This window comes from Neogemmobacter tilapiae (genome assembly GCF_014652215.1).
GTDB classification, from domain to species: Bacteria; Pseudomonadota; Alphaproteobacteria; order Rhodobacterales; family Rhodobacteraceae; genus Neogemmobacter; species Neogemmobacter tilapiae.
Map to the genome: position 1 here is coordinate 276,588 of NZ_BMYJ01000001.1, position 57,671 is coordinate 334,258.

General features: G+C 60.8%; 46 protein-coding genes and 1 riboswitch (2 of these 47 cut by a window edge). Of the genes, 23 read left to right on the top strand and 23 right to left on the bottom strand.

Annotated features, from left to right (window positions below; all coding sequences use genetic code 11):
- Nucleotides 1-898, bottom strand: partial view of an O-succinylhomoserine sulfhydrylase gene (metZ, locus tag IE095_RS01460; protein WP_189409699.1) — the 5' portion only. Its footprint begins 284 nt before the window's first position; the window shows 898 of its 1,182 coding nt (coding positions 1-898); the start codon lies at nt 896-898; its stop codon lies beyond the left edge, outside the window.
- 40 nt (nt 899-938) lie between these two features.
- A riboswitch (SAM riboswitch) is annotated at nt 939-1,016 on the bottom strand.
- A 40-nt stretch (nt 1,017-1,056) separates the two neighbouring features.
- Here metZ and IE095_RS01465 point away from each other — a divergent pair.
- Nucleotides 1,057-1,746 carry a glutathione S-transferase N-terminal domain-containing protein gene (locus tag IE095_RS01465; protein WP_189409700.1) on the top strand — a complete coding sequence of 230 codons (690 nt, stop codon included), beginning with the start codon at nt 1,057-1,059 and terminating at the stop codon, nt 1,744-1,746.
- A 122-nt stretch (nt 1,747-1,868) separates the two neighbouring features.
- On the opposite strand, the gene IE095_RS01470 is transcribed toward IE095_RS01465, so the two are convergent.
- From IE095_RS01470 to ftsY, 5 genes are all read right to left on the bottom strand, one after another.
- Nucleotides 1,869-3,485 carry a flotillin domain-containing protein gene (locus IE095_RS01470; RefSeq protein WP_189409701.1) on the bottom strand — a complete coding sequence of 539 codons (1,617 nt, stop codon included), beginning with the start codon at nt 3,483-3,485 and terminating at the stop codon, nt 1,869-1,871.
- A gap of 62 nt (nt 3,486-3,547) precedes the next feature.
- A complete protein-coding gene (locus IE095_RS01475) occupies nt 3,548-4,270 on the bottom strand; it encodes an OB-fold-containig protein (protein ID WP_189409702.1) in 723 nt (240 codons plus the stop codon).
- A 102-nt stretch (nt 4,271-4,372) separates the two neighbouring features.
- Nucleotides 4,373-4,981 (bottom strand): inner membrane-spanning protein YciB, encoded by a 609-nt coding sequence (locus IE095_RS01480; protein ID WP_189409703.1) that lies wholly within the window; start codon nt 4,979-4,981, stop codon nt 4,373-4,375.
- Nucleotides 4,974-5,900 carry a hypothetical protein gene (locus tag IE095_RS01485; protein WP_189409704.1) on the bottom strand — a complete coding sequence of 309 codons (927 nt, stop codon included), beginning with the start codon at nt 5,898-5,900 and terminating at the stop codon, nt 4,974-4,976. Before IE095_RS01485 ends, IE095_RS01480 begins: the two co-directional genes overlap by 8 nt.
- Nucleotides 5,897-6,865 carry a signal recognition particle-docking protein FtsY gene (gene ftsY, locus IE095_RS01490; RefSeq protein WP_189409705.1) on the bottom strand — a complete coding sequence of 323 codons (969 nt, stop codon included), beginning with the start codon at nt 6,863-6,865 and terminating at the stop codon, nt 5,897-5,899. The genes IE095_RS01485 and ftsY overlap by 4 nt, the downstream gene beginning before the upstream one ends.
- Before the next feature lie 102 nt (nt 6,866-6,967).
- On the opposite strand from ftsY, the gene IE095_RS01495 reads away from it, so the two are divergent.
- Genes IE095_RS01495 through IE095_RS01505 form a run of 3 tightly spaced genes read left to right on the top strand, consistent with a single transcriptional unit; the run spans nt 6,968 to nt 8,864 of the window.
- Nucleotides 6,968-8,011 (top strand): alkane 1-monooxygenase, encoded by a 1,044-nt coding sequence (locus tag IE095_RS01495; RefSeq protein ID WP_189409706.1) that lies wholly within the window; start codon nt 6,968-6,970, stop codon nt 8,009-8,011.
- Between the two features lie 54 nt (nt 8,012-8,065).
- Nucleotides 8,066-8,467: a hypothetical protein gene (locus IE095_RS01500; RefSeq protein WP_189409707.1), complete on the top strand. Its 402-nt coding sequence runs from the start codon at nt 8,066-8,068 to the stop codon at nt 8,465-8,467.
- Nucleotides 8,460-8,864 carry a hypothetical protein gene (locus IE095_RS01505; protein ID WP_189409709.1) on the top strand — a complete coding sequence of 135 codons (405 nt, stop codon included), beginning with the start codon at nt 8,460-8,462 and terminating at the stop codon, nt 8,862-8,864. The genes IE095_RS01500 and IE095_RS01505 overlap by 8 nt, the downstream gene beginning before the upstream one ends.
- Before the next feature lies 1 nt (nt 8,865).
- On the opposite strand, the gene xseA is transcribed toward IE095_RS01505, so the two are convergent.
- Complete coding sequence (gene xseA, locus IE095_RS01510; RefSeq protein WP_189409710.1) at nt 8,866-10,422, bottom strand: exodeoxyribonuclease VII large subunit; 1,557 nt, start codon at nt 10,420-10,422, stop codon at nt 8,866-8,868.
- Between the two features lie 211 nt (nt 10,423-10,633).
- On the opposite strand from xseA, the gene purD reads away from it, so the two are divergent.
- The 11 genes from purD to ptsP all read left to right on the top strand — a co-directional run bounded on the left by purD (nt 10,634) and on the right by ptsP (nt 30,882).
- Nucleotides 10,634-11,911 carry a phosphoribosylamine--glycine ligase gene (purD, locus tag IE095_RS01515; RefSeq protein WP_189409711.1) on the top strand — a complete coding sequence of 426 codons (1,278 nt, stop codon included), beginning with the start codon at nt 10,634-10,636 and terminating at the stop codon, nt 11,909-11,911.
- Between the two features lie 151 nt (nt 11,912-12,062).
- Entirely contained in the window at nt 12,063-13,706 is a 1,644-nt protein-coding gene (locus IE095_RS01520; protein ID WP_189409712.1) for a calcium-binding protein, read from the top strand.
- Between the two features lie 102 nt (nt 13,707-13,808).
- Nucleotides 13,809-15,056 carry a calcium-binding protein gene (locus tag IE095_RS01525; protein ID WP_189409713.1) on the top strand — a complete coding sequence of 416 codons (1,248 nt, stop codon included), beginning with the start codon at nt 13,809-13,811 and terminating at the stop codon, nt 15,054-15,056.
- A gap of 128 nt (nt 15,057-15,184) precedes the next feature.
- Nucleotides 15,185-16,843: a calcium-binding protein gene (locus tag IE095_RS01530; RefSeq protein WP_189409714.1), complete on the top strand. Its 1,659-nt coding sequence runs from the start codon at nt 15,185-15,187 to the stop codon at nt 16,841-16,843.
- A 147-nt stretch (nt 16,844-16,990) separates the two neighbouring features.
- Entirely contained in the window at nt 16,991-18,103 is a 1,113-nt protein-coding gene (locus tag IE095_RS01535; RefSeq protein ID WP_189409715.1) for a calcium-binding protein, read from the top strand.
- Nucleotides 18,104-18,443: 340 nt separating this feature from the next.
- On the top strand, nt 18,444-20,669 hold the full coding sequence (locus IE095_RS18530) for a calcium-binding protein (RefSeq protein WP_189409716.1): 2,226 nt from the start codon (nt 18,444-18,446) through the stop codon (nt 20,667-20,669).
- A gap of 403 nt (nt 20,670-21,072) precedes the next feature.
- Nucleotides 21,073-22,857: a calcium-binding protein gene (locus IE095_RS01545; RefSeq protein ID WP_189409718.1), complete on the top strand. Its 1,785-nt coding sequence runs from the start codon at nt 21,073-21,075 to the stop codon at nt 22,855-22,857.
- Between the two features lie 102 nt (nt 22,858-22,959).
- Nucleotides 22,960-24,357, top strand: coding sequence for a calcium-binding protein (locus tag IE095_RS01550; RefSeq protein ID WP_189409720.1), 1,398 nt, complete (start codon nt 22,960-22,962; stop codon nt 24,355-24,357).
- Between the two features lie 70 nt (nt 24,358-24,427).
- Nucleotides 24,428-25,678, top strand: a complete 1,251-nt coding sequence (locus IE095_RS01555) for an aspartate kinase (protein WP_189409722.1) — start codon at nt 24,428-24,430, stop codon at nt 25,676-25,678.
- 166 nt (nt 25,679-25,844) lie between these two features.
- Nucleotides 25,845-28,562, top strand: coding sequence for a calcium-binding protein (locus IE095_RS01560; protein WP_189409724.1), 2,718 nt, complete (start codon nt 25,845-25,847; stop codon nt 28,560-28,562).
- A 76-nt stretch (nt 28,563-28,638) separates the two neighbouring features.
- On the top strand, nt 28,639-30,882 hold the full coding sequence (ptsP, locus tag IE095_RS01565; protein ID WP_189409726.1) for a phosphoenolpyruvate--protein phosphotransferase: 2,244 nt from the start codon (nt 28,639-28,641) through the stop codon (nt 30,880-30,882).
- Here the strand turns inward: ptsP and IE095_RS01570 are convergent.
- Both IE095_RS01570 and IE095_RS01575 read right to left on the bottom strand, forming a co-directional pair.
- Nucleotides 30,879-31,646, bottom strand: a complete 768-nt coding sequence (locus IE095_RS01570; RefSeq protein ID WP_189409728.1) for an EcsC family protein — start codon at nt 31,644-31,646, stop codon at nt 30,879-30,881. The two genes, ptsP and IE095_RS01570, sit on opposite strands and share 4 nt — an antisense overlap.
- A gap of 56 nt (nt 31,647-31,702) precedes the next feature.
- Complete coding sequence (locus tag IE095_RS01575; RefSeq protein WP_189409729.1) at nt 31,703-32,191, bottom strand: GNAT family N-acetyltransferase; 489 nt, start codon at nt 32,189-32,191, stop codon at nt 31,703-31,705.
- 75 nt (nt 32,192-32,266) lie between these two features.
- On the opposite strand from IE095_RS01575, the gene IE095_RS01580 reads away from it, so the two are divergent.
- Nucleotides 32,267-32,851 (top strand): flavin reductase family protein, encoded by a 585-nt coding sequence (locus IE095_RS01580; protein WP_189409731.1) that lies wholly within the window; start codon nt 32,267-32,269, stop codon nt 32,849-32,851.
- Between the two features lie 96 nt (nt 32,852-32,947).
- Complete coding sequence (locus IE095_RS18535) at nt 32,948-33,733, top strand: calcium-binding protein (RefSeq protein ID WP_189409733.1); 786 nt, start codon at nt 32,948-32,950, stop codon at nt 33,731-33,733.
- A 26-nt stretch (nt 33,734-33,759) separates the two neighbouring features.
- On the opposite strand, the gene IE095_RS01590 is transcribed toward IE095_RS18535, so the two are convergent.
- The 5 genes from IE095_RS01590 to recA form a co-directional block, all read right to left on the bottom strand.
- Nucleotides 33,760-34,554: a class II glutamine amidotransferase gene (locus IE095_RS01590; protein WP_189409735.1), complete on the bottom strand. Its 795-nt coding sequence runs from the start codon at nt 34,552-34,554 to the stop codon at nt 33,760-33,762.
- An 86-nt stretch (nt 34,555-34,640) separates the two neighbouring features.
- On the bottom strand, nt 34,641-34,931 hold the full coding sequence (locus IE095_RS01595; protein WP_189409737.1) for a DUF1330 domain-containing protein: 291 nt from the start codon (nt 34,929-34,931) through the stop codon (nt 34,641-34,643).
- Complete coding sequence (gene alaS / locus IE095_RS01600) at nt 34,931-37,588, bottom strand: alanine--tRNA ligase (protein WP_189409739.1); 2,658 nt, start codon at nt 37,586-37,588, stop codon at nt 34,931-34,933. The genes IE095_RS01595 and alaS overlap by 1 nt, the downstream gene beginning before the upstream one ends.
- Nucleotides 37,589-37,685: 97 nt before the next feature.
- Nucleotides 37,686-38,195: an MOSC domain-containing protein gene (locus tag IE095_RS01605; protein ID WP_229804442.1), complete on the bottom strand. Its 510-nt coding sequence runs from the start codon at nt 38,193-38,195 to the stop codon at nt 37,686-37,688.
- Between the two features lie 41 nt (nt 38,196-38,236).
- Complete coding sequence (gene recA, locus IE095_RS01610; RefSeq protein ID WP_189409743.1) at nt 38,237-39,307, bottom strand: recombinase RecA; 1,071 nt, start codon at nt 39,305-39,307, stop codon at nt 38,237-38,239.
- A gap of 190 nt (nt 39,308-39,497) precedes the next feature.
- Here recA and IE095_RS01615 point away from each other — a divergent pair, with 190 nt between their 5' ends.
- Entirely contained in the window at nt 39,498-40,109 is a 612-nt protein-coding gene (locus IE095_RS01615) for a hypothetical protein (protein WP_189409745.1), read from the top strand.
- Here the strand turns inward: IE095_RS01615 and IE095_RS01620 are convergent.
- The 3 genes from IE095_RS01620 to guaB form a co-directional block, all read right to left on the bottom strand.
- On the bottom strand, nt 40,106-42,412 hold the full coding sequence (locus IE095_RS01620; protein ID WP_189409747.1) for a hybrid sensor histidine kinase/response regulator: 2,307 nt from the start codon (nt 42,410-42,412) through the stop codon (nt 40,106-40,108). The genes IE095_RS01615 and IE095_RS01620 overlap by 4 nt on opposite strands.
- Nucleotides 42,413-42,499: 87 nt before the next feature.
- Nucleotides 42,500-43,651 (bottom strand): RsmB/NOP family class I SAM-dependent RNA methyltransferase, encoded by a 1,152-nt coding sequence (locus IE095_RS01625; protein ID WP_189409749.1) that lies wholly within the window; start codon nt 43,649-43,651, stop codon nt 42,500-42,502.
- A 3-nt stretch (nt 43,652-43,654) separates the two neighbouring features.
- Nucleotides 43,655-45,103, bottom strand: a complete 1,449-nt coding sequence (guaB, locus tag IE095_RS01630; RefSeq protein WP_189410124.1) for an IMP dehydrogenase — start codon at nt 45,101-45,103, stop codon at nt 43,655-43,657.
- A gap of 121 nt (nt 45,104-45,224) precedes the next feature.
- On the opposite strand from guaB, the gene IE095_RS01635 reads away from it, so the two are divergent.
- Nucleotides 45,225-45,920 (top strand): type 1 glutamine amidotransferase, encoded by a 696-nt coding sequence (locus IE095_RS01635; RefSeq protein ID WP_189409751.1) that lies wholly within the window; start codon nt 45,225-45,227, stop codon nt 45,918-45,920.
- Nucleotides 45,921-45,949: 29 nt separating this feature from the next.
- On the opposite strand, the gene IE095_RS01640 is transcribed toward IE095_RS01635, so the two are convergent.
- The 6 genes from IE095_RS01640 to IE095_RS01665 form a co-directional block, all read right to left on the bottom strand.
- Complete coding sequence (locus tag IE095_RS01640; protein WP_189409753.1) at nt 45,950-46,777, bottom strand: GNAT family N-acetyltransferase; 828 nt, start codon at nt 46,775-46,777, stop codon at nt 45,950-45,952.
- Between the two features lie 142 nt (nt 46,778-46,919).
- A complete protein-coding gene (locus IE095_RS01645; protein ID WP_189409755.1) occupies nt 46,920-48,005 on the bottom strand; it encodes an ABC transporter ATP-binding protein in 1,086 nt (361 codons plus the stop codon).
- 13 nt (nt 48,006-48,018) lie between these two features.
- On the bottom strand, nt 48,019-49,644 hold the full coding sequence (locus tag IE095_RS01650; protein ID WP_189409756.1) for an alpha-amylase family glycosyl hydrolase: 1,626 nt from the start codon (nt 49,642-49,644) through the stop codon (nt 48,019-48,021).
- A gap of 12 nt (nt 49,645-49,656) precedes the next feature.
- Complete coding sequence (locus IE095_RS01655) at nt 49,657-50,796, bottom strand: carbohydrate ABC transporter permease (RefSeq protein WP_189409758.1); 1,140 nt, start codon at nt 50,794-50,796, stop codon at nt 49,657-49,659.
- 9 nt (nt 50,797-50,805) lie between these two features.
- Entirely contained in the window at nt 50,806-51,912 is a 1,107-nt protein-coding gene (locus IE095_RS01660) for a carbohydrate ABC transporter permease (RefSeq protein ID WP_229804444.1), read from the bottom strand.
- 484 nt (nt 51,913-52,396) lie between these two features.
- Nucleotides 52,397-53,743: an ABC transporter substrate-binding protein gene (locus tag IE095_RS01665; RefSeq protein ID WP_189409759.1), complete on the bottom strand. Its 1,347-nt coding sequence runs from the start codon at nt 53,741-53,743 to the stop codon at nt 52,397-52,399.
- A gap of 252 nt (nt 53,744-53,995) precedes the next feature.
- Between IE095_RS01665 and IE095_RS01670 the strand changes: the two genes are divergently transcribed.
- The 4 genes from IE095_RS01670 to IE095_RS01685 form a co-directional block, all read left to right on the top strand.
- Nucleotides 53,996-55,027: a substrate-binding domain-containing protein gene (locus tag IE095_RS01670; protein WP_189410126.1), complete on the top strand. Its 1,032-nt coding sequence runs from the start codon at nt 53,996-53,998 to the stop codon at nt 55,025-55,027.
- A gap of 1 nt (nt 55,028) precedes the next feature.
- Nucleotides 55,029-56,357 carry a GH1 family beta-glucosidase gene (locus tag IE095_RS01675; RefSeq protein WP_189409761.1) on the top strand — a complete coding sequence of 443 codons (1,329 nt, stop codon included), beginning with the start codon at nt 55,029-55,031 and terminating at the stop codon, nt 56,355-56,357.
- Between the two features lie 12 nt (nt 56,358-56,369).
- Nucleotides 56,370-57,332: a glucokinase gene (locus IE095_RS01680; RefSeq protein ID WP_189409763.1), complete on the top strand. Its 963-nt coding sequence runs from the start codon at nt 56,370-56,372 to the stop codon at nt 57,330-57,332.
- Between the two features lie 108 nt (nt 57,333-57,440).
- Nucleotides 57,441-57,671, top strand: partial view of a GcvT family protein gene (locus tag IE095_RS01685; RefSeq protein ID WP_189409765.1) — the start only. The gene runs 2,193 nt beyond the window's last position; 231 of the gene's 2,424 nt are visible here — the first part of the coding sequence; the start codon lies at nt 57,441-57,443; its stop codon lies beyond the right edge, outside the window.

Below are 57,671 nucleotides of genomic sequence, written 5' to 3' on the forward strand. Positions count from 1 at the left end.
TCGCGAGCTGATGCTGCGGGTGGCTGGCAAGGCCGGGATAGATGACCTTTGTGATCTGCGGATGGCCTTCCAGCGCCTGCGCGACCTTGAGCGCGCTGTCGGCCATGGCGCGGCAGCGCAGGTCAAGGGTGGCCATGCCGTTCAGCATGATCCAACTGGTGAAAGGCGACATGCTGCCGCCGGTGTGTTTCATATAGGGTTCAAGGGTCTTGCGGATATAGTCGGTGGTGCCGCAGACAACGCCACCCAAGGCGCGACCCTGACCGTCGATGTGTTTGGTGGTGGAATAGACGATGACATCGGCGCCTTGCGCCACGGCATCGGAAAAGATCGGCGTGGCAAAGACGTTGTCGCAGATGACGAGGGCCCCCGCGGCATGAGCGATTTCGGAAACCGCTTTGATGTCAATCAGTTCCAGGGTGGGGTTCGACATCGACTCGAAGAACACCGCCTTGGTGCCGGGGGCGCAGGCGGCCCGCCATTGCGCCAGATCGGTGCCATCGACAAAGGTGACCTTAACGCCGTAACGCTGCATCACCTCTTCGAGGATGTAGAGGCACGAGCCGAACAGGGCGCGGCTGGCGACAACATGATCGCCCGCGCGACAAAGCGACATCAGGGCCCCCGACACGGCGGCCATGCCGCTGGCGGTGGCGAAGGCGTCTTCGGTGCCTTCCAGCCCCGCAATGCGCTCTTCGAACATGCGGGTCGTGGGGTTGCCATAGCGGGCATAGATGAATTCGTCGTCGCCGGTTTTCACAAACCGCGCCTCGGCGCTTTCGGCGGTGGGATAGACAAAACCCTGCGTCAGAAAGATCGCCTCGGCCATCTCGCCATATTGGCTGCGACGGCTGCCTTCGTGGACCAGTCTTGTGCGGGTTTTCCAGTCTTTCGTCATTGTCGTTCCCCATGCTTTCCGATGACCAGAGAGCCGGGGCGCGAAACGCCCTTTCCCCTCTTTAGCGGCTTGTTTAACGTGGCCCGCAATCCGGATACAAATCGCCACGGACCTAGGCATAGAAGTTTTGCTAGGCCGGGTCAACCAAGGGAAAGATCATGATCGACCTGCATTTCTGGCCCACACCGAACGGCCACAAGATCACCATTGCTTTGGAGGAGATGGGGCTGGCTTATCGGCTGCATTATGTGAACATCGGTGCGGGGGACCAGTTCAAGCCGGAGTTTCTGGCGATTGCGCCGAACAACCGGATGCCGGCGATTGTGGATGATGAGGGGCCGGATGGGCAGCCCGTGTCGATCTTTGAAAGCGGGGCGATCCTGCAATATCTGGCGCGGAAAACGGGGCAGTTTTACGGATCGACCGAGCGGGAACGGATTTCGGTGGAGCAATGGTTGATGTGGCAGATGGGTGGGGTCGGGCCGATGGCGGGTCAGGCGCATCACTTCCTGCATTATGCGCCGACGATGGACCCGCCGCATGACCTGCCCTATCCGAAAGACCGCTATCGGCGGGAGGTGGGGCGTTTGTATGGGGTTCTGGATCGTCAGTTGGCGAAGAACCGCTATGCGGCGGGGGATTTTCTGTCGATTGCCGATATGGCGATCTGGCCTTGGGCGATGGGTTGGGAACGGCAGGAACAGACGCTGGAGGACAAGCCGCATTTCAAGCGCTGGCTGGAGGAACTGGCGGCGCGCCCGGCTTTCGTGAAGGGCAAGGCGGTGGGGGCGGAACGGCCCAATGCCTCGACCGATCGCAAGGCGCAGGAGATTTTGTTCAAGCGGTAGGGTAAGCCCCCCCTCCCCATCCCTCCCCCGCAGGGGGGGGGGCGCGTCGAACAAGTGCCCCGCTTCGGGATAAAGCGCGTTCCCCTCCCCCTTGTGGGGAGGGGTTAGGGGTGGGGGTGACGTCAGGCCTTGGGTGCCGGTTCGCTTAGCACGCCCGACAGACCCTCATCAAAGTTCATGCCCAGTTCCTCGCCCAGTTTCTTCATCGCGGGCAGTTGCAGGGCGGCCCCCAGCATGGCGTCGAAGGCTTGGTTGACCGGGGCCTTGCCCTGGCCCTCGCCCCCGGCAGAACCGCCCTGCCCCAGACCGCTGATCTGGTTGATGCGGATCGAGTCGATCTTTTCGGCGGGTTTCACCATTTCCTGCACGATGCGCGGCATCGCCTCGAGTTTGGCCAGTTGCACGCGCATGGCGATGATTTCGCTGGACAGGGTGTTTTCGGAATTCGCCAGCGCCTGACGCCCCTCGGCCTCGGCCAACAGGTCTTTCTTTTTCGCATCGGCCCGGATCGACAGGGCGTCGGCCTCGGCCTGCGCCTCTTCGCGCAGCGCTTCGGCACGGTCCACCGCCGCGGCGCGTTCTGCTTGGGCTGTCAGCCGCAGCTTCGTTGCCTCACGCTCTGCTTCGCGTGTCGCCTCGATCACCGCGATGTCCTTTTCGCGCTGCGCCTGCGCCACAGCCCGCGCGGTTTCGATGGCCTCAGACGCCTTGATCGCCTCGGCCCGCGCGGCATCGGCAGACGCCCGCGCCCGGCTTTCAGCCTCGGACTTTTCGTTGATCTCGATCTGGCGGTTCTGGTTCGCGACCTCGATTTCTCGTTCCTTGGTGATCTGGGCCTCTTCAATCGCCCGTTCCCGGGCGATTTCGGCGGCGCGGATTTCCTGTTCCCGCTTGATCCGGGCACGCTCTTTCTCGGATTCCGCCGCTTCACGGGCGCGGGCAACCTCAGAATCCTGTGCGGCCTTGAGGGTTTCGATTTCCTGCGACCGGGCGATGCGCGACTCTTCCTCATCCCGCGCGATCTGCATCTTTTGCTTTTGCGCCTCCATCGCGGAGCGGGCGACGGAAACCTCAGCCTCGGCGTCGATTTCGGCGCGTTCCTTTTTCGAAGTCGCAATCACCTCGGCCAGTTTGCGCATACCGACGGCGTTGAACGCGTTGTTTTCGTCCAGCGCGTCAAAGGGCGTCTGGTCCAGCGCGGTCAGCGAGACGCTTTCCAGTTCCAGCCCGTTTTTCAGCAGATCGTTCGACACGGCATTCTGCACCTCTTGCACGAAAGAGGTGCGGTTTTCGTGCAGTTCATCCATCGTCATACGGGCGGCCACGGCGCGCAGGCCGTCGATCAGCTTGCCCTCGATCATTTCGCGCAACTGGTTCACGTCAAAGGTCCGGTCGCCTAGGGTTTGCGCGGCGCGGGAAATGCCGTCTTCGGTCGCCTGGACCGAGACGTAGAATTCGACGCCGACATCCACCCGCATGCGGTCTTTGGTGATCAAGGCCCCCTCACCCGCGCGCTTGACCTCAAGCCGCAGGGTTTTCATGTTCACGGGGGACACTTCGTGCAGCAGCGGGATGATGATCGCGCCGCCATCCATGATGACCTTCTTTCCACCCGCCCCGGTTTTCACCAGACTGATTTCGCGGGTGGCGCGACGGTAAAGCCGCCCCAGCACAAGACCGACGATCAGCAGAAATGCGACGATTGTGCCGATGATGACGGCAAAGGACATAGGTTCCATCGAAGACAGACCTTTCTGTTGAGTTGTTGCAAATTGTGCCCAAGTCGGTTGGGCGGGGCCGCTTATTCCAGCGGCAGGATACGCAGACCCCAGCCGCCTTTGGCAAGACGTTCGCGCAGGGTCAGAACCTCGGTGCCTTCCGGGATGACATCGCTGTCGCGGAAGGGTTCGCAGCGCAGGTAATGGGTGTTGCCGTGGCGGTCGCGCAGGCGGACCTCGGCCGGTTGGCCGTTGCGAGCGGTGCCTTGGGTGACGATGCCGCGCAAACCACCCATGAACTGGGCGCTGGTGGCGGTGGTTTCGATCTGGGGCAGAAGGTTGCCGAAGAACCGCGCGAAGGTGCGGGCAAAGCCCAGGCCGATTGCGGCAGCAATGATGACGGCGAGCGTGGTGCCCAAGGGTGCGCCAAGGATGTTTTGCACGACCGATTGCAGGATCAGGCCAGAGAGACCAAAGCCCATGAGCAAAGCCGCCAGCCAGATCATAAAGGGGGTATGGCCCAGCCCAATCAGCCCCGCCCAACCGACGCTGCCGTCGGGCAGATCCTGATCGGGGGCTTCCATTGCGACGCTCGCCTCAAGCAAGGCACCGACATCGGGTTCGGCGTCGGGAGAGAGGTCAAACTGGGCCTGAAACCCGGCCATGTCAGGGGCGTCAGCCTCGGCGCTGCCCAGAAGCGAGCCGCCCAGAACCAAGGCAATCAGTTCCAGCCCGAGCAGCGCCAAAAGCAGGCCGAGGGCCAGCGCAAAGGGGACATAGGGCGTTGAAAGCAAAGCCTGAAACATGGGTATAACCTTTCCGTTACCGATCACATGGCCCCGGCCGACCCCCCATTCAAGACTTTGGACAGAAGCCCTGTCCAATATTTTCCCCGCATGGTTGCGGGGTCACTTTTCCGGGGTTTCGGATTTGTCAGCGTAGGTTTCAAACAGTTTGAAATTCGACATGATGAAGAGGAACAACAGGATCGGCAGGCCGGGAAATTTGAACCAGACCCAGGTGTCGGTGCTGAAAAAGCGCCAGACGATTTCATTGGCGATGGCGAGCGCCAGAAAGAACAGGGCAAAGCGCTTGGTCAGGATCATCCAGCCTTCTTGGGTCAGGGGCAAGGCCGCCTCCATCGCCAAGCGCAGATAGGATTGGCCGCGCCAGAGGCCAAAGCCCAGAAGCACCGCGAAGAAGAGGTAGATGATGGTGGGTTTGGATTTGAGGAAACGTTCGTCGTTCAGCCAGATGGTCAGGCTGCCCATGACCAGAACCAGTGCGAGCGTGACGATCTGCATGACGGAAAGCTTGCCGGTGATCTTCCACAGGATGGCGGTGGACAGGATCGTCAACGGCACGAAAACTGCGGTCATGGCGACAAAGCCGGAATATTCGGTGCCGCCGACGGTGAAGCTGTGATCCTTGAGCAGGAAGTAACCCAGCAGAAAGGCCACCAGCGGGCCGTATTCAAGGGCGGCCTTCAGCTTGGCATGGTTGGGTTGGTCAGTCATCATCCGCCTCTTGTTCACTGGGCGAAAAGGTCGCCGTCACATTCATGCCGTTGAACAACGGCGCAAGGTCCTGAACGCTGCGGGGGACGCCCGTCAGGATAAAGGGAAGGGTCTGGGCCGGGCCGATGCCTTTGTCAGAGGTCATGGTCAGGTTCAGGGTGCCCGAGGGGTTGGGCAATTGGTCGATCATTGCGGTCAGCGAGGCCTTGGTTTCAGTGGGAAAGCTGGTGTCGGGCAAAGCGGCGATGCCGCTGTTGATCTGGGTTTTGAGCGCGGCCATCTGGGTTTCGGGTGGCTGTTCGGTGCTGAGGAGCGTGCTGAACAGGGGGAACAGCAAATAGGTTTCAAACAGCCCGTTGGTTTCAAGGCCGAGTTGCAGCCGGTTCAGGGCAAAGCTGGTGGCCGAGCCCATGATGGCGCTGCGGCCCGAGAGATCAACGCCGGTGAGGGTGGCTTGAAGGGCGATTTCATTGTCGCCGGGAAAGCCGAGTTCCAGCGTGTTGATTTCCAAGGTTTTCTGGCTGGGGTTCCAGTCGGCATCGAATTCCAGATCGATCGCGCCGCGCACCGATTGGGCGCGCATGAGATAGGTCATGACGGGATCGGGGGTTTTGGTGAGGATGCGGAAATCGTCGAGGTCGATTTCAAGATGTTCGGGCTGGGCGTCAAAGGCGTAAAGGCCGGAAAGGCCCTTGCCGCGCCATTTCAGGGATTTGGCGGAATAGTCGGGGATAAAGTCACCGGGGGCCAGAACGTCGAGAGCAGTGATTGAACACCAGCCGCCCCATTCCGCCGCCGGGGCCGCGACATTCACGGTCAGGCCAGCCTTTTCCAATGCGCCCGACAGGGCCGCCCAATCGCCCGCGCAATCAGCTTGGGCAGGGCTGGCGAGCAGGGTAAGGAATGCCAATTTTTTCATGCCTGCACCCCCACCAGCGCCTTGGCGAAATCGTCAGGGTCAAAGGGGGCGAGGTCGTCAATCTGTTCGCCCACACCAATGGCATGGATCGGCAGGCCGAATTTGTCGGCGAGGGCAACCAGAACGCCCCCCTTGGCGGTGCCGTCGAGTTTGGTCATGACAAGGCCCGAGACATCGGCAATCTTGCGGAAGATTTCGACCTGGGTCACGGCGTTCTGGCCCGTGGTGGCATCCAGCACCAGAAGGGTGTTATGCGGCGCATCGGGGTCTTTCTTGCGGATGACCCGGACGATTTTTGCCAGTTCTTCCATCAGATCGGCGCGGTTCTGCAAGCGGCCTGCGGTGTCGATCAGCAGAAGGTCAGCCCCTTCGTTCTGGGCTTTGGTGATTGCCTCAAACGCAAGGCTGGCGGGATCGCTGCCTTCGGGGGCGGTGAGGACCGGCACACCGGCACGCTGGCCCCAGACCTGCAATTGTTCGACGGCCGCCGCGCGAAAAGTGTCGCCTGCGGCAATGACCACCGATTTTCCCGCCGCCTTGAACTGGCTGGCGAGTTTGCCGATGGTCGTGGTTTTGCCCGAGCCGTTGACGCCCACGACCAGCACCACCTGCGGGCGTTTGGGATAGATTGGCAGGGGGCGGGCGACGGGGGTCATGATCCGGGCGATTTCTTCCGCGAGTGCGGCCTTGATTTCAGCGGTTGAAACCCGCTTGCCGAAACGCCCTTCGGCGATGTTCGCCGTGACGCGCATGGCGGTGTCAACGCCCATGTCGGAGGTGATCAGCAGATCCTCTAGCCCCTGCAATAGGGCGTCATCGACCAGACGGCGGGGTTCATCGCCCCCCAGCAGGCGACCGACAAGGCCGGGGGCCGGGGCCTCGGCGGCGACGAGTTCATCCAGCCCCTCGCCGATCTTGTCCGAGGAGCGGAACATCCGGTCGCGCAGCTTTTTCAGAAAGGACATCGGCGGGCTTTCGTCAGGGGTTTGCCTTCAAGTAGTCAATTTACCGCCCCGCGAAAACCCCTTGGGGGTTTTTCATCGCCCGTTCCATGCTATTCCTGTGCCATGTCGCGCCCTTTGCCCGTTCTGGCCTTTGCCTTGGCCGCCCTTTTGCCTGCTGGGCTGATCCTTTGGGGATCGCTGTCGGGGGGCTGGGTGGCGGTTTTGGCTTTGATTTATATGACGGGCTTTGCGCTTTTGTTGGACCAGATGGTGCCTTTTGTGGCCGAGAACGCGCCCGAAGGTTCGGAGTTTCCGGCGGCGAATGGTTTGCTGGTGGCTTTGGGTCTGGCGCATCTGGTTTGTGTGCCGTTGTCCGTCTGGGCGATTGCGGGGGAAAGCGGGCTTTCGACGGGGGCGAAGGTCGCGCTGTTCTTTGGGTGCAGCCTGTGGATGGGGCAGGTTTCCAATGCGGTGGGGCATGAGCTGATCCACCGGGGGAATCGCTGGCTGTTCCGGCTGGGGGCGCTGATCTTTGCAACACATCTGTTCGGGCATCATGCGAGCGCGCATCGGCTGGTGCATCACATTCATGCCGCCAGTGCGGCAGACCCCAATTCGGCGCGGCGGGGGGAAGGGTTTTATCGGTTCTATCTGCGGGCTTGGCACGGTTCCTTTGTGCAGGGTTTTCAGGCTGAGGCGGCACGGGGGCGGGCGGTGCATCCCTATGTTTGGTATGGGTTAGCCTCGGCCCTTTCGCTGATGGCGGGATATGTCTTGGCGGGTTGGGCGGGGGTGCTGGTCTGGAGCGGTCTGGCGCTGCATGCGCAGGCGCAGTTGTTGCTGTCGGATTATGTGCAGCACTATGGTTTGCAACGTCGGATGCGGGCCGATGGGCGGCTGGAGCCGGTGGGGGTTGCGCATAGCTGGAACGCGCCGCATTGGTTTTCGGGGGCTTTCATGCTGAACGCGCCAAGGCATTCCGACCACCATGCCCATCCGTCACGACCCTACCCGGCCCTGCGCCTGCCCGCTGGGGACGAGGCCCCGATGCTGCCGCTGCCCCTGCCCTTTTGCTGCACCGTGGCGCTTTCGCCCCGCCTGTGGCGGCGGATGATCCATCCGCATTTGAAGCGCTGGCAGGCCGTGGCCGAGGACACGATTTCCTGACTGGCCCCGCGCCACGGCGCATGGCACAATCAGGGCGACCAATTGGAGAAACAGATGCTTGCGCGTTTCCTGCTGGCGGCGACGATAGCCGCCCTGCCCCTTGGGGCCCTTGCCGAAGGCACATTGAATGCCGACGAATTTGAGGCGCATGTGACGGGAAAAACCCTGACCTATGACTATGGCGCGGGGGTTTTGGGGATTGAGCAATACCTGCCGGGCCGCAAGGTGCGCTGGGCGTTTGAAGGCGATATCTGCGTGAATGGCATCTGGTATCAGCAGGAGGATCAGATCTGTTTCGTCTATGAAAACGACGGGGTCGCGCAGTGCTGGGAATTCTACAAGGAAGGCGACGTGATCTCGGGCACCTATATGGGGGATGCGGCGGGCACCTTCATCATGGAGATCAGCAAGACGCCGAACCCCCTGTCCTGCGCGGGGCCTGAAGTCGGTGTTTAGGATTGCAGCGCTTTTGATGGTTTTGGCCAGCCCTGTGCTGGCGCAAGAGACGCCGCTGACGATCGAGGAATTTGATGCCCTGGTGACGGGCCGGAAGATGGACCATTTCAACTGGGGCCAAAGTGATCCCTATGGAGCGGAGGTCTATCTGCCGAACCGGACGGTGCGCTGGGCGTTCACCGCCGATGAATGCGTGGACGGCACCTATTACGAGCGGGACGGGGCGATCTGTTTTAATTACGAAGGGCGGATGGGTGAGATTTGCTGGCATTACTGGCGGGACGGGGCGGATTCCCTGACCGGGCGGCCGACCAGCGATCCGGCGGATTCGCTGCTTTATCAGATGCGCCCCTCAACCCAAAAGCTGGCCTGTCTGGGCCCGGATGTGGGGGTTTAGGCTAAAAGAGGCTGCCCTGTTCGGGGGCATCCTTGGCCTTGCGCGGCGGGCGCGGGGAAAGCGAAAGGCGGCCATCCTGGAATTCGATTTCCAGATGGCTGGACTTTTCAGCCGCGGCTTTGCTGGTGACGACTTGGCCGTCGGCATAGACCACGGCAAAGCCGCGTTTCAGGGTTTCATGATGGCCTAGCGTCTGGCGCATGCGGTCGAGCCGGTCGAGCCGTTCTGACAGGGATTTGAGACGAAGGGACGGGGCGGCATCAAGGCGTTGCGCCAGTTTTTCCAGCGCCTCGCGCTGGCGGGTATTGTCGCGGGCGCTGCGGGCGGCCAAGTTGGTGAGCGTGGGTGCAAGGCGGGCCGACAGGCTTTGCAGCCGGTCGCGGGCGCGGTCGAGGCGACGGTCGAGCAGCGCCTTGGCGCGGGTGGACTGATCCTGCAAGGCGGCCCCCCGGCGGGCCAGCATGGTTTGCAAGGCATTGGGCTGCATCTTGGCGGCCAAGGCGTCAAAGCTGCGGTGCTTGCGAACGACAGCAAGGGAAAGCGCGCCGCCCAGACGGGAGGCGGCGGTATCAAGGCGCTGCGTGGCCGATTGGGTCAGCGCCTCGGGCCGGGGAAGCGCGCGGGCCAGATCGCGCAGGCGCTGGCCGCGCAGCATGACGCCGCGACCGACGCCCTGCATGAGACGCGCCTGAAGGCTGTCCAGCGTGGCCAGCAGTTCCAAGCGCACGGGCACGGCCATTTCTGCGGCGGCGGTGGGGGTCGGCGCGCGGCGGTCGGCGGCGTGGTCGATAAGGGTCGTGTCGGTTTCGTGGCCGACGGCGCTGATCAGGGGGATACGGCTGGCCGCGGCAGCGCGGACGACGATTTCCTCATTGAAACCCCAAAGGTCTTCGAGCGAGCCACCGCCACGGGCCACGATGATCACATCGGGGCGGGCAATGGGACCGCCGGGTTCCAGCGCGTTAAAGCCACGAATGGCGGCGGCCACCTCGGGCGCGCATTTTTCGCCCTGCACGGGGACAGGCCAGATCAGGACATGGCGGGGAAAGCGGTCGCGCAGGCGGTGAAGGATGTCGCGGATGACCGCGCCCGAGGGTGAGGTGACGACGCCGATGACCTGGGGAAGGTAGGGGATGGGCTTTTTGCGGGCGGGATCGAACAGACCCTCGGCATTCAGGGCCGCGCGGCGCTTTTCCAGCATGGCCATGAGCGCGCCCGCGCCGGCGGGGGCGAGGTCTTCGATGATCAACTGGTATTTCGACTGACCGGGAAAGGTGGTCATGCGGCCGGTGGCGATGACTTCCATCCCTTCCTCGGGCATGACGGCCAGTTTGCCCGCCTGCCCCTTCCAAGTGATGGCGGCGATGACAGAACGGTCGTCTTTCAAGTCATAGTAGAGATGGCCGGAGGCGGGGCGCGAGACGCGACCCACCTCACCGCGAACCCGGACAAGGCCAAACTCGCCCTCGATCACCCGTTTGACCGCGCCGGAGAGTTCCGAGACGGTGAATTCGGGTTGATTGCTGCGGGGTTCGGGGGTGTCGTCGAGAAGGTCCATGGACGGGTTTTCGCATATGAATTGCGGTTGCGCCAGAGGCGGGGCTTGGGGGGCATCGAGCCCCCGCGCGCCCCGGTGGGGACTGTCTGCCCCCACACGGTCACTGCGTTCCCTCCCCCGAGGATGTATTTGAAGAAAAGATGGGGGATCGGTGCTTTCCTTGGGGTTGGGGCTGCTTTATGTCCCGACAGAACGGAAAATGGGGGCGCAGATGAACATTCTTATTCTGGGATCAGGCGGGCGGGAACATGCTTTGGCCTGGGCGGTGAAGCAGAACCCGAAATGCGACCGGCTGATCGTGGCCCCGGGCAACGCAGGCATCACGCAGATCGCGGAATGTGCCGAGATCGACATTCTGGACGGGGCGGCCGTGGTGGCGCTTTGTGCGGAACAGGCGATTGATTTTCTGGTGGTCGGGCCGGAAGCGCCCTTGGCGGCGGGCGTGGCCGATGCGGCGCGGGCGGCGGGGATTTTGACCTTTGGACCCTCGGCGTTGGCCGCGCAGTTGGAGGCGTCGAAGGCCTTTACCAAGGCGATCTGTGACGCTTGCGGGGCACCGACGGCGGCTTGGGCGCGGTTTACTGAAGCAGCCCCGGCGCGGGATCATGTGACGGCGAAAGGCGCGCCGATTGTGATCAAGGCGGATGGGCTGGCGGCGGGCAAGGGCGTGGTGGTGGCCATGACCCTGGAGGAGGCCTTGGCCGCGATTGACGATATGTTTGGCGGCTCGCTAGGGGCGGCGGGGGCTGAGGTTGTCATTGAAGAATTCATGGCAGGCGAGGAAGCGTCGTTCTTTGTGCTGACCGATGGGGTGAACGCCCTGCCGATTGGCACGGCGCAAGACCACAAGCGCGCCTATGACGGGGATAAGGGGCCGAATACGGGTGGGATGGGGGCCTATTCCCCTGCCCCGGTGCTGACGCAGGCCTTGCAGGATCAGGCGATGGCCGAGATTGTTCTGCCGACGATCCGGGAAATGGCGGCGCAGGGGATGCCCTATCAGGGCGTGCTTTACGCAGGGTTGATGATCCAGAATGGCCGGGCGCGGTTGGTGGAATACAATGCCCGCTTTGGCGACCCGGAATGTCAGGTTCTGATGATGCGGCTGGGGGGGCAGATTCTGGATCTGCTGTTGGCGACAGCCGAAGGGCGCTTGGATCAGGCACGAGTGTCTTGGGCGGAGGATCACGCCTTGACCGTGGTGATGGCGGCGCGGGGGTATCCGGGTGACTATGCCAAGGGCAGCGTGATCAAGGGGTTGGAGGCCCTGCCCGAAGACAGCCGTCACATTGTCTTTCATGCCGGGACCAAGGCGCATGACGGCCTGGTGACAGCGAACGGAGGCCGGGTTCTGAATGTGACGGCGCGGGGCGAAAGCTTGGCCGAGGCGCGGGAAATGGCCTATCGCATGGTCGAGGGGATCGACTGGGCCGAGGGCTTCTGCCGCAAGGATATCGGCTGGCGGGCGCTGTCGGCAGATAACGCATAAGCAAACAACCCCTGCTTGCGCGCTGCCGGCTTGCCCGATATACCCCCCCAACAAATCAGGAAAGGACTTCATTTTGTCGGTGCCCTTAAAGATTGGAACTGAGTTTCTTATAAATTCTGCCACAAACAATTCTCAGAACACGCCAACCGCCGTGACACTGACCGACGGTCGTTTTGTCGTCGCCTGGGAAGACTGGAGCGGTTCGGGCGCAGACAGATCCTTTGCAGGGGTCAAAGCGCAGATTTTCAACGCGGATGGCTCACGGTCCGGAAATGAATTTCTTGTCAATTCGACAACCTATTATTCGCAAGGTTCACCCAAACTGGCGGCACTTGATGATGGACGTTTTATCATCTGCTATTTTGATGGCAGCGAGATGGGCGGCGATGCATCGAGCGCAGGCATAAGAGCCCAGATTTACGACAGCAATGGCAGTCCTGAAGGCACCGAATTTTTGGTGAACACGACCACCGCAGGGCTTCAAAGCAGCCCGGTCGTCACGAAACTTGCAAATGGTGGCTTTGCGATTGCTTGGGTCGACAACAGCCGGTCTGCGGATGATGCCGCAAGCTATGCGCTTCGTGCTCAGATCTTTTCGGCCGACGGAAGCCCGTCCGGCAGCGAATTTTTGGTCAATACCACGACGACAGGACATCAGATGGACCCTGCGCTTGTCGGGTTGGCGGATGGAAAGTTCGTGGCGGTCTGGACCGATTACAGCATGACAGCAGGCAATCAGGAAGGGGCCGATATCCGGGCGCAGGTTTTCAATGCGGATGGCAGCAAATTTGGGTCGGAATGGGTGGTCAACGCCACAATCCCGTTGCCACAATTGCAACCGGATATCCAAGTGCTGGCGAATGGCAATATGATCGTTGTCTGGCAAGATCTGAGTCTGACAGGCGGGGATGCATCGCTGGCCTCGATAAAGGCGCAGATTTTGGCACCGGATGGCACCGCCATTGGTTCCGAGATTCTGGTCAACACCACGACCGACGACTCGCAGATCGAGCCCGTCGTCGCGGTTCTTCCGGACGGTCGGTTTGTCATTGTCTGGCAGGACTATAGCTGGAGCGGGGGCGATACGTCGCGCTATGCGATCCGCGCGCAGGTTTTCCTTGAGGATGGCACGCGGCAGGGTGATGAGTTTCTTGTCAACACCTCTACGATGGAAAGTCAGAAAGAGCCCACCATAACGGTGTTGGATGAAAACCGGATTCTGATCGCTTGGAGTGACTATAGCGGGGCCACCGGGGACAGTTCTTCGGACGCGATACGCGGCCAAATTTTCGACGTCACGATGGAAGGCAAAAACATCCGTGGGGATGCGGCGATCAACAAGCTGCTTGGAACCGACTGGGACGACAGTCTTGCGGGTCTTGGCGCAAGCGATCAAATCTTTGCCGCCGATGGCGACGATTTTCTGTTTGGCGGCACCGGCGCGGATCGTTTGTTTGGTGGATCAGGCGACGATCGCCTTTTTGGGGGTGCGGGTCGGGACGAACTGGCTGGAGGTGCGGACCTTGACCATTTCATCTTTGCAAGTGCCGCCCATGCCAAAGGCGACCGGATCAAGGATTTTCAGCGGAACGTCGACAAAATCGACGTGTCCGCCTTTATGGAGGGCGGGCGCTATATCGGCAGCGCAGCCTTTAAGAAAGGCGTCGAAGATCAAATACGCTATGAGAAATCAAAAGGCCTGTTGAGCGGTGACCTGAATGGCGATGGTCGCGCGGATTGGACGCTCACGTTGGTCAACAAAGCGGCGTTGACTGTGGCCGATTTCCTGTTCTGAAGGGAATTCCTGCGCCAGCCCCAAATGGGGCTGGCATTTTCTTGAGAACAATCCCAGATACTCGCCCCAAGAAAGCCACATTTCAAACGAGCGAGCTCTTTCATGCCCCTGCAAACCGGAAACGCAAAGAACAACAAGCTGACCGCCAGCGCCGCGGGGGATACGCTGCTTGGCCTTGGCGGGGATGACACGCTGATCGGCGGTGCCAGCCTTGACACGCTGATTGGCGGGTTGGGCAATGATGTCTATGTCATTCAGTCGCAGCAGGACATTGTTCAGGAAGATGCCTATGGCGGGACGGACCTGATCCGAAGTGGCCTTGTCGATATCTATATGGACACGGTGGCCTATTACCTGAATGGCACCAGCTTTGTCGAAAACGCCCAGTTGACCGGCCTTTTGAACCTGAACATCTGGGGCCATGCGGGCAACAACGTGCTGACTGGCAACGACGGCAACAATTCGCTGTTCGGGGGGAATGGCGATGACAAGTTGTTTGGCGGTCTGGGGAATGACCTCCTTTATGCCGGAAACGGGAACGACGCCGTTTTTGGCGGCGCGGGGGACGATACGCTGAACGGCTATCAGGGTCACGTCACGCTGAGTGGCGGGGCCGGCAACGACAACATCTATACGATGGAGGGGGCCTATCTGGTGCATGGGGATGCCGGGAACGACATGATCTTTGGCGACTATATGAAGGACACGTTGTTCGGCGATGACGGGTCCGACATGATTTCGGGCGGTGCAAACCATGACCGCATCGACGGCGGCAACGGCAACGATGATCTGAACGGCGAATATGGCAATGACCTGCTGATCGGGGGCAAGGGCAATGACAGCCTGTTCGGCAGTTTTGACCGCGACACGATGCAGGGTGGCGAGGGCAACGATTTGCTGCGCGGCGGGTCGGGGTTGGATGTCTATGAGGGCGGCCTTGGCAATGACACGCTGCAAAGCGGTGGGGGCGGCAGTGTGATGAAGGGTGGCGACGGGGCGGATGAGTTCCAGGCCTATCTTGGGGCGGATGTGATGACGGGCGGTAAAGGGGCGGATCGCTTTGTATTTGCGAACAACTGGTTTGATACAAATGAAGTGCTGATCAGCGGCATCAAGGGCGACCGGATCACCGATTTCGAACATGGGCGCGACAAGATCGACCTGCGCAATCTGGCCGAGACAGAGACGTTTATCGGCGCGCGCGCCTTTGGCAACGAAGGCGAATCCGAAGTGCGCTATGACCGCAGCAAGGGTCTGTTGCAGGGCGATGTGGACGGCGATGGCGTGGCCGACTGGACGCTGACGATTGCCAACAAAGCCCAGATTACCGCCAGCGATCTCATCCTGTAACGTTGCCGAAAGCGACCATGGTCAATTCCGACTATGGTCGCATTTACCGATAACGTTAACGCTGCCTAAATCCCGCCGCAATTGCGCGGGGCCAAACGCCCCTGCCCCATTCAGAACAAGGATATCCCATGCCCGGCCCCCTGCCCTTTGGCACCGAAACTATTGTCAACAGCAGCGAGGACGCCTCGGGCGGCACGATCATCGCCCTTTCTGGCGGTCGTTTCATGATGTTCTGGGAGGACGATGGGGCGGTGAAGGGCCAACAGTTTCGTGCCGACGGTCGCAAGGTCGGTGCAGAATTCACCGTCAGCGCGGCCAGCGAAGAATGGATCCGCGACATTCATGCTGTGGAGCTAAAGGGCGGCAAGATTGCCGTGACTTGGTCGGGCATGGATGACACGGCCAGCGACACAGACAATGGCAGCATTCAGGGCCGGGTGATCAGCGTGTCGGGCGCGCCGGTGGGCGACACTTTTACGGCCAACAGCAGCAGCATCAACCGCCAGGAATATGCAAACATCACCGCAACCAAGAACGGCGGCTTTTTCATCACCTGGACCGACAGTTCGGTGGTGGCAACGCCAGCCTCGATGGATATCCGGGGGCAATTCTTTGGGGCGAATGGAGCCAAGCAAGGCAGTGAGATTGTCGTCAACACCTCGACCAACGGGGCGCAGCGCTTTTCAGAGATGACCTTGCTGAAGAATGGCAATGTGGTGGTGGTGTGGACGGATGAGGGGCGCAATGCGGGGGACACCACCTCTGTCACCGTGCGGGCGCAGTTGTATAAGCCGGACGGCACCAAATTGGGTGGCGAGTTCATCGTGCCGACCGAGATTGCGGCGCGGGAATACTGGCCAGACGTGGTGGCCCTGAACAACGGCAAGTTTGTCGTGGTCTGGAATGACAATGGCGGGCAGGTGCCGGGCCAGATCGCCGGCGGAACGGTGACCGACAGTGATATAAGCGGGGTTGTCGGACAGATCTTCAATGCCGATGGCACGCGCTTTGGCGAGGACTTCCTGATGAACAGCCGCACGAGCGGCGCACAGAATGAGCCGATGGTGGCGGCACTGAAGGACGGTGGGTTTGTCTCGGTCTGGATTGATTGGGCGACCTCGGCCGAGGACGGTGATGGCCATACGATCCGCGGTCAGGTGTTTAATGCCAACGGCAGCAAGCGGGGTGACGAGTTCATTGCCGAGACGACCTTTGCCGGCCAGCACAGCAATCCGCAGATCGTGGGGCTGGCCGACGGGCGGTTTGCCGTGACATGGGACGGCAATGGCAATGTGAACCTGCAAATCTTTGACCCGCGCAGCAAGGCGATTACCCTCAAGGGCAGCGCAAAGCCGGATGACTATGTCGGAACAGGCTTTGCCGACACGATGCGCGGCGGCAAGGCAAACGACTGGCTGGCGGGCGCAGGCGGGGCGGACAAGATCTTTGGCGATGCGGGCAATGATTTGATCACCGGTGGCTTGGGCAAAGATCGGTTGACTGGTGGCAAGGGGGCTGACGATTTCGTCTTTCTGACCGCGGCCGAAGCCAATGGTGATAAGATCACCGACTTTGCCAGCAAGGTGGACGATCTGGATTTTTCCGCCTTTATGGATGGCGGCAAGTTCATTGGCGCGAAAGGGTTCAGCGGCAAGGGCGGGGCCGAGGTGCGCTATGTCAAGGCAGCAGGGGTGCTGTCGGTCGATCTGCAAGGGGATGGCCAGGCGGATTTCAGTTTGACGCTGATGAACAAGGTCGGGCTGACGGCGGCAGATTTCATTCTGTAGACTTGGCCGAAAAGCAAATGACGGTCGCAATTTTTGCGAAAGTCGCTTTGACTAATGCAACCGCGCCGGATAGCGTCCGGCACGGTTAATTTCTTAAGATCGCAACGCTATTTCAAAGCGATCTTGGAATGGCACATCCTGAGGGGAATGAAATTGGCAGAAGTGACACTGAGCGGAACGACGGGCAATGATACGCTGACCGGCAGCTATGGTGCAGATGCGATTGCGGTTCTGGCGCTGGCGGGGGACGATCTGATCTACATCGTCGGCACCGACGTACTGGATATCGACGGTGGCGATGGGAACGACACCATCGGCGCGATGTTGGGCGATAATATCGGTTCCTTGGCAGAAATTCTGGGTGGTGCAGGTGATGACCTGCTGGCCGTCAGCGGCGCGCGGCAAGAGATTCGACTGAATGGCGGAACGGGGAATGACTCCTTTGTTCTGGATGCCCAAGGGGCATCGGGCGATCAATCATCGATCTTGACGATCGATGGGGGCGATGGGGATGACATCGCCATTGGCCAGATTCAGACTGGTGCCGAAGGTGCGTTGAACACAACCCTTGACATGGGCGCGGGCGACGACCTGATTGATCTGCGCATTGGGCTTTCGCAGACCCATAATCTTCTGACTCTTACGGGGGCGGGCGACGACGTGGTGCGACTGGCCTTTGAGGTGAGCGCCACTGCGGTTGAGGCCAATGCCGACCTTCGGCTGGGCGAAGGCGATGACTTTGCAGCGATCGGCAAGGGGAACGCCAGCGCAGGGACCATCACGGTTCTGGGTCAGGCCGGGGATGACGTGCTGCGGGGCACAGGGGGCGGTCCGCTGACGCTTTCCGGTGGGGCGGGCCACGACCGGCTGGTTTCAGCGCTAGGTCAAGGGACAGAGAGCATCGTTTCATTGAAAGGCGGCGTGGGTCAGGACGTTCTGGTGGCCGGTCATGCCGTCGACATGATGGAAGGCGGCACAGGGGCCGATGTCTTTGTGTTTGCCAAAGCCTTTCAGGGGGCGGTGGATAGCATCACGGACTTTCGCCATGGGGTCGACCAGATTGATCTGTCTGGCTTTATGGACGGGGCGGATTTTATCGGCTCGGCGAAATTTTCCGGTGATGGGGCAGAGCTGCGCATTGTGGCGGGCAAGGCGGGCTCACCGATCAGCCTGATCGCTGACGTGAACGGCGACGGCAAGGCCGATTGGAAGATCTATGTTCAGACCAATATGCTGACCGCTGGTGATCTGATCCTGTAAAGGCTTTCCGCCCCATCCGGCCTGTCGGTCGGTTGGGGCTTTCGAATCGGTGCAGCTGCGCTGACAAAATTGCGCCACAATTTGGGCAGGTCCAATTTTCAACGGATCGAATTATAGCACGCCCAATCGACAGTCGTTGATCTTGTGATTTTTGTTTCGCCCTGCGAAACTCAAAGCCCCAATTTTGTCGTAATTTCCGCTATTTGCCTGACGAGACGCTTGACCCACGTCACCGCGACCTCTAGTCATGCCTCAAATTCGCCACAAATAAACTCGGCCAAATCAGCGCCCTGCCCTTTTGGACAGAACCGCCCAACGGCCCCGCACGAAGAGCTTTGCCATGACCACCCCGCTGCGTGACGGTATTGAATTTTCGGTTTCGGCCCCAAGCCCCTTTGCCGCAGCCTCGCAGGTTCTGGCCTTGGCCGATGGGCGCTATGTGGTGGCTTGGGTCGAAGATGCGGTGCATCTGCAATTTTATGCGGCGGATGGGACACCCGAGGGCGAGGCCCTGACGCCGATGAATATTCCGGGTTCGACCGGGGCGCATTTGGCCTTGGCCGAGCTTGCCGATGGGCGGATCGTGGTGGTGACAGAGGCCCTGAGCAACAAGGGCGGCAGCGGCTGGGATATCTATGCGCAGATCCTGTCGTCCGAGGGCGACGCGCTGGGGGCCAGCCAGATTGTCAGCCAAGTCAGCAAGCACACGCAGTTTGACCCGACCGTCACGGCCAGCGCGGATGGTGGCTTTGTGGTGGCATGGGAAGATGCACGAAACCACGGCAACCAGTCGCCCTATGAAATCGTGAGCCGCAGCTTTGACTCGGCCGGTCAACCGTTGGGCAATGATATGCTGGTGCCGGTGAACAGCCAACGATATCAGGTCGATCCGGCCAGCACGCTTTTGGCGGATGGGCGGTTGTTTGTGGTCTGGATGGAAGACACCGGCGCCAATGACGATGGGGGGATCCGCGCAAGATTTATCGGGGTGGATGGGCAGCCCGTGGGGGCCGACCTTCGGATCAATTCGACGACGGACGGCGCGCAGTTTGATCCGGCGGTGACGACACTGGCCAATGGCAACATTCTTGTGACCTGGTCCGACAACAGCGGCCAGCGGGGCGCAGGTTCGGGCACCGATGTCGTGGCGCAAATCCTTTCGCCACAAGGAGAAAAGATCGGGGGCGAGATTCTGGTGAACGGGGCGTTTCTGGGCCAGCAAGGCGAGGCGGCTGTCAGCGCCCTGCCCGATGGTGGCTTTGTCATCGCCTGGCGTGACCAACAAACCGCCGAGGACGATGCCAGCGGCAGCGCGATCCGCGCGCAGGTATTCAACGCCGATGGCAGTGTCCGTGGCGAGGCGTTTCTGGTGAACAGCCTGACGGGTGGCGAGCAGTTGGATGTCAGCATTGCGGTGCTGGCCGATGGTCGGTTTGTGATCAGCTGGACCAGCACGGCGTCGGGCCAAGACGCGCAGATCAAGGCGCAAATGTTTGACCCCCGGCAAATGCCGGTCGAGCAGGTCGCAGGCGACGGCGGTGAAACCTTGGTGGGTGGCGCGGGCGACGATGTGCTGACGGGCGGGATGGGCAATGACAAGCTGGTCGGTGGCAGCGGTCTGGATACGCTGACGGGCGGCGAAGGTCATGACACCTATGTGGTGGACGGGCTTGGCGCACAGATCATCGAGGAAGACGATGAGGGCGTCGATGTGGTGCAGGTGACAGGTGCCCGTTACCGGATGGATGATAACATCGAGCAAGTGAAAATCCTAAACCGTGACGGGGCCTCGGTTAGCGGCAACGAGGACGGCAATCGGATCGAGGGTTCGATCGGGGACGATGCCCTGAACGGTGGGGCGGGCAACGACAGCCTTTTTGGCAACGAGGGGCATGACACGCTGATTGGTGGGGCGGGCAATGACCGCCTAGAGGGTGGCGAAGGCCGCAATCTGATGATCGGCGGTCTGGGGGATGATGTCTATTATGTGCGTTCGGCCGAGGATCGTGTCGTCGAGCAGGCCGGTCAAGGACGGGATGGCGTGGTCACAATCCTGAGCAGCCATGTCTTGGCTGCGGGGATCGAGGATCTGATCTATCGCGGTTTTGGCGAGTTTCAGGGAACCGGCAACGGGCTTTCCAACCTTTTGGCGGGCGGATCCCGGGCCGATGTTCTGGCGGGGCTGGCCGGGGCTGACAGGCTGGAGGGTGAAGACGGGGCAGACCGGCTTTTCGGTAGCTTGGGGCGCGACGTGCTGCTGGGCGGTCTTGGGGCCGATACGATGACGGGCGGCCAGGGCACGGATCGGTTTGTTTTCGCCAGCGCGGAAGAGGCAAATGGCGACACCATAACCGATTTCGGCCAAGGCGCTGATCGCATTGAGCTGGCATTCATGGCGGGCGGGCGGTTCTTGGGCGATGAGGATTTTACCGGCAAGGCCGGAGAATTGCGTTACGTGCAGTCATCTGGGCGACTGTCGGGAGACGTCGATGGGGATGGCCAAGCCGATTGGGTGTTGATCATCAGCAATCGGAGCGCATTGACTTTGGACGATTTCATTTTTTAAGCACGAACCAAAATACAAGGCAGACAGGCAAGAAACTGGCCGGGGTGGGAATACCCCGGCCCTTTTGTTTTGTTTCAGAAGGCGCGACAACCTTTCTATGACCTTTGTCTACATTATCGTTTGTGTATTTTTGTGATACGCAAGTCGCAGCGCATCGGGATTTGCGGTCTTGGGTGACACCAGATTCGGTGGATGGGGCCTGCGAGATAGCGAATGGCAGTCGCCTTGCGTGTATTTTCTTTCATTTCAATCCACCATAAAGCGATAGATGTTTAATATCAAATACTTACCTTAGCCTTTTTTCTGACTTAATTTTGCCGTTTATGCCCCAATTTTCGCGACTTCGCCCGCGACATCCGTTAAAATCAGGGCAACAAAACATCTTGCGATTGGAGGATTTTCGATGGCCAATTTTTACGGCACGGCGAACGGCGACAGCATCACCGGCACCAGCTATAGCGATCAAATCTACAGCTATGGCGGAAACGATACGATTAACGCCGGCAATGGAAACAATTGCATCGATGCGGGCGACGGAAACGATACGGTCACGTCGGGCACCGGACATGACCTGATCAAGGCTGGATCGGGCGACGATACGGTCAATTCCGGCGGCGGCACCGATGAAATCTATGGTGGCGACGGGCTGGATCTGATCAGCGGGACCGGCGCGACCTTTATCTACGGCGGCAACGGCAACGATACGATGACCGGCATGGTTGTTGAGGGGGGGGAAGGCAACGATCTTCTGATCCGCAACGCCTATACCGGCCCGGTCGAAGGGTGCTGGGATGGCACGCCCTATCTGTCCGGCGGCAATGGCAATGATACGCTGATCGGGGCGGGAACGGGTGAGTATCTTTATGGCGGTATGGGCGATGACCTGCTGAACACCAACGGCGGCAAGGGTTGGGCCAAGGGCGGCAAGGGCAATGACGGCTATATGCTGACCGCCAAAGGCATGAACATCTATGAGGCCGCGAATGAGGGCACCGACACGATCCTGTCGGAAGAGGTCAATATTGACCTGACGAAATATTCCAACATCGAAAATGCCACCCTGCTGGGCAACCTTAATCTGTGGGCTTTGGGCAATGGCGGGGCGAACCTGCTGATTGGCAATGCGGGGCAGCACACGCTGACCGGTGGGGCGGGGAATGATACGCTGAACGGTGGGACGGGTGTCGCGCTTCTGGACGGGGGGCTGGGCGACGACACGCTGACAGCCCAAGGGGCGGCCGATACGCTGACCGATCTGGACGGCAGCAACTTGCTGGACGCAGGCGGCGGCAATGACCTTCTGACCACGGGGGGGGGCAATGATACCCTGCGGGGTGGGGATGGCGACGACTCGATGAGCGGCGGTGATGGCAGCAACCTGTTTGAGGGCGGGACCGGCCACGACAGCATGACCGGCGGCAACGACACCGAAACCTTCTATGGGGGGGCCGGCAATGACCGGGCCATGGCCTTTGATGGCAATGACCTGTTCTATGGCGAGGATGGCGATGATTTTGTGGACGGCGGTGGGGGCAACGACACGCTTTATGGCGGGCAAGGCAACGACGACCTGCTGGGCCAGTATGGGAACGATCTGATTTACGGGCATGGCGGCAACGATCTGTTGGGCGGTCGTATCGGGAACGACACGCTTTACGGCGGCTATGGTGACGACAAATATTGGATCGGCCGTGGCAAGACGATTTGTGTCGAAGAGCGCAACCAAGGCACCGATATGGTGGACAGCGACAAAATCGACATTCGCGCCCAACAATATGTGAATATTGAGATTTTCCGGCTGATTGAAACCAAGAACCTGAACATTTTTGGTTCAACGCGGGGGGAAACCCTGCTGGGGAACGGGGCGATGAACCGGCTGGAGGGCGGCGGTGGCGGCGACCGGATCGAAGGGCGCGGTGGGGCAGACGTTTTTGTGTTCAAGAACGCAGGCCATACGAAAGGTGATGTGATCGTCGATTTCAACACGAAGGCAGACCATATCGAAATGCGGTTCATGAAAGGCGCCGATTTCATCGACGGGGCGCAGTTCAGCGGCGAGGGACGCGAAATTCGTTACAATCAGGCCAGCGGTCTTTTGCAGGGCGATGTAAATGGTGACGGCAAGGCGGATTGGTCGATCCAAATCCTGAACAAGGCTGATTTGGCGGCAAACGACTTTTTCCTATAGGGCGCTGTGCCGCCGAAATGGTGGCGGGAAACGGCCTTTTGGACTATGATCGCACCGGGGAGCCTTGGGCTTTCCGGTGTTTTCATTCAAGGCGGATTTGACATGGCAACGATTACGGGAAATGCGGGTGACAATGTTCTGAACGGTGGGATCGAAGACGATCTGCTGAAGGGCCTGGCGGGTAACGACACGCTGCGCGGTTTGGGCGGGGCGGACACCATGAACGGCGGCCTTGGCGATGATGTGTACATTGTGGCGGACAGCACGGATGTTATTCTCGATAGCGGCGGACATGACACGGTGCGCGTGGCCTTGGCGCTGTTCGATCTGAACAACTGGGCATCCATCGAAGATCTGGAGCTGACTTATACAGGCGGATCAATTCTTTACGGGAATTCCTTAAACAATCGCATCACCGGAAATCTGGGAATTGACTGGCTTTATGGCGGTGCAGGCCAAGATAGCCTGATCGGGATGGAGGGCCGGGATACCATGTATGGCGGTCTTGGTCAGGATCTGCTGGATGGCGGAACGCAGGATGACATTCTTTACGGCGGCGAAAGCGGGGATGTGCTGCGGGGTGGTCGCGGCAGCGATTCCCTTTACGGCAGCTTCTTTGGCGGCGACGGGCCGGATACGATTTATGGCGGCTTGGGGCATGACTACCTTTCTGGCGATCTCGGCAATGACCTGATCTATGGTGGCTCGGGCAACGACAATGGCGGCGGCGAAGAAGGCGATGACCGCTTCTATGGCGGCGGTGGCACGGACAGTTTCTATGGCTGGTCCGGAAACGACCGCATGTTCGGCGGTTCCGGCGACGATGACCTGGGCGGCAATGACGGCGACGACAGCATCGTCGGGGGGGCTGGCAACGACGAAATGCTGGGGGACACCGGAAATGACACGCTGACAGGGGATGAGGGCCACGATTCACTTTATGCAGGGGATGGGCGCGATCTTTTGAACGGCGGGGCGGGAAGCGATGTGCTGTCTTTGGGCACGGGTCAGGCCGAAAGAGCCTATGGCGGTGATGGCAACGATATCATCTATGGCGGCAATGGTCGGAAAGAGCTGTATGGCGGAAACGGCAATGACGAAATTCAGGCCGGGAATGGTCGTCAGGTTCTGGAAGGTGCGGGCGGGCAAGACCGGCTGATGGCGGGCGATGGACTAAACGTGCTGACGGGTGGCGTTGGGGAAGACAGCTTCCTGTTTCTGGCCGCCACTCACCCCGGAACGCCAGCAAACCCGGATCACATCACCGATTTCAACCATGCGGATGACACGATCTATCTGGGCACCTTCATGCTGGGTTTCAGCTTTATCGGCGGCAATGCCTTTTCGGGGGGCAGCGATGGGGGCAAGGAAATCCGCTATCAAAAGGCGCTGGGCCGTCTGACGGGGGATGTCGATGCCGATGGTGTGGCGGATTGGGCGATCATTCTGGACAACAAGGCCAATCTGAACGGCAGCGATCTACAAATCCTTATGGCCTAAAAATCCATCACCGCCCCTTGCGCCCTGCCCCGCCCCCGCATAGAACCGCGACGGTTTTCGGGGGCGGGACATGCCACTTCTGGTGATGAAATTCGGCGGCACATCGGTGGCCGACCTGGGGCGGATCGAAAATGCCGCCCGCAAAGTGCAGCGCGAGGTGGAGCGGGGCTATGACGTGATCGTCATCGTTTCGGCCATGTCGGGCAAGACGAACGAGCTGGTCGGCTGGGTTGAAGGCACGTCGAAGCTGTATGACGCACGCGAATATGATGCGGTTGTGTCTTCGGGCGAAAACGTGACGGCGGGGCTGATGGCGCTGCGCTTGCAGGAAATGGGCGTTCCGGCGCGGTCATGGCAGGGTTGGCAGGTGCCGATCAACACCACATCCGCCCATTCCAGCGCGCGTTTCGTGTCGATCCCGCGCGAGAATATGGACGCGAAATTCGCTGAAGGTTTCAAGGTGGCCGTCGTCGCGGGCTTCCAAGGGGTTTCGCCCGAGGGGCGGATCACCACGCTGGGCCGGGGTGGTTCGGACACGACCGCAGTGGCCTTTGCGGCGGCCTTTGGGGCGGAACGTTGCGACATCTATACCGATGTGGACGGTGTTTACACGACCGACCCGCGGATCACCGACAAGGCCCGCAAGCTGGACAAGATCGCGTTTGAGGAAATGCTGGAACTGGCCTCGCTGGGCGCCAAGGTTCTGCAAACCCGTTCGGTCGAACTGGCGATGCGCTATAAGGTGCGGCTGCGGGTGCTGTCCTCTTTTGAGGATACTGACGAAAATTCTGGAACGCTGGTCTGCGACGAGGATGAAATCATGGAATCGAAAGTCGTCTCGGGCGTGGCCTATAGCCGCGATGAAGCGAAAATGACGCTGGTCGGCGTGCAAGACCGCCCCGGCATCGCCGCCGCGATCTTTGGCCCCTTGGCCGAGGCGGGGGTGAACGTCGATATGATCGTGCAGAACATTTCGGAGATGGACCCGAACGGCCCGACCACCGACATGACCTTCTCTTGCCCGACCAACCAGGTCCTGAGGGCGCGCAAAGCCATTGAAGAGGCGAAGGCAGCAGGCACGATCAGCTATGCCGATCTGGTGGAAGATGCCGATGTCGCCAAGATTTCCGTGGTCGGAATTGGCATGCGCAGCCATGCAGGCGTGGCCGCGACGATGTTCAAGGCGCTCGCCGCTGAAAACGTGAACATCAAGGTGATCACGACCTCGGAAATCAAAATTTCTGTGCTGATCGACCGGAAATACATGGAACTGGCCGTGCAGGCCCTGCACGATACGTTTGACTTAGACAAAGTGGGCTAAGCCTTAAACACAGTTGTAACTATTACGCTGGCCTTCCTGAAAGGAAGGCCAGCTTTTTTATGCATTTCAGTCGCCAGTATACGGATCCGTCGCAGTTTTGTCCCAATCGCCCGGAATAAACCCTGCAAACGTTTCAGGGGGCTGTCCCCAAACCATGGAGATTGAGATGGCTTATATTGAAGGTTCGATCAGCAACGACAGTCTGGTTGGCACGAATGATGCCGACACCTTCTATGGCTATTTGGGTGACGATACGATCCAAGGCTTGGATGGGGCCGATTATGTTATTGCCGGGTCGGGTGCCGATTCTGTCCTTGGCGGGGCGGGCAATGACTACGTCAATGGCGACGAGGGGAATGATACGCTTTATGGCGAAGATGGCGACGACAGCCTTTATGGCGGCGCAGACCACGACCTGATCGACGGCGGCGCGGGCAATGACGAGATTTACAGTTCCGATGGCAACGACACGCTGACAGGCGGCGATGGCGTCGATACGCTCAGCAGCGGGGCTGGCGATGATCTACAATATGGTGGTGAAGGCGATGACAAGGTTTTCAGCGCCGAAGGTGCCGACAGCCTTTATGGCGGCAATGGCCACGACGAACTGCGCAGCGGAAACGACAATGATCTGATTGACGGCGGTTCGGGCAATGATCTGATCTATGGCGAGCTGGGCGATGACACCATCAGCGCGGGCGATGGCAATGACAACGTTGTCGCCGACAATGTCAATACGACTGGCGGAAATGACAGCATCGACGGTGGCGCGGGCAACGATACGCTGCGCGGGATGTATGGCGACGACACGATTCTCGGCGGTGAAGGGGATGACGTTCTGGAAGGCGACTACCCGGTCTCTTCCGAACTGGATGGCCGCGATCTGATCTATGGCGGCGATGGTCAGGACACGCTGAAAGGCTTTTCCGCAAATGACACGCTGTATGGCGGCGATGACAACGACAGTTTGGAGGGGGACGAGGGCAACGACAGCCTGTTTGGCGATGATGGTGATGACGCGCTTTATGGCGGCGATGGCTGGGACACGCTTTATGGCGGTGCGGGCAACGATTCACTTTACGGCGGAGCCGGCATCAACATCCTGAATGGCGGGGACGGCGATGATTTGTTGCAAGTGGGCAGCGACATCAGCCAGCTTACCGGCGAGGCGGGGAATGACACGCTGATCGGTGGCAGCGGCGACGACATTCTAAGCGGCGGCGCGGACAATGATTCCCTCAATGGGCAAAGTGGCAACGACCTTATTACGGCTGGCGAAGGGGATGACTCGGTCCATGCCGGGTTTGGCGATGACAGCCTCTATGGCGGCAACGGCAATGATGAACTGGATGGCCAGGGTGGCAATGACAGCATGACCGGCGACGGTGGCGCTGACGACCTTTTCGGCGGTGCGGGCCAGGACACGATGTCTGGCGGCGACGGGGCGGATTCCCTGCATGGCGGCGACGGCCACGACCTTATGTCGGGCGATCAGGGCGACGACACGCTTTTCGGGGCCTCGGGCAACGACACGCTGAACAGCGGTGGCGGCGTCGACTATATGGACGGCGGTGATGGCGATGACAGCCTGCTGGGCGAGGGTGGGCCCGCGACGCTTGTGGGCGGCAGTGGTGACGATACCGTTCAGGGCGGTGGTTTCAATGACTTTGTTTCGGGCAATGATGGCAGCGACCTTTTGTTCGGCGGCAATGGCGACGACGGGGTTTATGGCGGCACCGGGCAGGACAGCCTTTCGGGCGACAACGGCTTTGACACGCTGGACGGGCACGACGGCGACGACACGCTTTATGGCGGCGCTGGCAATGACTTGATCTATGGCGGCAACGACCATGACAGCCTGTATGGTGGTGAAGGGGCCGACAGCCTTCGGGGTGACGATGGCAACGACGCGCTGGACGGCGGTGACGGCAACGACACGCTGGAAGGTGGCGATGGCGCGGATACGCTGGTGGGTCAGGCTGGGGCCGATACTCTGGACAGCGGCAATGATGCCGACCTTCTTTATGGCGGCACTGACAATGACACGCTGAACGCGGGCGATGGCGACGACAGCCTGTTCGGCGGCGATGGCGATGACCGGCTGGACGGTGGCAGCGGCAATGACCAGATGGATGGTGGCAATGGAGCCGACAGTTATGTCGTGGACAGCGCCGACGATGCAGTCAGCGACAGCGGTACGGATGGCGCACGCGACACCATCGAAACGGCGATCAGCATCAATCTGGCGGATCACGTCGGCGTTGAGGACGTTCGGCTGCTGGGCAGCGGCAATGTTTCCGCTGTCGGCGATGAACAGTCCAACCAGCTTTATGGCAATCTGGGTAACCACACGCTGGATGGCGGGGCTGGCGATGATTTGCTTTTGGGCGGCGCAGGCCGTGCCACCCTGCTGGGCGGCGATGGCAAGGACGTGATCGAAGGGCAGGGCTTGGCCGACAGGCTGGACGGCGGCAATAGCAACGACAGTCTGACGGCCGGTGCGGGCGATGATGTCCTGCTGGGCGGCGCGGGGCGCGACACTCTGAAAGGCGGGGCCGATGATGACCGTCTGACGGGCGGCCTTGGGGCGGATCTGCAAAGCGGTGGCGCGGGCGAGGATGTCTTCCTGTTTGCGAGCAGTGCCGAGGCTAAGGGCGATCACATCACGGACTTTAAGCATGGGACGGATACGATCAACCTGCGTGCCTTTATGAAGGGGGGCGAATTCATCGGGGCCAGCGCCTTTAGCAAGGATCAGGATCAGGTGCGCTATGTAAAGGCGACCGGCCTGTTGCAGGGCGATGTGAATGGCGACGGCAAGGTGGATTGGACCATCACCATCGACAACAACGTGAAACTGACGGCGGATGATTTCCTGTTCTAGTCAACAGGGCCCCTGCCCGCTTCCCTTGGCGTTTCCCCCGTGATTTAACGGGGGAAACAAGACCAACGGGGACATGATGGCCGAACGCAGCGAAAGCGACAGCCGCAAGCTTTTGCGCAGGTTGCGCGATAGTCTGGCCATTTCGGGGGGCAGTCAGGACAGGCTGGACCGGATCACCCATCTGATCGCCGATTCGATGCGGTCCGAGGTCTGCTCGATCTATCTGTTCCGCGATGCGGAGACGCTGGAACTTTGCGCCACCGAAGGGCTGAAAAAGGAAGCCGTCCATAAAACGCGGATGCGGTTGGGCGAGGGTTTGGTGGGCCGAGTGGCCAAAACAGCGACCCCCGTCAACACTGGCAATGCGCCGGGCGAAAAGGGTTTCCGCTTCATGCCGGAAACCGGGGAAGAGATTTTCTCCAGCTTTCTGGGCGTGCCGATCCAGCGGGTTGGCGAACGGCTGGGCGTGCTGGTTGTCCAGTCGAAACAGGCGCGCGAATTTTCGGATGACGAGGTTTACGCGCTGGAAGTCGTGGCGATGGTTCTGGCCGAGATGACCGAACTGGGGGCCTTTGCGACCGAGGGCGAAGGGCCATCGGCCATGCATCGCCGCCCGGTGATGATGCGCGGCGGCACGGGGCAGGAAGGTTCCGCCGAAGGCCATGTCTGGCTGCACGAGGCGCGGGTGGTGGTGACGAATCCGGTGGCGGATGACCCCCTGACCGAAATCGAACGCATCCGCGAGGCGGTGGCGCAATTGCGCGTCTCGGTCGATGATCTTTTGGCCGCTGAAAGTCTGGACAAGGACCAGAAGCAGGTGCTGGAGGCTTACCGCATGTTCGCCCAGTCGCGCGGCTGGTTGCGGCGGATGGAGGAAGACATCCAGAACGGCCTTTCCGCCGAAGCCGCGGTGGAAAAGGAACAATCCAGCGCCCGTGCACGGCTGGAACAGGTGGCCGACCCTTACTTGCGCGAACGGCTGCATGATCTGGACGATCTGTCGAACCGCCTGCTGCGCATTCTGACCGGGCAAGGCAGCGACACCGGCGCGCAGATGCCCGACAATCCGGTTCTGGTCGCCCGCAACATCGGACCTGCCGAGTTGCTGGATTATGGGCGCAAGCTGAAAGGTGTGGTGCTCGAGGAAGGCTCCGTCGGCAGCCATGCGGCGATTGTGGCGCGGGCTTTGGCGATTCCGCTGGTGATCCATGCCGCAAGGATCACGACCGAGGCATTGAACGGCGATCATATTCTGGTCGATGGCGATCAGGGCATCGTGCATCTGCGGCCCGAGGAAACGGTGGCCCGCGCCTTCCGCGACAAGATTGCGATGCAAGCCAAGGCGCAGGAGCGTTACGCGGGCCTGCGCGACCTGCCCGCGCAATCGACCTGCGGCACGGTGACGCATCTGATGATGAACGCAGGGCTGATGGCCGATCTGCCCAGCCTTGCGGGGTCCGGGGCCGAGGGTGTGGGCCTGTTCCGCACCGAATTGCAATTCCTCGTGCGCAACCACATGCCGAAACGCGATGAACTGGCCGCGCTTTATGCCCGCGTGATGGACGCCGCCCAGGGCAAGCGCGTGGCCTTTCGCACGCTGGACATCGGGTCGGACAAGGTTCTGCCCTATATGAAGCCGCAGGACGAACCGAACCCCGCCATGGGCTGGCGCGCGATCCGCGTGGGTTTGGACAAGCCGGGCATCCTGCGGATGCAGGCGCAAGCGCTGATCCGGGCAGCGAACGGGCGGCATCTGACGGTGATGTTCCCCTTTATTTCCGAACTGTCGGAATTCCGGCAAGCACGGGCCATTGTCGATCAGCAGATCGAAAGGGAAATGGCCCTAGGCCATCCGGTGCCTGCCACGCTGGAGATTGGGGCGATGCTGGAAACGCCGTCCTTGGCCTTTGCGCCCAAGGCCTTCTTTGACGAGGTGGATTTCATTTCGATCGGCGGCAATGATCTGAAACAGTTCTTCTTTGCGGCGGACCGGGAAAATGAACGGGTGCGGCGGCGCTATGATGTGCTGAACAGCAGCTTTCTGACATTCTTGGGCAAGGTGGTGAAACGCTGCGAGGAAAGCCAAGTTTCGCTGTCTTTCTGCGGTGAGGATGCAGGCCGCCCGGTGGAGGCTTTGGCCTTTGCCGCCTTGGGCATAAAGGGTCTGTCAATGCGCCCAGCCTCGGTCGGGCCTGTCAAGGCTTTGCTGCGGCAGATCAATCTGGTCGAGGCGCGTGGGGTGATTGAAGCTGCGATGGACGCCGGGGCCGAAAGCGTGCGGCCTGCGCTGATGGACTGGCTGTCAGGTCAGCCCGTCTAGGCCTTGCTGATCGACAGGGTGCCGGTGGCACGCTGGAAGTCTTGCAAGACGCGCTCCGCGCCGTGCTGTTCGGCCAGCCGCAGCAGCGCAAAGCGGATATGGGCCAGTTCGCGGTAATAGTTCAGGAAAGCGGTGTTCAGCGCCGCCCCTGTCACCGCGCCGATCACGGGCACAGCTTGGGCGGCCAGTTTCTGGCCAAAGGCGGCGGCCAGCCGCGGGGTGACGGCAGCGATGATGTTCTGCACCGTGCCGCCGGACAGGGCGAGCCTTGCGCCCAGATAGGCGCTGTTCACACCATCATCGGCCGCGAGCGGGCTGCCCGCCGAAAACACGCGCAGACATTCGGCGCGGATGGCGGGATCGTCGGGGTCAAAACCCTGCGCCTCGGCGGCACGGCGGATGGCGTGCAAGATCAGCGTCACGCTGACCGGAATTTCCGGCAGGGCCGTGACCCAGCCCCCCGCGCCGCCAATAGCCCCTGAAAGGGCCGCAAGGGCGGGCGCGGCCTTTGGCCCCAAGTTGGGCGCATGACGCCCCGCCGAGGCCACGCGATGGGCCTGTTCCAAGGCGCCGGCCACCAGCGTCTCAACCTGTTTGCGGGCACCTTCGGGCAGGACAGCCAACTGCTTTTCCACCGCATTGCCCATGCGCCCGACCAGCCGCATCATCGGGCCATTCGCCCGGCGGTAACGCTGCGCCAGCCCTTCGATTTCAAGGGCGGGGTCATAGTGATGGGCGGGCAAGGCAAGATGTGTCTGGTCCATGAGGGAAAGATGGGAACCCCCTGCCCCTGCACAAGATCAGGCCGTTGAAAATTGGGTCAGTCTTGCGCTTTGGTCACAGCACCCGTGACGCTATCCCAGGCGCCGGGGGCCAGTGCAAAGCCCAATATCCGATCCGGGTTGGTCGGCGGCGGCATCTCGACCCCCGTCAGTTTGCGAAAGCCAAAGCGGCTGTAATAGGGGGCATCGCCCACCAGCATCACCCTTTGCCAGCCCAAGCGCCGCGCCTCACCCAAACTTTCGCGGATCAACAGGCCACCCAAGCCTTCGCCCTGTCGGGTCGGGTGCACCGCCACCGGGCCCAGCAGCAGTGTTTTCTGCCCGCCCACCAGCACCGGCCAAAACCGGATCGCCGCAGCCAAAGTGCCGGTTTCATCGCGCAGGACCAGACAAAGTTCGGTGACGGTGGGCACACCATCGCGCAGTCGATAGGACGACAAAGCGGTTCGGCCCGGTGCAAAGCACAGGTCCATCAGCGCCTCGACCTCCCACCAGTCGGCCTCGGTTTCTTCTTCCAGCTGATACAAACGGGCCCCCATCAGAATCGGGTGGAGGTTCGGGTAACATGGGCGTAACCCTTGGGCAAACCGAAAGGAACGCGCATGTTCTATCGCCCCGAGGATGGCCACGGCCTGCCCCGCAACCCGTTCACCGCCATCGTCGCCCCGCGGCCTATTGGCTGGATTTCGACGCGCGGCAGCATCGGCGCAAACCTAGCCCCCTATTCGTTTTTCAACGCTGTCGCCTATGAGCCGCCGCAGGTGATGTTCGCCTCGACCGGGGCCAAGGACAGCTGGCGGAACATCCGCGAGACGGGTGTTTTTTGCGTGAACATCGTGGGTGAAGACCAGTTTCACGCGATGAGCGAAACCTCGGCCTCGGTCGCGCCCGAGGTGGATGAATTTGCTTTAGCCCATGTCGCAATGGCGGAATGCCAAGCAATTGCCTGCCCGCGCGTTGCAGATGCGCCTGCGGCGCTGGAATGCCGAATGACGCAGATCATCGAATTGGCGGGCAAGAACAACTTTCTGATCCTGGGCCAGGTGGTGGGCGTGCATCTGCGGGACGACTGCCTGAGCGACGGGCGGCTGGACGCGCGGAAATACCGGCCCGTGGCGCGGATGGGTTACATGGATTACGCCGTGATCCGCGATCTGGTGGAACTGCCCCGCCCGGATGAGCGTTGATAGCCCGTAACACGGCCTAAACCGGGGTCTGTCATTGCATAGCAATGGCCTTGCGCCCAGATCGGTGGCCAAAGAAGTTAACGAAGGACCAAGACGATGGCAAAGTTTCGCACCTATGATCGGTATGTCATGCACGAGGTGAATTTCCGGCAGGACTATCTGGACGCCGAAAGTTTTACCGTGGGCAGAAAGGGCTATAGCGCCGCACCTCTGGATCAGTATTACGAAGATGCGCTGACGCTCAACTATGGCGGCACTTACAAGCTGCGCGATGTCTATTATGGCGACAACATCACGACCAGCGGCGGGGCCATCACCGGCGGCACGCTGGGTGCGATGGTGTCGTATTTCAACGACGGTTCGCTAAAGTATTCGGCGGCTTTGACCGGCGCGAACTTCTCCGCTGTGGCGTTTTACAATGCGATGAAGACGAGCGGCACCGGGGATGATCATCAAGTGCTGACCAGCATCTATCGCGGCAATGATCAGGTGATCCTGTCGCGCTATGCTGACTACTTCGACGCTAAGGCCGGGGCTGATTTGTTGAACGGCGGTGACGGAAACGATACCTTGTTGGGAAATTCTGGCAATGACACGCTGAAGGGTGGGGCAGGCAACGACTGGATCGCAGGCGGTTCCGGCAATGACCGCGTTGTCGGCGGTGGAGGCGCAGATCGGTTCGTGTTCACAAACAACGGCGACCGTGACACGATCAGCGGCTGGCAGGACGGCAGCGACAAGATTGAGATTCAGGGCTACGACGGAAATATAACGAAAAAGCAAGTTGGTGCGGATACGCATCTGACCTTTGGCAGCACAAAAATCGTGTTGCTGAACACCGATTCCGATGTGATCGGCAGCTCTGATTTCATCTTTAACTGACGCAAGCGACGGGCCGATGGCCCATCCTACGCGGCCAAAGCGACGGGTTCGGGGGTGAAGGTTTCGATCTTTACACCCGAACCTTCAAAAGTGCAGAAACTGCCGGCTGGCACCGCCTCCCACCCACATTCATCGGCGTCCAGCGGTTCAGAGACCACCGCCCTGCCCTGACGACTGTCGGACCAGCGGTGATAAAGCGTGGGCGCATTTTCATCGGTGGCATAGCGCACGGCGTAAAGCCTTTCGCCATCGGCCAAGGCCGCCGTCAGCCGCAGATGTGGTGTGGTGCCCTTGGCGCGGGACAGGGCGATGAACTGCGCCGCAGCCCGTTCCAGCGCGGCGCGCGGGTCGGCGTCCAAACCTTGGGCCAACGCCAGAAGGAACAAAGCCTCACTGTCCGTCGCCCCTTTGCGTTGGGCATAAAGATGGTCCGGAATGGCCATATCGGCATCGCGGCGGAACCCGTCATATCCCCCCGCCTGCCCGTTGTGCATGAAAGCCCAACGCCCCGCAGTGAAGGGATGGCAATTGTTCCGGCTGGTGGCCGTGCCGGTTGAGGCGCGGACATGCGCCAGAAACAGATGCGATTTGACCTGCGCCGTCAGGCTGCGCAGGTTGGGGTCAGACCAAGCGGGCAAGACATCGCGGAAAAGCCCGGGTTCGGGCCTTTCACCATACCACGCCACCCCAAACCCATCGGCGTTGGTGGCGGTATGGCATTGCGTGGCGCAATGGCTTTGATGGATCAGCGAATGGCTGGGGCTGCTGACCACATCCTCAAGAAAAATCGCTTGCCCGATATAGGCGGCCCATCTGCACATCAGACCGCACCCTTTACCTTCAACATCGCCTGCCCTTTGGTTTTCTTTTCAGATTACCATATTGCCAGCCTTTTGCAGCAAAAAGCTTATTCGACCTCTTCCACGACCACCAGATCGCGCACCGCCGCCCCTTTGGCATGGGCCAAAGCGGCCTGATAGGCGGCGGAGTTGTAGCATTCCACCGCCTTTTCCACGCTTGGGAACCGCGCCACCACGTTGCGGGAACGGTCATTGCCCTCTAACTGCACATAGCGCCCGCCCCGGGCCAGAAAGGTGCCGCCATGCGCGGCAATCGCCTCGGTCGCGCCCTTGGCGTAAAGGGCATAGGCGTCCGGGTTCGTTACCGTGACATGCGCAATCCAAAGTGCCGTCGCCATCATTTGCCCCCGATCAAGGTTTCAACTGCCGCCAGTGCCGCCGGGGCTGCCGCGATATCCGCCGCGCCGCCCTGCGCCATATCCGGCCGACCGCCACCGCCCTTGCCGCCCATCGCCTCGGCCGCCGTGCGCACCAGATCAACAGCCGAGACTCGGGCGGTCAGATCCGCTGTCACGCCCGCGGCAATGGCGGGTTTCGCGCCGGTGTCGGCCACCAGCAAGACGATGCCCGATCCCAGTTTGGCCTTCAGATCATCAATCATCCCCGGCAAATCCTTGCCTGTGACGCCCGACAAAACCTGAAGAACCACCTTCAGTCCGTTGATTTCCTTAACCTCTGGCCCGCCGGACTTGCCGCCTGTCGCCAATTCGCGCCGCAACTGTGCCACTTCGTTTTGCAATGCCTTGCGGTCATCCAGCAGCGCCCTGACCCGTTCGGCCACATCCGCCCCATGGGTTTTCAGCAGGCCCGCCACATCGTTCAGGCGCTGATCCTGCGCCCGCAGGTGATCGAGCGCCGCTTGGCCGGTCAGCCCTTCGATCCGCCGCACCCCCGCGCTGGAGGCTGAATCGCCCAGCAGCACAAAGGCCCCGATGTCGCCCGTGCGGGCCACATGGGTGCCGCCGCACAGTTCCAGCGAATAGGTGGCCTTGTCCGCGCCCTTGCCCGAACCGGGCAGCGTGCCCATCGAGACAACGCGGACCTCGTCGCCATATTTCTCGCCAAACAGCGCCTGAGCGCCCAGGGCGCGGGCGTCGTCGGGCGTCATGATCCGGGTTTCCACGGGCGTATTCTGGCGCACAAAGGCGTTCACCTCGGCCTCGACCGTCGCCAGTTCCTCGGGCGTCATGCCCTTGCCGTGGCTGAAGTCAAAGCGCATCCGGTCCGCCGCGTTCAGGCTGCCCTTTTGCGCGACATGGTCCCCCAAGGCCCGGCGCAGCGCCTCGTGCAGAAGGTGGGTCACGGAATGGTTCGCCCGGATCGCCGAACGGCGGGCGTGGTCCACGGTCAGCACAGCGCCTTGGCCGGGGGCAATCTCGCCCTCCACCACTTCGGCGATATGCAGGAACAACCCTTGCGCCTTTTTCGTGTCGGTGACTTTCGCCAGACCCTGCCCCGTGCGGATCAGGCCGGTATCCCCCACCTGCCCGCCCGATTCGGCATAGAAGGGCGTCTGGTTCAGCACGATGGTCACGCTTTGACCCACTGTGGCCTTGGCCTGTTCGGCCCCATCGGCCACCACGGCCAGAACCTGCCCTTCGGCGGTTTCAGTGTCATAGCCCAGGAATTCCGACGCCCCCAGACGGTCGGCCAGATCGAACCAGATCGCCGCCTCTTTGCTTTCGCCCGTGCCGGACCAAGCTGCCCGCGCCTTGGCCTTTTGTTCGGCCATGGCGGCATCAAAGCCCGCCACATCGGCGGTGCGGCCCTTTTCGCGGAGCGCGTCTTGGGTCAGGTCCAGCGGGAAGCCATAGGTGTCATACAGCTTGAACGCCGCAGGCCCCGACAAAGGTGCTCCTTCGGGAAGGGCTGAAAGCTCATCCTCCAGCAGTTTCAACCCGCGATCCAAGGTCGTGCGGAAGCGAGTTTCCTCCAGCTTTAGCGTTTCCTCGATCAGGCTTTGTGCCCGGTTCAGTTCGGGATAGGCCGCCCCCATCTGCTGCACCAAGGCGGGCACCAGGCGGAACATCACCGGGTCTTTCGCGCCCAGTTGCTGCGCATGGCGCATGGCGCGACGCATGATCCGGCGCAATACATAGCCCCGCCCTTCGTTCGAGGGCATGACGCCATCGGCAATCAGGAAACTGACCGAGCGCAGATGGTCGGCAATGACGCGGTGGTGGGTCTTGCCCGGCCCGTCCGGGTCGCTACTGGTCGCGTGTGCGCTGGCCTCGATCAGGCTGCGCATCAGGTCGGTGTCGTAATTGTCGTGCTTGCCTTGCAGCAAAGCGCCGATCCGTTCCAACCCCATGCCGGTGTCGATCGACTGCATTTCCAGCGGAACCAGACGCCCATCGGCGAATTGTTCGTTCTGCATGAAGACGTTGTTCCAGATTTCGATGAAACGGTCGCCGTCTTCGTCCGCGCTGCCGGGCGGGCCGCCGGGGATATGGTCGCCGTGGTCATAGAAAATCTCGGTGCAAGGGCCGCAAGGCCCGGTCGGCCCCATGCGCCAGAAGTTGTCATCAGAGGCAATGCGGATGATCCGGTGATCCTCTAGCCCCGCCACCTTTTTCCAGATGCCCGCCGCCTCGTCATCGGTGTGATAAACGGTGACGCACAGGCGTTTGGCATCCAGCGCGAAGTCCTTGGTCAGCAATTCCCAAGCATAGGTGATCGCCTTTTCCTTGAAATAGTCGCCAAAGCTGAAATTGCCCAGCATTTCAAAGAAAGTATGGTGGCGGGCCGTATAGCCCACATTGTCCAGATCGTTGTGCTTGCCCCCGGCGCGCACGCATTTCTGGGCAGTGGTGGCGCGCTTGTAATCGCGGGTTTCGACGCCGGTGAAGCAGTTCTTGAACTGCACCATGCCCGAGTTGGTGAACATCAGCGTCGGGTCGTTGCGCGGCACCAAGGGGCTACTTTCAACGATCTGGTGATCGTTGCGCGCAAAGAAGTTCAGATAGGTAGAGCGGATGTCGTTCAACGAGGGCATATCGGGCCTTTCCGGCAAGGCTGGGGCAATTCGAAACCCATCTAGCCCCCCGCAATGGCCCTGTCCACCATCCGGCCTTTCTGCGCAGGAAAAATGTTCAGCGCAGAACGGTCAGCCGGTCACCATTGCGGATAATGCCGTCGCTTTCGATGCTGCACAGCACGCCGCGCAGGCGCAGCGGCCGGTTTTCCGGCGCGCGGACCCAGTCATAAGCCGGCTTGCCATAGCGCGCCTTCCATTTGACGCAACCATCGTTGAACACGTCCGAAACCCGCAGAACAGCCTCGCCGATCTGCAAAAGCTGCCCTTCCGGCAGGTTCGCCTCGGTCATATCCAGATCGCAGATGAATGTATCGCCCGGATGGGGCGTGTTCGCACGGTCGCGCCAGACCAGATCCAGCACCCGGCGCGGCAAGATCGACACCTGAATGCCGGGATGCGGGCGACCATCGGCCAGCCGCAACCAAGGGGCTTTTTCCCAACGTTCGCCCGGAACGCCATGTGCCTTGGTCAGCGTCAGGCTTTCGACAAAGTCACGCTTGTTGAATGCCGGACGGAAGCACAGCATTTCCACTGTGCCTCCGTCTTTTGGGGCCGCCAGAACCATGGGTTCTGCGGCCCGCAACTCTTCAAGGGTGGGCTGCGTGATCAATCGTCGCCCAACACGTCATCGCCGCCGCCGGTGATGTTGAAATCCAGGCCATTCGCCGCACGAATCTTGTCTTCGATCTCCATCGCCACGCCGGGGTTCTGCTTCAGGAAGCTTTTGGCGTTTTCACGCCCCTGCCCGATGCGTTCGTCGCCATAGGAATACCAGGCGCCCGACTTTTCCACGACCCCAGCCTTGACGCCGATGTCGATCAGCTCCCCGACCTTGGAGATGCCCTCGCCATACATGATGTCAAACTCCACCTGTTTGAACGGCGGCGAGACCTTGTTCTTGACGACTTTGACGCGGGTGGAGTTGCCCACCACATCGTCTTTTTCCTTGATCGCGCCAACGCGCCGAATATCCAGACGGACCGAGGCATAGAATTTCAGCGCGTTGCCCCCCGTGGTGGTTTCCGGGCTGCCAAACATCACGCCAATCTTCATGCGGATCTGGTTGATGAAGATCACCATGCAATTGCTGCGCCCGATGCTGGCCGTCAGCTTGCGCATGGCCTGGCTCATCAGTCGCGCCTGGCTGCCCATCTGCATATCGCCCATGTCGCCTTCGATTTCGGCCTTGGGCACCAGTGCCGCCACCGAGTCGACAACGATCAGGTTGACCGCGCCGGAACGCACCAGCGTATCCACAATCTCCAGCGCCTGTTCGCCGGTATCCGGCTGGCTGATCAGCAGTTCATCCAGATTGACGCCCAGCTTTTTCGCATATTGCGGGTCCAACGCATGTTCGGCATCGACAAAGGCGCAAACGCCGCCCTTTTTCTGCGATTCTGCCACCACATGCAGCGTCAGCGTGGTTTTGCCCGAGGATTCCGGCCCATAGATTTCGATGATCCGCCCCTGCGGCAAACCACCAATGCCCAAGGCGATGTCCAACCCCAGCGAACCGGTCGAGGTGGCCTCGATATCCATTGCGGGGCTGTCGGCGCCCAGCTTCATGATCGAGCCTTTGCCAAATTGCCGTTCGATCTGCGCCAGTGCGCTTTCCAGCGCCTTCTGCTTATCCATCTCGCGCTTGTCCTTCACGTCCAAAAGGTCTGCCATCGCCATCTGCCGATCCTTATTTCATAGCCGCTCCTGCGCGGCAATCCACCGGAATGTTCCCATCTTGTTCCCATAGATGCGCACAAAACAGGAACAAAGCAAGAGATTTTAGTCAAATTCGACTTTTTCACGGAAGGGTTAAGGGATAGTTTACGCAGGCTGTGGTGGGACAGAAATCGAAGGGAACGGATGATCGATGCTGGTGTTCTGGCAACAAAAACTGGTGTTTCTCGCCACACCCAAAACAGGCACGACAGCAATTGAAAATGCGCTCGAATCGCTGTCGCCGATGGCTATTCAGCGCCCACCAGCCCTGAAACACACCTCGGTGACGCGCTACAATCGTTTCGTTGGGCCATGGTTGCAGGCCGCCAGCGGCGAGCCGTTTGAAACCGTCGCTTTGATGCGTGAGCCGCGGGATTGGCTGGCCAGTTGGTATCGTTATCGTCGCCGGGCAGATATCGAACACGCCACGCGGCAGACCCAGGGGCTGAGTTTCGATGATTTCGTGCAAGCCTGGTGCAGCGATAGCCCGCCGCCGTTTGCGGATGTTGGAATGCAGTCAAAATTCCTGACGGCACGTTCCGGCCCGGTCCTTGACCGGCTTTTCCGGTATGAAGACATCGACCGTTTCGTCGATTTTCTGGAAGACCGTCTGCATTGCGAGATCACTCTGCCCCGGCTGAACGTTTCGCCCGCCGCAGAAACGGCCTTGTCTGCGGCGACCGAGACGATGCTGCGCGACAGGGCGGTCCAAGACTATGCGCTCTATGCCCGGCTGGGCCCAGACGGGAAAATGCTTGGCTAACGGCTCAGGCAGGCCTGCACCGCCGCGGTCAAATCATTCAGCGAAAAGGGTTTGGGCAGAAAGCTGGCGTTGTCGATCCGGGCTTGCCCTTCGGCCAGCCCCTCTTCGGCGTAGCCGGACATGAAAATGACCGGCACCTGTGGTCTGTTCGCACGCGCCTGTCGTACCCAAGCCGGACCATCCATACCGGGCATCACCACATCGCTGACAAAAAGATCGACGGTCAGCTGCGGGTCGGCCAGTTGCCGCAGGGCGTCTTCGCCGTCCACGGCTTCCAGCACGCCATAGCCGCGCAGGCGCAGCGCCCGGGCGGCAAAGGCCCTGACGGGGGCCTCATCCTCAACCAGCATCACCACATTTTCGCCGGACCGGCTAAGACGCTGGGCCGAAGGTCGGGTCAGCGCCTTTGTCCCTTCGACCGGGCTGTCGTTGATCGGGAAAACCAATTCAAACCGGGTGCCCTGTCCGGGCACACTGTCGCAAAAGATATAGCCGCCGGATTGTTTGACGATCCCATAGGCCATTGAAAGGCCCAACCCAGTGCCCTCACCAATTTTCTTTGTCGTAAAAAAGGGCTCAAAGATTTTGCTCATATTCTCGGGCGCTATGCCATCGCCCGTATCTGTCACCCTGATCACGGCATAATGACCCGGCGGCACCGTCGCACGGTCGCGCTCCAGCGGTTCGCGCAATGTCAGCGCCTGGGTTTCCACACCGATCGTGCCCCCCCCCGGCATGGCGTCACGCGCGTTGACCACCAAATTCATCAGCACCTGTTCCAGCTGCCGTTTGTCGGCCCGGATCGGCCCGAGACCGGGCGCATGGGTCACGCGCAGGCGCATCCTTTCGCCGACCAACCGGTTGAGCAAATGCGTCATTTCCGAAAGCACATCGGCCAAATCAATGCGTTCCGGGCGAAGGGTTTGCTTGCGGGAAAAGCCCAACAATTGCCGCACCAAAGCCGCCGCGCGGTTGGCGTTCTGATGAATTTGTTGCAGGTCCGCATATTCCGGATCGTCCTGATCATGCCGCAGCAACAAAAGATCGCAATGGCCAGAAATCGCGGTCAGCAGGTTGTTGAAATCATGCGCAACCCCACCGGCAAGTTCGCCCACAGCTTGCATCTTCTGGCTTTGATGAAACTGCGCTTCCAGCCGTTTTAAATCGGTCGCATCGGTGATGATCGCCAAAACGCGCACACGACCATCCTCGACAATGCGGCGCAGTGAAAGTTGAAAGAAACGGTCTTCCTCGGCCCCGCGAAGGCGCAGAACTTCGGCACCTGACGGACGGCGGGCCGTCGCAACATCCGCCACCCAATCCGACAGCGACCGACCAAGACCTTCGAAAAGATCGCTGACCAAAGGTTCGCCTGGCCCTGTCAGCCCCATTACTTCACGCGCCAAACGGTTGGCCTGCCGCAGATGCCCATCCGGCGAGAACTTTGCGAGCGCTATCGGCAGGCTTTCAAAATCATCCGATGGCTGATCAAACTCTCGCTCGGTCAGCGGCATAAGATAGACCTCGTGCCGCTCACCCGGCCCATCAACCTGCGCAAAAAACGCCCGAATCGCGCCGTTGTTCGTTTTGACCGAAACCTCGTGCCCAGGTTGCGGTAACGGCCCTTGAAAGACCTGATCCAAGCTGCGTGGCCGCGTCCCCGTCAGCCGTCGCAAAGCCTCGTTCGAAAACAAAATCACGCCGGACCGGTTCACCACAAGCATCGGCAGACTAAGCACATCAGCGCCACGGCCGTTGCTGGGGCGGTCACTGAATTCTTCCAAACGCCAAAGAAAGCGTTCCGGGCTGAAGCGATGCACGGAAAGCCGCAGTTGGCCCTTCTGCGAGGTGACATCCTCGCGCGCTGAACCCATCAGATCCGCCCGCGATTGCAGGCGAAACAGAACCGCAGATGGATTGGCAAAATAATCATGCAGGGCATTGATCAGGCTTTCATCCCGCTGGGTGCCAAATCGTTTTCGTGCAGCCGCATTCTGGAAGCCGACAATCCCGGCCATATCAGTTGAAAAACAAGGCGTGACATCGTGACCGAGTATCTCGGTCAGTTGGCGACGTAAGACCCTATCGCGGTGCTTGTTCAAGCCAAGTAAAATCGCCAACCCGCTCGCCAGAAAAGCCAAAGTTATCCCGGCCAACAGGGCCGCCGCCCCCGTGCGACCCCAAGGCTGCACCAAGGCTATGCCGGCAATCAGCGCCCCCAGCAGCGCCAATGGCCAAAGACGGCGCGACAAACCGTCGATTGCCCCAAGAATTTCCGCCAGATGTCCGAAGGTTCTGACCATGCCATGTCCCTGTTCTTGCCCCATCTGGCCAAACAAGGGTTAAGCAATCCCTAACCGTTGCTATTTTCCCGCCTGAGTTGCAACAAGCTAGGTCTTATGCCGGAACAGGGCAAGAAAGAAGCCGTCACCGCCATCCAAAGGTGTCAGGCGCAACTGCCTTTCCAGCGCAAACTGGGGATGGCGTTGCACAAAGGCAGTGGCCTGATCCTGATTCTCGGCATTCAGCAGCGAACAGGTCGCATAGGCCAGCGCGCCACCGGGGGCGACCATGGTCGCCACCTTGTCCAGAATTTCCGCTTGCAGCGCCACCAGGCTTGCCAGTTTTTCCAACGTCAGCGCCCATTTCGCCTCGGGCTGGCGGCGCCAGGCACCCGAGCCGGAACAGGGAACGTCCGTAAGGATCAGGTCAAAAGGTGCGACGGTCGGCAGCTTTGCGGTCTCGGTCAGCTGCACCTTGGCCCCAGCGCGTTTGGCCCGTTCTGGCAGGTCTGACAAGCGTGCAGCATTCGCATCATGGGCCACAAGCCGGGCCGGGCGCAGGGCGGCCATGGCGAGGGTCTTGCCACCACCACCGGCGCAATAATCCAGCACGTTCAGCCCCTTGAGCGGTGGAAGGGCCTGAACGACCGCCTGCGAGGCCGCGTCCTGCAACTCTACCAATCCTTCCGCATAGGCTTTCGATGCGGAAACCTTGCGCGGGTTTTGCGTGACGATCAGGGCGGTGTCGGCCAGGATATGTGGCTCGGTCAGAACGCCATCGGCGGCGAGGCTGGCTTGCGCCGCGTCCCGCGTGGATTTCAGCAAGTTGACGCGCAAGAACACCGGCGCGCGTGACTGCAAGGCTGTCATCACGGGCGCAAAATCCGGCCCCAAGGCAGCTTGCAGCGCCGGGGCCAGATCTTCCGGACAGTCAAGGGCGGCCAGCCCTTGGGGCGGCGAACCGCCTTCATCGCCCAAGGGTGCGGGCGCATGGGGCCCGCCGGTGAACAGGGGATCAACGCCAAGCGCCCGCGCACGCCCCAACATCAGACCACGCCCCGACAAAGCCCCGCCTTGGCTGGCAAAGGACAGCTTGCAGCGCACGGCATCAAACACCAGATCGCGCACCGCCGCCCGGTCGCCCGAACCCGCATAGCGGTTTGACCGGCCCCAGTTTATCAGCGCCTTTTCAACGGGTTGCCCGCCCAACCATTGGTCCAGAACCTCAATGGCTGCCTGCACCCGTGCCGCCGGTGTCATGGCCTAACCCATCCGATAGTTCGGGCTTTCGCGCGTGATCTGCACGTCGTGCACATGGCTTTCCTTCAGCCCTGCCCCCGTGATCCGCACGAAATTGCAGTTCTGGCGCATCTCGGCCACCGTCCGGTTGCCCGTGTAACCCATCGCTGCGCGCAAGCCCCCGACCATCTGATGGATGACCGTTGCCACGGTCCCCTTATAGGGCACCTGCCCTTCAATCCCTTCGGGCACCAGCTTGTCGCTGGCCGCGTCTTTTTGGAAATAGCGGTCAGCCGAACCCCGCGCCATTGCCCCCAAAGACCCCATCCCGCGATAGGATTTGAAGGAACGGCCGTTCCAAAGGATCACCTCGCCCGGACTCTCCTCGGTCCCCGCAATCGCCGAACCCACCATCGCGCAAGAGGCCCCCCCCGCAATCGCCTTGGCGAAGTCGCCCGAGAATTTGATGCCACCATCCGCAATGATCGGAATATCCCCCGCCGCCCCCGCTGCATCCATGATCGCCGTCAGTTGCGGTACGCCCACGCCCGCCACGATCCGCGTCGTGCAGATCGAACCCGGCCCGATGCCCACCTTGACCGCATCCGCGCCAGCACCAATCAGCGCCCGCGTCGCCTCGGCGGTGGCCACATTGCCCGCCACCACCTGCACCGCATTCGACAGTTTCTTGATCCGTTCGACGGCCAGCGCCACGCCTTCGGAATGGCCATGCGCGGTGTCGATCACCACCATATCGACGCCCGCTTCGATCAGCGCCTGCGAGCGTTCAAAACCCGCATCCCCCACGGTCGAGGCCGCCGCCACCCGCAACCGCCCGCGTTCGTCCTTGCAGGCCTGCGGGTTCAGCACCGATTGCTCGGTGTCTTTCAGCGTCAAAAGACCGGTCAGCTTGCCCGCCCCGTCCGTCACCAGCAGCTTTTCAATCCGCCGCGCTTTCATCAGGCTGATCGCCTGCTCCCGGTCCGCCGGTTCGCGCAAGATGGCCAGATTGTCCGCCGTCATCATCACCCGCACCGGGGTTTTCGCATCGCTGGCAAAACGCATGTCGCGGTTTGTCACGATCCCCAGCACGCGGCCCTGTTCATCGACCACCGGAAAGCCCGTCACATTATAGCGTTCCTGCAAGGCTTTCGCATCGGCCAAGGTCTGGTCGGGCCGCAGGGTGATCGGCTTGTAAACCACGCCCGATTCAAAGCGCTTGACCCGCCGCACCTCGGTCGCCTGCGCCTCAAGATCCAGATTGCGGTGGATCACCCCAATTCCGCCCACCTGCGCCATGGCGATGGCCATCCGCGCCTCGGTCACGGTGTCCATCGCGCTGGACAGAAGCGGAATGTTCATGCGGATGGATTTGGTCACAAAGGTCGATGTATCCGCATCCGAGGGCAGCACATTGCTGGCCGCTGGCACAAGCAGGACATCATCAAAGGTCAGGGCCTCACGAATTTCCATCATAGCCTCCGGGCTGGGGAAGGGTCGTTTGGCGGTTCCCTGTTTCATGGAACGGGAGGGATGGCAAGGGGGCTTGTGTCCCTATCCAAGGGATGTTTCCTTGGCCGCAAAAGGGAATCCCATGCGCATCGCCATCATCGAAAACACCGCCGTCACCCATCATGGTCAGGTCGGCGTTGCCCTGCATGAACGGGCGGCGCTGGTGGATCAGTTCCGCCCCTTTGCGGGCCAATCGCTACCCTTTGGACCACACGATCATGACGCGCTGATTGTCTTTGGCGGTGAGCAATCGGCGCGGGACGATGCCGCCCATCCCTATCTGGGCCATCTGGCCGATCTGATGGGCAAATTTCATGCGGCGGATAAACCTGTTCTGGGGATTTGCCTGGGTGCGCAACTTTTGGCGCGGGCCTTTGGGGCGGAAAACCGGCTGGGCGGTTCGCCAGAATTTGGCTGGACGGAAATCACATTGACGGAACAGGGCCGAACCGATCCGGTTTTGTCGCGGGCGGGCGATCAATTCCGCGCGTTTCAATGGCATTCGGACACGTTTACCCTGCCGCAAGGTGCCGCGCTGTTGGCCACTGGTCCTGTGCCGCAGCAGGCCTTTCGCCTTGGCCGGGCGACCTATGGGATGCAGTTTCATTTTGAGGCGAACCGCGCGATGGTGGCGGATTGGACGCGGCGCTTTCCAGAAGGCTGCGAAAGGATGCAACCGGGTTGGGCGAAACACCACGCCGATCAAGCGGCCCAGCATGGGGCGGCGGCAGATGCGGCAGGGTTGAAATTGGCGCGGGCTTGGCTGGATTTGGTTTAAGATGGTTTGGACGTTGGGTTTCACCCACCCTACCAGACCGCCCAGACCGTCGGGCCAAGGGCGCGCAGTTCAGCCCCGGTGCCCAGCTTGAAATGCGCAAGGCCTGGGTTGGCGCTGTCCACCGTGCCCAGATCCAAGGTTGAGATGCCTTGATCCGACAGAATCCGCGCCGCCTTCCAAAGCATCGGCCCGTGCGCAAAGACCGCACGCCCGCGATCCGAGGCCCAGCCGATGTGATAACTGGCCCAAGCCCCATGCCGCAAGAACAGCATACCGGCCTGCATCTGACCGCCTTCGCGCCATTCCAGCAGCAACTTTTCGCCCGGCCAGTGGATGGCAAAAGCACCGGGCAAGGCGCGATAGCCGCGTTGTTGACGTTGGATAGCCTCGGCCGTCAGCAGTTCGTTCAGCGACGCCACTTGGCCGTGGGTTATCCTCAGACCGCGCTCCTCGGCCCGCAAAAGCCGGTTGCGCCATTTGGCGGAGAGGTTTCCGCGCATGGCGTCTGCGTCAGGGTCCAGCCGCCAGATCGCCTGGTGGCGGGGCGTGATCAGCGGCATTCGGCCCCAGCCCGGAAGGGCATGTTCGGGCGTCGCTAGCGTAACACCCCAATGCCGCGCCAAGCGTCGCAGCATCGGCCCAGCCCTTGGCCCCAAAGGCCCCCGGTTCACCAGCCGGAGGCCGGGCCTTTCCAGCACTTGCGCGATGGTTTCACCAAAGACAAAGCGTCGCACCCTCGCGCCCAAAACCGCCATCGCCTGCCCATAGTCCCATGACTGCGCCATCGGCTGATCGGGGCTTGCCGCACAAAGCGCTGCCCATTCCGCCGGATCAAAGCATTCGCGCAGATTTTCCATGGCCTGTTAAGGCATGGGAAAGGTTAAAGGCGGATAAAGGCCTGATGAAGCCCCTTCCGCCTGCCCCTCGTTTCACCCTTTGGCTGCCCGCCTTGATCGCCACGGCCCTTTCGGGCCTTTGGCTGATCGGCTTGGCCCTGTTCTAACGATACAGAACAGACTTGCCGCCCATGAACAAATGCACCTTTGCCGGATCGGCCGTCAGGCCCACCGTCGTATGCCGCAACCCGGCATGGATGCCCGGCAGCTTTGCCACCACTGCCGCCGCCTCGCCCTGTTTCTTGAAGTAAAGCAGCGTCACCTCGCCCAAGGCTTCGGTGATGTCCACCTCGCCGCTAAAGATTGCTTCGCCTTGCGTCGGCACAAAATCCTCGGGCCGCACGCCGATCTTGACCTTGGCCCCCATGTCGCTGGCCAAGGTTGCCACCGCCGAACGCGCCACCCCGCCATTCGCCAGCTTCACCGTGGTTTCCGCCCCCGTCCCCACGATTTCCCCCGCCAGCAGGTTCATCGAAGGGCTGCCGATGAACTGCGCCACGAATTCATTCTCGGGCCGCTCATACAGTTCCAGCGGGCTGCCCACCTGTGCAATCCCGCCGCCGGCCAGAACCACGATGCGGCTGGCCAGCGTCATCGCCTCCACCTGATCATGCGTCACATAGATCATCGTCGAATTCGGCATCGCCTCTTTCAACTGCGCGATTTCAATCCGCGTCGCCACCCGCAGGGCGGCATCCAAGTTCGACAGCGGTTCATCGAACAGATAGACCTTAGGGTCGCGCACAATGGCCCGCCCGATCGCCACACGCTGCCGCTGGCCACCCGACAATGCCTTGGGCAGACGGTCCAGATAGGGCGTCAGCTGCAAAATCTTGGCCGCCTTGTCCACCGCCGCCCGGATCTCGCTTTCCGGCTTTTTCGCCAGTTTCAGCGCAAAGGACATGTTGTCCCGCACCGTCATATGCGGGTAAAGCGCATAAGACTGGAACACCATCGCAATGCCCCGCTGTGCGGGCGGCACGTCGTTCATCCGAACGCCGTCGATGGAAAAATCACCACCGGTGATCCGCTCCAGCCCCGCGATCATCCGCAGCAGCGTCGATTTGCCGCAGCCGGAGGGCCCGACAAACACGATCAGCTCACCCGTCTTGATGTCGAGGTTGATGTTTTTCAACACCTTCACCTCGCCATAGGCTTTCTCTACGTCCTTCAGCAGAAGTTCGGCCATCGCTTATCCTCCCCTATTCTGCGGCCGCAAGGGCAAAGCCCCAGGCCCCAAGTTCTGCGCCCGGCGCATCGCCGCCCAGCGATCCGGCCAAGGCCGTCCATTTGCCCGGCGGCAATTTCGGCTTTACCGTTCCTGCCCCCAGATTGAAGGCGCAAAAGACGCGCCGCCCGTTCATGTCGCGCGTAAAGGTCACCAGATCGCCCTGTGCCTCTGGCAGGCTCATCTCACCACTGCGCAGGGCCGGTTCACTGGCGCGGAATTCCAGCGCCTTACGGTAAAAGGCCATCAGCCCCCCGTCACCCTGTGCCCCGACGGCGTGGGCCAGATGCTGCGCAGGCACCGGAAGCCAGGCCTTTTCGGCGCTGGTAAAGCCACCCATCGCATTGTCTTTGACCCAAACCATCGGTGTACGGCAGCCATCGCGGCCTTTGAACTCAGGCCAGAATTCGATGCCATAGGGGTCTTGCAGATCCTCAAACGCGATGTCCGCCTCGGGCAGGCCCAGTTCTTCGCCCTGATACAGGCAGACTGATCCGCGCAAAGCCAACAAAAGCAGTGTATACATCCGCAGGCCCGCGTTGTTCAGGCCCCAGCGGGTGACATGGCGCACCGTGTCGTGGTTGGAATAGGACCAGCAGGGCCAGGCATCGGGGGCCGCCTTGGCCATACGGGCAAAGGTTTCCGCCAGCGCCCCCGCCGTCAACCGCGTCGGTTGCAGCAGTTCGAACGGATAGCACATCTGCACCTTGTCACCGCCCGAAGTGTATTCGGCCATGATCTCCAGCCCCCGCTGGGCATCCCCCACCTCGCCCACGGCAGCAGCCTTATAGGGGTTCAGCACGGCGCGGAATCTCCGCAGGAATTCAAGGTTCTCCGGCTGGTTCTTGGAAAACAGGTGAAGCTGATGGTTGTAAGGGTTGACCGAAGGCGCAATGCTGTCGTTGCGCAGTTCGGGCGGCAGCGACGGGTTGTCGCGCAGGTATTTGTCGGCGAAGTAAAAGTTGATCGTGTCCAGACGGAAACCATCGACGCCCCTGTCCAGCCAGAAGCGCGCCACATCCAGCAAAGCATCCTGAACGGCAGGGGTGTGCAGGTTCAGGTCCGGCTGGCTGGTCAGGAAATTGTGCAGGTAATATTGCTGCCGCCGCCCGTCCCAGGCCCAGGCCGTGCCGCCAAAGACCGAAGGCCAGTTGTTCGGCGGGGTGCCATCCGCTTTCGGATCGGCCCAGACATACCAATCGGCCTTGTCATTCGTGCGGTCCTTGCGGCTTTCCTTGAACCACGGATGCTGGTCACTGGTGTGCGACAGCACCAGATCAATCATCACCTTCAGACCCAGATCATGCGCCCGCGCCATCAGCGCGTCGAAATCCTCTAGGCTGCCGAACATGGCATCGACATCGCAATAGTCGCTGACGTCATAGCCAAAGTCCTTCATCGGGCTGGTAAAGAACGGGCTGATCCAGATCGCGTCGGCCCCCAGCCCCGCGATGTGATCCAACCGAGAGGTAATCCCCGCCAGATCGCCGATGCCATCGCCATTCGAATCCTGAAAGCTGCGCGGATAGATCTGATAGATCACAGCGCCCCGCCACCAGTCAGGGTTTCGCGCCAGGATGGTTTCTTTCAGGCTTGTCATAGGCTTCTTTTCTTACTTCACAGAACCGGCCAACAGGCCGCGAACAAGGTAACGTTGCAGGGCAAAGAACACGACCAGCGGCACCGCGATAGAGACAAAGGCCGAGGCGGACAGGATTTCCCAGTCGCCACCGCGCGACCCCATCAGGTTGACCAGCGTGCCGGTCAGCACCAGTTGGTCATTGCCCGTTCCCAAAAAGACCAAGGCCACCAGCAGGTCATTCCAGGTCCAGAGGAACTGGAAGATGGCGAAAGAGGCGAGTGCTGGGAACGACAAGGGCAGGATGATCTTGGTGAAAATCTGAAAGTCCGTCGCGCCATCGACCTTGGCGTTTTCGATGATGTCGCGGGGAAGCCCAACCATGTAGTTGCGCAAAAGATAGATGGCGAGTGGCAGGCCAAAGCCGGTATGCGCCATCCAGATCCCCATATAGCCTTTGCCGATGCCGATGTTGTTGTGAAAGTTCAGCAACGGGATCAGCGCCAGTTGCAAGGGCACGACCAGCAGGCCCACGATGGCGGCAATCAGCAGCGCGCGGCCCGGAAAATCCATCCATGCCAGCGCATAGGCGGCAAAGGCGGCGATCAGGATCGGGATGATCGTGGCGGGAATGGCCACCGTCATCGTGTTCAGAAAGGCCTGCCCGATGCTTTGCCCCGCCGAGGGGTTGTTGAAGATGTTGAAATAATTGTCGGTGGTGAATTCGGGCGGGGTCGTGGCCGTCGTAAAGATGCGCGGCATCCGCACGTCTTTCAGGCTGGTGGCCGAGGTCAGGGTATAGCCACCCACCTCATTCACTTGCAGGTAAAGACCGTCGCCCAGATCGGCCACAGCGCCCGGCAGGAATTCGGTCGGGCGGTTCACGTTGGTGCCCCAGGCGCTGATCGCGCTGTTCTCATTGTCGAACAAGCGGCCTTCGATGACGAATTTTCCGTCACGCTCCACCTCTTCGCCGCTGATGCGGATCGGGGGAAGCTGTTGTTCCTGCGCCGAAAGCGACATCCACCAACCCGACCCCGCGATCTGGTCGCCAGACCGGAAGGAAGAGATGAAAAGGCCCAAGGTGGGCAGCAGCCACAGCAGTACCAGCGCCGCCGCCGAAAGATGCACGGCCCAGGTCAGCGCGGATTTCTTGCCAGCAATATTGTCCATGTCGCCCCCCTACCGCATCTCTTTGCGGGCATTATAGACGTTCCAGACAAGGATCGGGGTCACCAGCGCCATGATCACCATCGCACTGGCCGAACCCACCCCCACGTCAAAGGCGCGGAACAGCTTGTCATACATATAGTTCGCCAGAACCTGCGTTTCCCACTGGCCGTTGGTCATGGCCAGAACGATGTCGAACACCTTCAGCACGACGATGGTGATCGTGGTCCAGACGACAACGATGGTCCCCATGATCTGCGGCACCTTGATCTTAAAGAAGATCTGAAAGGGGTTCGCGCCGTCCAGAATAGCCGCCTCAATGGTTTCCTCCGGCACGCCGCGCAGGGCGGCCGACAAGATCACCATCGCAAAGCCGGTCTGGATCCAGATCAGAACGGCCATCAGGAAGAAAGAGTTCCAGAACGGGATTGTCAGCCAGGTTTGCGGCTGGCCATAGGGCAGTTGCGCCTGCGTCAGGCCCAGCAGCCAGCGTGCCAACACAAAGGCCAGTGCCAAGGCAATGATCACCAGAATGCCGCGCAGCAGGGTAAAGCCCAGACCGTCGCGGACTTTGGTCAACTGCCGGATCAGCGCATAGGCCCCCCAAAGCAGCAAGCCGACAACGGCCACAAGCAGGATGCCTGGGATCACCTTGACAAAGAAGATCGACCAGAACCCACCCTCAAACTTCAGCCAAAGCGCGTTCAGCAGGCCGATCTGGGCGGTGTCCACCGGTCGCGTGTCGTAGATCAGCTTCCAGATCACCGAGGCGCCGACAAAGGAAATGGCCATCGGCATGAAGATCAGCGATTTCGCCAGATTGCCCCAGCCGATCCGGTCGGTCAGTTGTGCGGCCAGCAGACCAAAGGCGGTGGCCGCAGCGGGCACGACGACAAGCCAGAGCATGTTGTTGGTGATCGCTTCCCAGAACTTCGCTTCCGAAGCCATCTGGGTGTAGTTGGCAAGGCCGACAAATTCGCCCGACTTGCCCAGCAGCGAATACCAAGCCGTCGCAAAGACCGGATAGGCGAGATAGAGGCCCAGAAGAACAATGGCGGGCATCAGGAACAGCCAGGGCCGCGCCATATTGGCGCGATTGATCGCTTCACCAGCCGTCATCCCGTTCCGACCATAAGTCGCATAACCCGCGAAAAGGCCGAGCAAAGATAGGAGCCCAAGCGTCAACAAGCTTACAGCAACTACACGCAGCGTTAGGCCGCCGATACTGCCGAATGTTGTTGAGATCGTTTGGAAAAGCCATGTTAGCGGCAAAACAAACCAAGAGATCAATTTTGTCAGCATTTCAGGAGATTGGCCGAAGAGACCTAAAAGAAACGCGACAAGTGAGAGGGCGACGATTATTCCGACATAACCAAGAACTATTTGTCCGATAAGCCGCCTAGGGCGCGCAAACTCTGCCGACACATTGCGTGCGGGAAAAACAACCTTGTCCAGAAAGATGTTGGACAGGAAGAAATAGCCGATACAGCCGCCAACCCCCAGAACGATGACAAGCGCTGCCTGAACTGCCGGATTCATCGGAACCTCCCCCCGTTGAACTGAAACAAACAGGCCCGGCCAATGCCGGGCCTGTCAAGTTGCATCACTTCGGCCAGCTGGCTTCGATGGCGTCGGCCACTTCTTGCGCCGACTTGCCGCCGACATAATCGACCATGCCCGTCCAGAAGGTGCCCGCACCCACCGCACCCGGCATCAGGTCCGATGCGTCAAAGCGGAAGGTCGTCGCGTTCAGCAGGATTTCGCCCTGCTTTTTCAGCGCCGCCGAACCATAGGTTTCGACATTGGCCGATTTGAACGGCGTCAGGAAGCCAGCTTGCGCCATCCAGATTTCATGCGCAATCGGCGTTTTCAGGAACTCGATGAACGCCCGTGCACCCTCACCGTCTTTGGTGATGAAGGCCAAGGTGCCTGCACCCAGAACCGGCTTGCCCAGATCCTTGCCCGCATAGGCCGGCATGTAGAAGAAGTCGGCATCGGTGCCCAGTTCCGTGCCTTCGGGGAAGAAGGACGGGATGAACGACGCCTGATGGTGCATGTAGCACTGCGGCGGCGAGGTAAACAGGCCTTTCGGGCTGTCCCGGAAGTCGGTCGAGGCGACAGCGCCCGCGCCACCGGCCACGGCTTTGTCGTTCTTGGCAAAAGCCCCGAATTCATCGATCGCGCCAATCACGGCCGGATCGTTGAACGGGATCTCATGCTTGACCCACTGGTCATAGACCGAAGCGGGCTGCGTGCGCAGCATCATGTCTTCGACCCAATCGGTCGCAGGCCAGCCGGTCGCCCCGCCCGAACCCAGACCGATGCACCAAGGCGTGCCGCCATCGGCGATGATCTGTTCGGTCAGCGCCTTCAGATCTTCCATGCTTTCCGGCACGGCATAGCCCGCATCCGCAAAGTTGTCAGGCGAATACCAGACCAGCGATTTCACATCGATCTTGTAGGGGAAGGCATAGAGCGCCGGTGCGCCGTCTTTGCCCGCGTAGGTTCCCAAGGAAACCCAGCTTTCGCCCGCCGCATAGTTGTCTTTCAACCAGGTTTCGGTCTCAGCACCCAGCGGCGTGATAAAGCCTTTCGACGCCAGATCAGCGATCAACCCCGGCTGCGGCAGAACCGCGATATCGGGCGGGCTGCCTGCCTGCGTGTCAATGACGATCTGCTGTTCATAGTTTTCCGACGAGGAATAGTTCACCGTCACGCCCGAGGCGGCAGTGAAATAGGCCAGCACCGATTCCACCAGCACTTGGTCTTCGCCGCGCCAGGGGCCAAAGATGGTGATCGACTGGCCATCAAGGTTCGTCGCCTCGTCAAACGCTTTATAGCTATCCCAGTTGAAGGCACCCTCGCCTACTGGGAATTTCAGGTCTTGGGCCGAAGCCGCACCTGCAAAAAGGGCCAGCGCTGCCGCGCCCGCCAGATATTTCGCTTTCATGTAAGCCTCCCGCTTTTTTCCGCGCCGTCTGCGCGGCTTCATCCCTGCGATCAGAATCAGTTTCAAACCGCTTTGGACAAGTCACACTCGCGCATCGCCCGAAAACTGTCAATTGAAAGCGTTTGGATGGGTGCAAATCAGGCACATTGTGCATCCGCAGCGTAACTCAATCGTTTACGGACGATTTGACGCTTGCAAAGGTTCTGGCTAATGATTGGGCCGATTGAAACCGTTTTGGGGCAGATTCTGTCGATGAACCTGAAGGAATTGGCCAGCAAACTGGGCTTGTCGCCGACCACTGTGTCGCGCGCCCTGAATGGCTATCCCGAGGTCAACGAATCAACCCGTGAACGGGTGGTGGCCGCGGCCAAGCGCTACAATTACAGCCCCAACACCCGCGCCATCCGGCTGGCAACAGGCCGGGCGATGGCGGTGGGCCATGTCATTCCGATTGCCACCCGGCATGAGATTGTGAACCCGGTTTTTGCAGATTTCATCGCGGGCGCGGGCGAAACCTATTCCCGCAACGGCTATGACATGCTGCTTTCGGTCGTGTCGGACGATGATGAGGAAGGTGCTTATCGCGACCTGAAATCGCGGGGCGCGATTGATGGCATCATCGTGCATGGCCCGAACCAGAACGATCCGCGTATTCCCCTGCTGCGCGACATCGGCCTGCCCTTTGTCGTGCATGGCCGGTCCACCGGAACCACCCTGCCCTATTCCTGGCTCGACGTGAACAACCGCCGCGCCTTTCAGCGGGCCACGGAATTCCTGCTGGATCTGGGCCATACGCGGATCGCCCTGATCAACGGGCTGGAATTCATGGATTTCGCCATTCGTCGCCGAACCGGCTATGTTGATGCCTTGGCCGCGCGGAAACTGGCGGCGGACCCGGCGCTGATGTTTTCCGACGAAATGACCGAGGTGGCAGGCTATCAGGCCGCACGCGCGATGCTGGCCCTGCCGCATCCGCCGACGGCCTTTCTGGTGTCGTCGATGATTTCCGGCATGGGCGTGCGTCGCGCGATTGAAAGCCTGAACCTGCATATGGGCCGCGAAGTGTCGGTGATCATCCATGACGACGAATTGTCCTATCTGCGCAACGGGGCCGAGGTGCCAATCTTTACCGCCACCCGGTCATCGGTGCGCGAGGCGGGCCGGCTGACGGCGGAAATGCTGCTCGACCTGATTGCCAACCCGGGCGAAGGCCCGAAAGAACGCCTGCTTGAGGCAGACCTGATCATTGGCCAGTCCACCGGACCGGCCCCAAGAAAGAACTGACATGACGCTTTCCCGCTTTGATTTCCCCGAGGGTTTCCTTTTCGGGGCCGCCACGGCCGCCTATCAGATCGAAGGATCGGGTTTTGGCGGGGCTGGTTCCTGCCATTGGGATACGTTCTCGGCCACGCCGGGCAATGTGAAGAACGCTGAAAGCGGCGCTAGGGCCTGCGACCATTACCATCAATGGCCCGCCGATCTGGACCTGCTGCAAAAGGCGCAGATGGACGCCTATCGCTTTTCCACCAACTGGGCGCGGGTCATGCCCGACGGGCGGACGGTCAGCCCTGAGGGCATGGATTACTACGACCGATTGGTCGATGGGATGCTGGAGCGTGGGCTGAAACCCTTCCAAACGCTGTATCATTGGGATCTGCCCTCGGCCTTGGCTGACATCGGCGGCTGGATGAACCGGGAAATCCCGCTGCGCTTTGCCGATTACGCCGAAGCCATCACCCGCAAATTGGGCGACCGGGTGGAAACCATCGCCACCATCAACGAACCCTGGTGCGTCGCATGGCTTTCGCATTTCTTTGGTGCCCATGCCCCCGGCCTGCGCGACATCCGCGCCACGGCGCGGGCGATGCACCATGTGCTGCTGGCCCATGGCTTGGGCGTCGAACGCCTGCGCGGGATGGGCAAGAAGAACCTGGGGATCGTGCTGAACTTTGACTATGCCGAACCCGCCAGCCAATCCCCCGCCGATCTGCGCGCGGCCGATGTGAATGATGGCATCTTTAACCGCTGGTTCATCGAGGCGATCACCCAAAAGACCTATCCCCAGATCGTGCTGGAAGGGCTTGGCCCCCATATGCCCGAGGGTTGGGAAAAGGATATGGCGGTGATTGGCCAGAAGATCGACTTTCTGGGCGTCAACTACTACACCCGCCACATCCACGCCGCGGCACCCGGCACCCCATGGCCTTCGACCACGGGGGTTGAGGGCAGCTTGCCAAAAACCCAGATGGGTTGGGAAATCTATCCCGACGGGTTGCACCATTTCCTGACGCGCATGGCGAAGGATTACGTGGGCGACATGCCGCTGTATGTCACCGAAAACGGCATGGCCAACGCCGACAGCGTGAATGCAGGCGAAGTCAGCGACGACATCCGCACCGACTTTCTGTTCGCCCATCTGGCGGCCACGAAACGCGCCATTGCCGATGGGGCCAATGTGCGGGGCTTTTTCTATTGGTCGCTGCTAGACAATTACGAATGGGCGGAAGGTTACGAAAAACGCTTTGGCCTTGTGCATGTCGATTACGAAACACAGGTGCGCACACCGAAAGCATCGTATAAGGCCTATGCGCGTGCCTTGGCGCGCAACACCTGACGTCTGGGGACCATGATGACCGAACCGCTTGTGATCGTTGCCGATATCGGTGGAACCAACACCCGCGTGGCTTTGGCTGATGGCCGGACCGTCCGCGCCGACAGCGTGCGCAAATTCCGCAACGCCGAGGCAAAGGGGATCGGCGACGTATTGACCCGCTTTATGGCAGAGATGGGCGTCAGCGATGTGGACGGCTGCTGCGTCGCGGCGGCGGGGCCGGTGCAGAACGGCGTGGCCACGATGACCAATCTGGATTGGATCATCGACGGGGCGGAACTGGCCCGCGCGACCAAAGCCGAAAAGGTCGCCATCCTGAACGACTTGCAGGCGCAAGGTCATGCTTTGGGCCACATTGCCGACGATCATCTGCGCGTGCTGGTGGATGGGCCGGCGATCGACAAGACCGCGATGCTAGTTGTCGGTCTTGGCACCGGTGTCAACGCGGCCCCCGTGCATCCGCTGCCGCATGGGCGTCTGGTGGCCCCTTCGGAATGCGGCCACATCGGGATGCCGATCACCGGTGATGAAGATCTGGCACTGGCGAAATTCGTGGCGCACCACGGACCCCATGCGCATGGCTTTACCGGGGCCGAGGATGTGCTGGCGGGACGCGGGATTGAGCATGTCTTTGCCTTTGTCGCCCAGCAGGCGGGCCAACCGCAAAGCAAATCCTCAGCCGAGGTGATGGCCGAAATCACGGCAGGCACAGATCTGGGACGCGCAACGGCGCGGATCTATACCCGCGTGCTGGCGTCTTATCTGGGCGATCTGGCGCTGATCCATATGCCCTACGGCGGCATTTTTCTGATCGGCGGCATGGCCCGCGCCATGACGCCCTTCTTTGCCGAATGCGGGCTGGAACCGGCTTTCCGCGCCAAGGGGCGTTTTTCCGAGTTCCTCGAGAATTTCCGCATCTCAGTCGTCGAAGACGACTTTGCCGCGCTGACCGGCTGCGCTGCCCATCTGGCAGAATAATCTATCGACCGCGCGCCACCGGCCCGTCGCGACATTTTTTGTCGCAATTCCGCATGAGACGACGCCCTGCTCCGGCTTTACTACGACCAAAGGTCAGGAGTTTGGCATATGAAAACCCATGCGCGCGTGGTGGTGATTGGCGGCGGTGTCGTCGGATGTTCGGTTCTGTATCACCTGACCAAACTCGGTTGGTCAGATGTGATGCTGATCGAGCGGTCAGAACTCACCTCGGGTTCCACTTGGCACGCGGCGGGCGGCTTTCACACGCTGAACGGCGACACGAATATGGCGGCGCTGCAAGGCTATACGATCCGGCTGTATAAGGAACTTGAGGCGATT

Excerpts from the sequence above, each read along its gene's own strand:
- IE095_RS01560 (WP_189409724.1), top strand. The coding sequence starts at position 25,845 with ATGGCTTATATTGAAGGTTCGATCAGCAACGACAGTCTGGTTGGCACG.
- IE095_RS01635 (WP_189409751.1), top strand. The coding sequence starts at position 45,225 with ATGCGCATCGCCATCATCGAAAACACCGCCGTCACCCATCATGGTCAG.
- IE095_RS01555 (WP_189409722.1), top strand. The coding sequence starts at position 24,428 with ATGCCACTTCTGGTGATGAAATTCGGCGGCACATCGGTGGCCGACCTG.
- xseA (WP_189409710.1), bottom strand. The coding sequence starts at position 10,422 with ATGGACCTTCTCGACGACACCCCCGAACCCCGCAGCAATCAACCCGAA.
- IE095_RS01495 (WP_189409706.1), top strand. The coding sequence starts at position 6,968 with ATGTCGCGCCCTTTGCCCGTTCTGGCCTTTGCCTTGGCCGCCCTTTTG.
- IE095_RS01485 (WP_189409704.1), bottom strand. The coding sequence starts at position 5,900 with ATGAAAAAATTGGCATTCCTTACCCTGCTCGCCAGCCCTGCCCAAGCT.
- IE095_RS01640 (WP_189409753.1), bottom strand. The coding sequence starts at position 46,777 with ATGGAAAATCTGCGCGAATGCTTTGATCCGGCGGAATGGGCAGCGCTT.
- IE095_RS01620 (WP_189409747.1), bottom strand. The coding sequence starts at position 42,412 with ATGGTCAGAACCTTCGGACATCTGGCGGAAATTCTTGGGGCAATCGAC.
- IE095_RS01500 (WP_189409707.1), top strand. The coding sequence starts at position 8,066 with ATGCTTGCGCGTTTCCTGCTGGCGGCGACGATAGCCGCCCTGCCCCTT.
- IE095_RS01590 (WP_189409735.1), bottom strand. The coding sequence starts at position 34,554 with ATGTGCAGATGGGCCGCCTATATCGGGCAAGCGATTTTTCTTGAGGAT.
- IE095_RS01570 (WP_189409728.1), bottom strand. The coding sequence starts at position 31,646 with ATGGACCAGACACATCTTGCCTTGCCCGCCCATCACTATGACCCCGCC.
- IE095_RS01530 (WP_189409714.1), top strand. The coding sequence starts at position 15,185 with ATGCCCGGCCCCCTGCCCTTTGGCACCGAAACTATTGTCAACAGCAGC.
- IE095_RS01470 (WP_189409701.1), bottom strand. The coding sequence starts at position 3,485 with ATGGAACCTATGTCCTTTGCCGTCATCATCGGCACAATCGTCGCATTT.
- IE095_RS18535 (WP_189409733.1), top strand. The coding sequence starts at position 32,948 with ATGGCAAAGTTTCGCACCTATGATCGGTATGTCATGCACGAGGTGAAT.
- IE095_RS01645 (WP_189409755.1), bottom strand. The coding sequence starts at position 48,005 with ATGGCCGAACTTCTGCTGAAGGACGTAGAGAAAGCCTATGGCGAGGTG.
- alaS (WP_189409739.1), bottom strand. The coding sequence starts at position 37,588 with ATGCCCTCGTTGAACGACATCCGCTCTACCTATCTGAACTTCTTTGCG.
- IE095_RS01675 (WP_189409761.1), top strand. The coding sequence starts at position 55,029 with ATGACGCTTTCCCGCTTTGATTTCCCCGAGGGTTTCCTTTTCGGGGCC.
- IE095_RS01535 (WP_189409715.1), top strand. The coding sequence starts at position 16,991 with ATGAAATTGGCAGAAGTGACACTGAGCGGAACGACGGGCAATGATACG.
- IE095_RS01615 (WP_189409745.1), top strand. The coding sequence starts at position 39,498 with ATGCTGGTGTTCTGGCAACAAAAACTGGTGTTTCTCGCCACACCCAAA.
- IE095_RS01595 (WP_189409737.1), bottom strand. The coding sequence starts at position 34,931 with ATGGCGACGGCACTTTGGATTGCGCATGTCACGGTAACGAACCCGGAC.
- IE095_RS01680 (WP_189409763.1), top strand. The coding sequence starts at position 56,370 with ATGATGACCGAACCGCTTGTGATCGTTGCCGATATCGGTGGAACCAAC.
- recA (WP_189409743.1), bottom strand. The coding sequence starts at position 39,307 with ATGGCGATGGCAGACCTTTTGGACGTGAAGGACAAGCGCGAGATGGAT.
- IE095_RS01545 (WP_189409718.1), top strand. The coding sequence starts at position 21,073 with ATGGCCAATTTTTACGGCACGGCGAACGGCGACAGCATCACCGGCACC.
- IE095_RS01480 (WP_189409703.1), bottom strand. The coding sequence starts at position 4,981 with ATGACTGACCAACCCAACCATGCCAAGCTGAAGGCCGCCCTTGAATAC.
- IE095_RS01665 (WP_189409759.1), bottom strand. The coding sequence starts at position 53,743 with ATGAAAGCGAAATATCTGGCGGGCGCGGCAGCGCTGGCCCTTTTTGCA.
- IE095_RS01625 (WP_189409749.1), bottom strand. The coding sequence starts at position 43,651 with ATGACACCGGCGGCACGGGTGCAGGCAGCCATTGAGGTTCTGGACCAA.
- IE095_RS01550 (WP_189409720.1), top strand. The coding sequence starts at position 22,960 with ATGGCAACGATTACGGGAAATGCGGGTGACAATGTTCTGAACGGTGGG.
- IE095_RS01605 (WP_229804442.1), bottom strand. The coding sequence starts at position 38,195 with ATGGTTCTGGCGGCCCCAAAAGACGGAGGCACAGTGGAAATGCTGTGC.
- purD (WP_189409711.1), top strand. The coding sequence starts at position 10,634 with ATGAACATTCTTATTCTGGGATCAGGCGGGCGGGAACATGCTTTGGCC.
- IE095_RS01670 (WP_189410126.1), top strand. The coding sequence starts at position 53,996 with ATGAACCTGAAGGAATTGGCCAGCAAACTGGGCTTGTCGCCGACCACT.
- IE095_RS01525 (WP_189409713.1), top strand. The coding sequence starts at position 13,809 with ATGCCCCTGCAAACCGGAAACGCAAAGAACAACAAGCTGACCGCCAGC.
- guaB (WP_189410124.1), bottom strand. The coding sequence starts at position 45,103 with ATGGAAATTCGTGAGGCCCTGACCTTTGATGATGTCCTGCTTGTGCCA.
- ptsP (WP_189409726.1), top strand. The coding sequence starts at position 28,639 with ATGGCCGAACGCAGCGAAAGCGACAGCCGCAAGCTTTTGCGCAGGTTG.
- IE095_RS01475 (WP_189409702.1), bottom strand. The coding sequence starts at position 4,270 with ATGTTTCAGGCTTTGCTTTCAACGCCCTATGTCCCCTTTGCGCTGGCC.
- IE095_RS01655 (WP_189409758.1), bottom strand. The coding sequence starts at position 50,796 with ATGGACAATATTGCTGGCAAGAAATCCGCGCTGACCTGGGCCGTGCAT.
- IE095_RS01580 (WP_189409731.1), top strand. The coding sequence starts at position 32,267 with ATGTTCTATCGCCCCGAGGATGGCCACGGCCTGCCCCGCAACCCGTTC.
- IE095_RS01660 (WP_229804444.1), bottom strand. The coding sequence starts at position 51,912 with ATGACGGCTGGTGAAGCGATCAATCGCGCCAATATGGCGCGGCCCTGG.
- ftsY (WP_189409705.1), bottom strand. The coding sequence starts at position 6,865 with ATGTCCTTTCTGAAAAAGCTGCGCGACCGGATGTTCCGCTCCTCGGAC.
- IE095_RS01465 (WP_189409700.1), top strand. The coding sequence starts at position 1,057 with ATGATCGACCTGCATTTCTGGCCCACACCGAACGGCCACAAGATCACC.
- IE095_RS18530 (WP_189409716.1), top strand. The coding sequence starts at position 18,444 with ATGACCACCCCGCTGCGTGACGGTATTGAATTTTCGGTTTCGGCCCCA.
- IE095_RS01650 (WP_189409756.1), bottom strand. The coding sequence starts at position 49,644 with ATGACAAGCCTGAAAGAAACCATCCTGGCGCGAAACCCTGACTGGTGG.